At 71.8% G+C, this 56,207-nt stretch carries 54 protein-coding genes and 2 pseudogenes (1 of these 56 running past the window's edge); 19 read left to right on the top strand and 37 right to left on the bottom strand.

Annotated features, from left to right (window positions below; all coding sequences use genetic code 11):
* Positions 1-262, top strand: partial view of a hypothetical protein gene (locus ACWEOZ_RS34860; RefSeq protein ID WP_451914927.1) — the 3' end only. It extends 782 nt beyond the left edge of the window; only the last 262 of its 1,044 coding nucleotides appear in the window; its start codon lies off the left edge, out of view; its stop codon occupies positions 260-262.
* A gap of 14 nt (positions 263-276) precedes the next feature.
* On the opposite strand, the gene ACWEOZ_RS34855 is transcribed toward ACWEOZ_RS34860, so the two are convergent.
* Entirely contained in the window at positions 277-780 is a 504-nt protein-coding gene (locus ACWEOZ_RS34855; protein ID WP_451914935.1) for a DUF6912 family protein, read from the bottom strand.
* Positions 781-915: 135 nt separating this feature from the next.
* Complete coding sequence (locus ACWEOZ_RS34850; protein ID WP_451914926.1) at positions 916-1,335, bottom strand: rhodanese-like domain-containing protein; 420 nt, start codon at positions 1,333-1,335, stop codon at positions 916-918.
* A gap of 92 nt (positions 1,336-1,427) precedes the next feature.
* On the opposite strand from ACWEOZ_RS34850, the gene ACWEOZ_RS34845 reads away from it, so the two are divergent.
* From ACWEOZ_RS34845 to ACWEOZ_RS34825, 5 genes are all read left to right on the top strand, one after another.
* Positions 1,428-1,898, top strand: a complete 471-nt coding sequence (locus tag ACWEOZ_RS34845; RefSeq protein ID WP_451914925.1) for an Lrp/AsnC family transcriptional regulator — start codon at positions 1,428-1,430, stop codon at positions 1,896-1,898.
* 73 nt (positions 1,899-1,971) lie between these two features.
* On the top strand, positions 1,972-2,184 hold the full coding sequence (locus tag ACWEOZ_RS34840) for a helix-turn-helix domain-containing protein (protein WP_451914934.1): 213 nt from the start codon (positions 1,972-1,974) through the stop codon (positions 2,182-2,184).
* Positions 2,185-2,291: 107 nt separating this feature from the next.
* Entirely contained in the window at positions 2,292-2,870 is a 579-nt protein-coding gene (locus ACWEOZ_RS34835; RefSeq protein ID WP_451914924.1) for an Rv3235 family protein, read from the top strand.
* A gap of 378 nt (positions 2,871-3,248) precedes the next feature.
* Positions 3,249-3,659 carry an NAD(P)-dependent oxidoreductase gene (locus ACWEOZ_RS34830; RefSeq protein ID WP_451914923.1) on the top strand — a complete coding sequence of 137 codons (411 nt, stop codon included), beginning with the start codon at positions 3,249-3,251 and terminating at the stop codon, positions 3,657-3,659.
* The gene (locus tag ACWEOZ_RS34825; protein ID WP_451914936.1) at positions 3,566-3,895 is read left to right on the top strand and encodes a hypothetical protein; all 330 of its coding nucleotides are present in this window, start codon (positions 3,566-3,568) and stop codon (positions 3,893-3,895) included. The genes ACWEOZ_RS34830 and ACWEOZ_RS34825 overlap by 94 nt, the downstream gene beginning before the upstream one ends.
* Before the next feature lie 69 nt (positions 3,896-3,964).
* On the opposite strand, the pseudogene ACWEOZ_RS34820 reads toward ACWEOZ_RS34825, so the two are convergent.
* Both ACWEOZ_RS34820 and secA read right to left on the bottom strand, forming a co-directional pair.
* Positions 3,965-4,264: pseudogene (locus tag ACWEOZ_RS34820) on the bottom strand (SEC-C metal-binding domain-containing protein); the annotation flags it as partial.
* Positions 4,265-4,335: 71 nt separating this feature from the next.
* Positions 4,336-6,856 (bottom strand): annotated as a pseudogene (gene secA, locus ACWEOZ_RS34815) (preprotein translocase subunit SecA); the annotation flags it as partial.
* A 185-nt stretch (positions 6,857-7,041) separates the two neighbouring features.
* Between secA and ACWEOZ_RS34810 the strand changes: the two are divergent.
* Together ACWEOZ_RS34810 and ACWEOZ_RS34805 are read left to right on the top strand one after the other, a co-directional pair.
* Complete coding sequence (locus ACWEOZ_RS34810; RefSeq protein WP_451914922.1) at positions 7,042-8,166, top strand: GNAT family N-acetyltransferase; 1,125 nt, start codon at positions 7,042-7,044, stop codon at positions 8,164-8,166.
* Complete coding sequence (locus tag ACWEOZ_RS34805) at positions 8,163-9,296, top strand: GNAT family N-acetyltransferase (protein ID WP_451914921.1); 1,134 nt, start codon at positions 8,163-8,165, stop codon at positions 9,294-9,296. The genes ACWEOZ_RS34810 and ACWEOZ_RS34805 overlap by 4 nt, the downstream gene beginning before the upstream one ends.
* A gap of 43 nt (positions 9,297-9,339) precedes the next feature.
* On the opposite strand, the gene hpf is transcribed toward ACWEOZ_RS34805, so the two are convergent.
* The 22 genes from hpf to ACWEOZ_RS34695 form a co-directional block, all read right to left on the bottom strand.
* Positions 9,340-9,960 carry a ribosome hibernation-promoting factor, HPF/YfiA family gene (hpf, locus tag ACWEOZ_RS34800; RefSeq protein ID WP_451914920.1) on the bottom strand — a complete coding sequence of 207 codons (621 nt, stop codon included), beginning with the start codon at positions 9,958-9,960 and terminating at the stop codon, positions 9,340-9,342.
* 250 nt (positions 9,961-10,210) lie between these two features.
* A complete protein-coding gene (locus tag ACWEOZ_RS34795) occupies positions 10,211-11,050 on the bottom strand; it encodes a ComF family protein (protein WP_451914919.1) in 840 nt (279 codons plus the stop codon).
* 10 nt (positions 11,051-11,060) lie between these two features.
* A complete protein-coding gene (locus ACWEOZ_RS34790; protein WP_451914918.1) occupies positions 11,061-12,875 on the bottom strand; it encodes an LpqB family beta-propeller domain-containing protein in 1,815 nt (604 codons plus the stop codon).
* On the bottom strand, positions 12,872-14,569 hold the full coding sequence (gene mtrB / locus ACWEOZ_RS34785) for an MtrAB system histidine kinase MtrB (protein WP_451914917.1): 1,698 nt from the start codon (positions 14,567-14,569) through the stop codon (positions 12,872-12,874). Before mtrB ends, ACWEOZ_RS34790 begins: the two co-directional genes overlap by 4 nt.
* Positions 14,570-14,623: 54 nt before the next feature.
* Positions 14,624-15,313: an MtrAB system response regulator MtrA gene (gene mtrA / locus ACWEOZ_RS34780; protein WP_023358973.1), complete on the bottom strand. Its 690-nt coding sequence runs from the start codon at positions 15,311-15,313 to the stop codon at positions 14,624-14,626.
* A 103-nt stretch (positions 15,314-15,416) separates the two neighbouring features.
* On the bottom strand, positions 15,417-16,688 hold the full coding sequence (gene efeB / locus ACWEOZ_RS34775; RefSeq protein ID WP_451914916.1) for an iron uptake transporter deferrochelatase/peroxidase subunit: 1,272 nt from the start codon (positions 16,686-16,688) through the stop codon (positions 15,417-15,419).
* 12 nt (positions 16,689-16,700) lie between these two features.
* Positions 16,701-17,843, bottom strand: coding sequence for an iron uptake system protein EfeO (efeO, locus tag ACWEOZ_RS34770; protein ID WP_451914915.1), 1,143 nt, complete (start codon positions 17,841-17,843; stop codon positions 16,701-16,703).
* Positions 17,844-17,854: 11 nt separating this feature from the next.
* A complete protein-coding gene (gene efeU, locus ACWEOZ_RS34765) occupies positions 17,855-18,712 on the bottom strand; it encodes an iron uptake transporter permease EfeU (protein WP_451914914.1) in 858 nt (285 codons plus the stop codon).
* Positions 18,713-18,855: 143 nt separating this feature from the next.
* Complete coding sequence (locus ACWEOZ_RS34760; protein WP_451914913.1) at positions 18,856-19,056, bottom strand: DUF397 domain-containing protein; 201 nt, start codon at positions 19,054-19,056, stop codon at positions 18,856-18,858.
* A 43-nt stretch (positions 19,057-19,099) separates the two neighbouring features.
* Complete coding sequence (locus ACWEOZ_RS34755; RefSeq protein WP_451914912.1) at positions 19,100-19,948, bottom strand: helix-turn-helix domain-containing protein; 849 nt, start codon at positions 19,946-19,948, stop codon at positions 19,100-19,102.
* A 247-nt stretch (positions 19,949-20,195) separates the two neighbouring features.
* Positions 20,196-21,641: an adenosylhomocysteinase gene (ahcY, locus tag ACWEOZ_RS34750; protein WP_451914911.1), complete on the bottom strand. Its 1,446-nt coding sequence runs from the start codon at positions 21,639-21,641 to the stop codon at positions 20,196-20,198.
* Positions 21,642-22,012: 371 nt separating this feature from the next.
* Positions 22,013-22,573, bottom strand: a complete 561-nt coding sequence (locus tag ACWEOZ_RS34745) for a GNAT family N-acetyltransferase (RefSeq protein WP_451914910.1) — start codon at positions 22,571-22,573, stop codon at positions 22,013-22,015.
* A 30-nt stretch (positions 22,574-22,603) separates the two neighbouring features.
* Positions 22,604-23,791, bottom strand: a complete 1,188-nt coding sequence (gene manA / locus ACWEOZ_RS34740) for a mannose-6-phosphate isomerase, class I (RefSeq protein ID WP_451914909.1) — start codon at positions 23,789-23,791, stop codon at positions 22,604-22,606.
* A gap of 22 nt (positions 23,792-23,813) precedes the next feature.
* Complete coding sequence (locus ACWEOZ_RS34735) at positions 23,814-24,779, bottom strand: cation diffusion facilitator family transporter (protein ID WP_451914908.1); 966 nt, start codon at positions 24,777-24,779, stop codon at positions 23,814-23,816.
* Positions 24,776-25,996, bottom strand: coding sequence for an SIS domain-containing protein (locus ACWEOZ_RS34730; RefSeq protein WP_451914907.1), 1,221 nt, complete (start codon positions 25,994-25,996; stop codon positions 24,776-24,778). The genes ACWEOZ_RS34735 and ACWEOZ_RS34730 overlap by 4 nt, the downstream gene beginning before the upstream one ends.
* Complete coding sequence (locus ACWEOZ_RS34725) at positions 25,996-26,178, bottom strand: Trm112 family protein (protein ID WP_360555811.1); 183 nt, start codon at positions 26,176-26,178, stop codon at positions 25,996-25,998. The genes ACWEOZ_RS34730 and ACWEOZ_RS34725 overlap by 1 nt, the downstream gene beginning before the upstream one ends.
* A 47-nt stretch (positions 26,179-26,225) precedes the next feature.
* Positions 26,226-27,605, bottom strand: a complete 1,380-nt coding sequence (locus tag ACWEOZ_RS34720; protein ID WP_451914906.1) for a phosphomannomutase/phosphoglucomutase — start codon at positions 27,603-27,605, stop codon at positions 26,226-26,228.
* A 78-nt stretch (positions 27,606-27,683) separates the two neighbouring features.
* Positions 27,684-28,370: a deoxyribonuclease V gene (nfi, locus tag ACWEOZ_RS34715; protein ID WP_451914905.1), complete on the bottom strand. Its 687-nt coding sequence runs from the start codon at positions 28,368-28,370 to the stop codon at positions 27,684-27,686.
* Between the two features lie 67 nt (positions 28,371-28,437).
* Positions 28,438-28,812: a DUF779 domain-containing protein gene (locus tag ACWEOZ_RS34710; RefSeq protein WP_451914904.1), complete on the bottom strand. Its 375-nt coding sequence runs from the start codon at positions 28,810-28,812 to the stop codon at positions 28,438-28,440.
* A gap of 3 nt (positions 28,813-28,815) precedes the next feature.
* A complete protein-coding gene (gene adh / locus ACWEOZ_RS34705; RefSeq protein WP_451914903.1) occupies positions 28,816-30,339 on the bottom strand; it encodes an aldehyde dehydrogenase in 1,524 nt (507 codons plus the stop codon).
* Positions 30,340-30,374: 35 nt separating this feature from the next.
* A complete protein-coding gene (locus tag ACWEOZ_RS34700; RefSeq protein ID WP_451914902.1) occupies positions 30,375-31,649 on the bottom strand; it encodes a GAF domain-containing protein in 1,275 nt (424 codons plus the stop codon).
* Between the two features lie 71 nt (positions 31,650-31,720).
* Complete coding sequence (locus tag ACWEOZ_RS34695) at positions 31,721-32,866, bottom strand: SUKH-3 domain-containing protein (protein ID WP_451914901.1); 1,146 nt, start codon at positions 32,864-32,866, stop codon at positions 31,721-31,723.
* A 57-nt stretch (positions 32,867-32,923) separates the two neighbouring features.
* Here ACWEOZ_RS34695 and ACWEOZ_RS34690 point away from each other — a divergent pair, with 57 nt between their 5' ends.
* The gene (locus tag ACWEOZ_RS34690; protein WP_451914900.1) at positions 32,924-34,360 is read left to right on the top strand and encodes an aldehyde dehydrogenase family protein; all 1,437 of its coding nucleotides are present in this window, start codon (positions 32,924-32,926) and stop codon (positions 34,358-34,360) included.
* Here the strand turns inward: ACWEOZ_RS34690 and ACWEOZ_RS34685 are convergent.
* Positions 34,357-34,875 carry a GNAT family N-acetyltransferase gene (locus tag ACWEOZ_RS34685; protein WP_451914899.1) on the bottom strand — a complete coding sequence of 173 codons (519 nt, stop codon included), beginning with the start codon at positions 34,873-34,875 and terminating at the stop codon, positions 34,357-34,359. The two genes, ACWEOZ_RS34690 and ACWEOZ_RS34685, sit on opposite strands and share 4 nt — an antisense overlap.
* Before the next feature lie 114 nt (positions 34,876-34,989).
* On the opposite strand from ACWEOZ_RS34685, the gene ACWEOZ_RS34680 reads away from it, so the two are divergent.
* Positions 34,990-35,544: a DUF3455 domain-containing protein gene (locus ACWEOZ_RS34680; RefSeq protein ID WP_451914898.1), complete on the top strand. Its 555-nt coding sequence runs from the start codon at positions 34,990-34,992 to the stop codon at positions 35,542-35,544.
* A 164-nt stretch (positions 35,545-35,708) separates the two neighbouring features.
* Complete coding sequence (locus ACWEOZ_RS34675; protein WP_451914897.1) at positions 35,709-36,620, top strand: polysaccharide deacetylase family protein; 912 nt, start codon at positions 35,709-35,711, stop codon at positions 36,618-36,620.
* On the opposite strand, the gene ACWEOZ_RS34670 is transcribed toward ACWEOZ_RS34675, so the two are convergent.
* Complete coding sequence (locus ACWEOZ_RS34670; RefSeq protein WP_023358955.1) at positions 36,601-36,966, bottom strand: DUF3499 domain-containing protein; 366 nt, start codon at positions 36,964-36,966, stop codon at positions 36,601-36,603. The two genes, ACWEOZ_RS34675 and ACWEOZ_RS34670, sit on opposite strands and share 20 nt — an antisense overlap.
* A 175-nt stretch (positions 36,967-37,141) precedes the next feature.
* Between ACWEOZ_RS34670 and ACWEOZ_RS34665 the strand changes: the two genes are divergently transcribed.
* Complete coding sequence (locus ACWEOZ_RS34665; RefSeq protein WP_433725232.1) at positions 37,142-37,627, top strand: metallopeptidase family protein; 486 nt, start codon at positions 37,142-37,144, stop codon at positions 37,625-37,627.
* A 32-nt stretch (positions 37,628-37,659) separates the two neighbouring features.
* On the opposite strand, the gene ACWEOZ_RS34660 is transcribed toward ACWEOZ_RS34665, so the two are convergent.
* From ACWEOZ_RS34660 to ACWEOZ_RS34645, 4 genes are all read right to left on the bottom strand, one after another.
* Entirely contained in the window at positions 37,660-37,917 is a 258-nt protein-coding gene (locus ACWEOZ_RS34660) for a WhiB family transcriptional regulator (RefSeq protein WP_015619224.1), read from the bottom strand.
* Between the two features lie 313 nt (positions 37,918-38,230).
* A complete protein-coding gene (locus ACWEOZ_RS34655) occupies positions 38,231-40,735 on the bottom strand; it encodes a bifunctional FO biosynthesis protein CofGH (RefSeq protein ID WP_451914896.1) in 2,505 nt (834 codons plus the stop codon).
* 125 nt (positions 40,736-40,860) lie between these two features.
* Positions 40,861-41,697, bottom strand: coding sequence for a hypothetical protein (locus tag ACWEOZ_RS34650; protein WP_451914895.1), 837 nt, complete (start codon positions 41,695-41,697; stop codon positions 40,861-40,863).
* A gap of 65 nt (positions 41,698-41,762) precedes the next feature.
* Positions 41,763-42,764 carry a hypothetical protein gene (locus ACWEOZ_RS34645; RefSeq protein ID WP_451914894.1) on the bottom strand — a complete coding sequence of 334 codons (1,002 nt, stop codon included), beginning with the start codon at positions 42,762-42,764 and terminating at the stop codon, positions 41,763-41,765.
* A 143-nt stretch (positions 42,765-42,907) separates the two neighbouring features.
* Here ACWEOZ_RS34645 and cofD point away from each other — a divergent pair, with 143 nt between their 5' ends.
* The 3 genes from cofD to ACWEOZ_RS34630 all read left to right on the top strand — a co-directional run bounded on the left by cofD (position 42,908) and on the right by ACWEOZ_RS34630 (position 45,589).
* Positions 42,908-43,864 carry a 2-phospho-L-lactate transferase gene (gene cofD / locus ACWEOZ_RS34640; RefSeq protein ID WP_451914893.1) on the top strand — a complete coding sequence of 319 codons (957 nt, stop codon included), beginning with the start codon at positions 42,908-42,910 and terminating at the stop codon, positions 43,862-43,864.
* On the top strand, positions 43,864-44,895 hold the full coding sequence (locus ACWEOZ_RS34635) for a coenzyme F420-0:L-glutamate ligase (protein ID WP_451914892.1): 1,032 nt from the start codon (positions 43,864-43,866) through the stop codon (positions 44,893-44,895). Before cofD ends, ACWEOZ_RS34635 begins: the two co-directional genes overlap by 1 nt.
* A 100-nt stretch (positions 44,896-44,995) precedes the next feature.
* Entirely contained in the window at positions 44,996-45,589 is a 594-nt protein-coding gene (locus tag ACWEOZ_RS34630; protein WP_451914891.1) for an NUDIX hydrolase, read from the top strand.
* A gap of 31 nt (positions 45,590-45,620) precedes the next feature.
* Here the strand turns inward: ACWEOZ_RS34630 and ACWEOZ_RS34625 are convergent, their stop codons facing one another.
* Positions 45,621-46,736 (bottom strand): mannose-1-phosphate guanylyltransferase, encoded by a 1,116-nt coding sequence (locus ACWEOZ_RS34625; protein WP_451914890.1) that lies wholly within the window; start codon positions 46,734-46,736, stop codon positions 45,621-45,623.
* A gap of 45 nt (positions 46,737-46,781) precedes the next feature.
* On the bottom strand, positions 46,782-47,927 hold the full coding sequence (locus ACWEOZ_RS34620) for a glycosyltransferase family 4 protein (protein WP_360555843.1): 1,146 nt from the start codon (positions 47,925-47,927) through the stop codon (positions 46,782-46,784).
* Positions 47,928-48,099: 172 nt separating this feature from the next.
* Here ACWEOZ_RS34620 and ACWEOZ_RS34615 point away from each other — a divergent pair, with 172 nt between their 5' ends.
* The gene (locus ACWEOZ_RS34615; RefSeq protein ID WP_451914889.1) at positions 48,100-48,828 is read left to right on the top strand and encodes a TIGR03089 family protein; all 729 of its coding nucleotides are present in this window, start codon (positions 48,100-48,102) and stop codon (positions 48,826-48,828) included.
* Here ACWEOZ_RS34615 and ACWEOZ_RS34610 read toward each other — a convergent pair.
* The gene (locus ACWEOZ_RS34610) at positions 48,799-50,742 is read right to left on the bottom strand and encodes an acetoacetate--CoA ligase (RefSeq protein ID WP_451914888.1); all 1,944 of its coding nucleotides are present in this window, start codon (positions 50,740-50,742) and stop codon (positions 48,799-48,801) included. The genes ACWEOZ_RS34615 and ACWEOZ_RS34610 overlap by 30 nt on opposite strands.
* Before the next feature lie 16 nt (positions 50,743-50,758).
* The gene (locus ACWEOZ_RS34605) at positions 50,759-51,274 is read right to left on the bottom strand and encodes an acyl-CoA thioesterase (RefSeq protein WP_451914887.1); all 516 of its coding nucleotides are present in this window, start codon (positions 51,272-51,274) and stop codon (positions 50,759-50,761) included.
* Positions 51,275-51,324: 50 nt separating this feature from the next.
* On the opposite strand from ACWEOZ_RS34605, the gene ACWEOZ_RS34600 reads away from it, so the two are divergent.
* Both ACWEOZ_RS34600 and ACWEOZ_RS34595 read left to right on the top strand, forming a co-directional pair.
* Positions 51,325-52,743 (top strand): hypothetical protein, encoded by a 1,419-nt coding sequence (locus ACWEOZ_RS34600; protein ID WP_451914886.1) that lies wholly within the window; start codon positions 51,325-51,327, stop codon positions 52,741-52,743.
* A 111-nt stretch (positions 52,744-52,854) separates the two neighbouring features.
* The gene (locus ACWEOZ_RS34595; protein WP_451914885.1) at positions 52,855-54,075 is read left to right on the top strand and encodes a Fic family protein; all 1,221 of its coding nucleotides are present in this window, start codon (positions 52,855-52,857) and stop codon (positions 54,073-54,075) included.
* Positions 54,076-54,109: 34 nt separating this feature from the next.
* Here ACWEOZ_RS34595 and ACWEOZ_RS34590 read toward each other — a convergent pair whose 3' ends face one another.
* On the bottom strand, positions 54,110-55,264 hold the full coding sequence (locus ACWEOZ_RS34590) for an acyl-CoA dehydrogenase family protein (protein ID WP_360555852.1): 1,155 nt from the start codon (positions 55,262-55,264) through the stop codon (positions 54,110-54,112).
* 169 nt (positions 55,265-55,433) lie between these two features.
* Here ACWEOZ_RS34590 and ACWEOZ_RS34585 point away from each other — a divergent pair.
* Positions 55,434-56,207: nucleotide sugar dehydrogenase (locus tag ACWEOZ_RS34585; RefSeq protein ID WP_451914884.1), on the top strand; the 774-nt coding region annotated here is incomplete at its 3' end.

Here is a 56,207-nt window from a genome sequence, read left to right as displayed (position 1 = left end):
GCTGGCCGGCAAGGTCAGCGAGCTGGAGCTGACGGTTCAGCAGATGCTGAGCGGGTCACGGCTCAACAACGGCCTCATCGTGCTCTTCGTGGGCGCGTTCACTGCGATCATCGCGGTGGGCCGGACGCTCGGCCCGGCGGCCGCGGGTGCCGAGCCGCCCTCGTCGTCACCGGCAGCCGCGCCCCGGCAGGCCGACCCGGACGAGATCGAGCGGGCGGCCCGCGACGAGCCGCAGACCGTGCCCGCCCCGCACGACGATTGAGCCGGTCCGCCCGGTCAGAGCAGTTCGTCGAGCTCGCTGACCGCGTACCACTCGAGCTCGTGATCCTCGGCCCCCTCCACGGTGAACTGGGCGTCGGGATCCCCGGCCAGGGCCTCCTCGACCACGCCGGCGGCGGCGCCGACGTCCTCGGCGGCGCTCTCACCGTCGACGTGGATCGAAGCGACCTCCTTGAGGGACACCGCCTGGGGCAGGCGCACGGTGCTGGAACCCAGCTCGACGTCCTCGCGGACCAGCGCGGTCGAGGCCACGTCGGCCGACACGACCACCCGGCGGCGCGGGGCCTTCGGGTCGTGCCGCAGCAGCTGCAGGGCGGCCTGGGCGGCGCGGGTGAAGGCCACGTACTCCAGCTCCTCCTCGTCGCCCTCGGCGTACCACTCGCGCAGCGCCGGGGTCACGGCATGCGCGACCGTCGGTCCCGCGCCGAGCTGCCCGGACGCCCGCATCTCGGCGAGCATCGGTACGGTGGCCGGCACGTACACCCGGACCAGATCGGTGATCGGCACTGTTCCCCCTGCGATTGACCGTCCCCGTAGTACACCGCCGGGGAGGCTACCGGAAGGGCAGTTCCACTGGTCGTGTTCCTTTCGGCGTTTTCAGCAGACGATCAGCATCCGCACGGTTTCAGTAGGCGGTCAGCATCCGCACGGCGATACCAGCGGGTCGGCGTCCCGGGCCACCTCTCCGTCCGGGGTACGCAGGGCGAACCCCTCCCGCACCCAGTACTCGGCGCCGCCGATCATCTCGCGGACCGCATACCCCAGCTGGGCGAGGGCGAGAGCCGATTTGGTCGCGCCGTTGCAGCCGGGACCCCAGCAGTACGTGACCACGGGAACGGACGGGTCGAGCAGCTCGGCGGCGCGCTTGGGAATGTCGGCGGTGGGCAGGTGCAGGGCGCCCGGGATGTAGCCCTGCTCCCAGGAGGCGGTCGACCGGGAGTCGATGAGCACGAAGCCGGGCTCCCCGGTGCTCAGTGCGGCCTGGACGTCGGAAACATCGGTCTCGGTGGCGAGACGCTCGGCGAAGATCTCGGCCGCTCGCGAAGGAGTCATCATGGCTCAACGCTATTTTCCCGAGCCGGGCGCCAGCAGAGCCTGTCCACTGTCTGTTCTTGGCAGAGCACTCGAATCAACGGTAGTTTCGCGCCATGGCCGTTGATCCCACGATCGATCGCACCGACTGGCGCCTGCTCGAGGAGTTGCAGCGCGACGGCCGGGCCTCGTACGCGGACCTGGCCCGGGTGGTGGCGATGTCACCGAGCGCCGTCGCCGAACGCGTCCGCCGGATGGAGGAGGCCGGGGTGATCGCCGGCTACCGCGCGGTGGTCGACCCGGAACGCGTCGGTCTGCAGGTCATGGCCATGGTCCGGCTGCGCTACCCCACGGGGAACTACCGGCCGTTCCATGCGCTGCTGGACACCACGCCGGAGATCATCGAGGCGCACCACGTGACGGGCGAGGACTGCTTCGTGCTCAAGGTGCTGACCCGCTCGATGCGCCACCTGGAAGAGGTCACCGGGCGGATCTCCGGCCTCGGCGCGGTCACCACGAGCGTGGTCTACTCGAGCCCGCTGCCGGGCCGCGCCCTCGCACCTGGGGATCAGACTCCACCGTCGTAGGCAAACAGTGGCAAACTAACGCCGGAGATCGGCATCGAGCGGCGTGGGGAGACCAGGCGTGGAGTCCAGGTTCATGCTGCTGTCCGACGTCGCGGCCGAGCTGAACGTCTCGGACTCGCAGGTCTACCACATGGTCCGCAGCGGCGAACTGCCGGCGATCAAGATCGGCGGCCGCGGCCAATGGCGCGTGGAGCGGGCCAAACTCGAGCAGTACATCGAGCAGAAGTACGCCGAGACAGCCTCCTGGGTGGAGCAGAACCCGCTGACCGACCGCGACGCTGACTAGTCCAAGGTTCGTTGTCCACAGGGCTGAGGCTCGCCATTGACGTACCTCGACGCGTCCCGCCACACTCGTCGTCGTAGGCAAACGGAAGCAAACGCAAGGATTGGCGGATGCCCATGTCGACGGTCGAGGTGACCAGGCAAGGTCCGAGGCCCGCGATCAGGCTGCGGCCGGCACCCCGCCACGAGCCCCCGTTCGACGATGAACGAGACCCAAGCACCTGGCCGTCACCGCACCAGCTGGCCCTCGACTGGACGGTCCCGCCCCGCCCACCGGTCGAGCCGCCCCCTCCACCGGTCCGGCGAACTGTGGTGACCGGGGCGTCAGCTGAGGCGAAAACGGCGGTCCGGCGGTTCGTGGGCATGTGCCTCGAGGTGCTGAACGGCTACCGGCCGGCGGCTCACCTCCGAAGCCTGTCCCAGCCCCGCGAGGCGGGGAACGTGGTCGCTCAGGGATTGGTCGGGGCGCGGCGGGTGAGCGAGGCCCGGCAGTCCCGCATGGCCGGGCGAGCTCCCCGCCCTCGGCGGCCTGCTCCGGCGGCGGTGGTACGTCTCCGGCTCTGCGAGCCGCGGGAAGGGGCTGTGGAGGGGGCAGCCGTTGTTCTTCTGGGTGAGCGGACTCATGCCATGGCGTTTCGGCTTGAGCTTCTTGACGGGGTTTGGCTGGCTACTGTTTTTCGGTTCATTTGAGCTGCCTGGGGCGGTCAGTGTGCTTTATAGGCGGTGGGCGTCCTGGGTTTCACTTTTCTGGCGGGTTCGTGGGTGGTGGGGCTTGGGGGCGCACGCTGCATCCGCTGGGCGGGCGGTGCAGTTCTGCGACGGATCTGAGCGAAGCGGTTCTGGCCCGGGCCAGCGCCACCCATCAGCGCCGCCAGGTCAGCACGGCGCGGGTCAGCACAACGCGAGTCAGCGCGATTCCCGTCAGCGCGATCCCGGTCAGTGCGGCGCGGGCGGCGCCGCCCGGGTGCTGGTTACCAGAAGGTGCCTACTTCCCGATGGAGATCTGCTCTCCTACGGTGACTATGCGGCCCGAACCAGGGTCCGGGAGCTTGAGAAGGAAGGTATTTCATGTCCCGCATCGTCGTCATCGGGGGCACCGGCTATGCCGGATCGGCCATCGTCGCTGAGGCCGCCGCCCGTGGTCATGAGGTCACCGCGTTCAGCCGCTCACTCCCCGCCGACGCCGTCGCCGGCGTGAACTACGTCCAGGGCGACGCCACCGAAGAAGCGGCCCTGTCGTCGGTCATCTCCGGTGCGGACGTCGTGGTCGCCGCGCTCGCGCCCCGTGGTCCGCTCGCCGACTCGTTCCGCGACGTGTATCGCACGGTTGCCCGGCTCGCCGATGCTGCGGGGCTCGCCTCTTCGTCGTCGGCGGCTTCTCGTCCTTGCGTCCGGCACCCGGCGCGCCCCGTTTCAAAGAGGACCTCAGCCACTCCCCCGCCGAGTTCCACGCCGAGATCCTTGCCGGCGCCGCACTGATCACCGACGACCTTCCCGCCACCCCGGAATCCCTCAACTGGGTGTTCGTGAGCCCCGCGGCGAAGTTCGGCTCGTACGCCCCGGGCGAACGCCTGGGCAAATACCGCCTCGGCGACGACATCGCGGTCCAGCCCGAAGACGGCGGCTTCATCTCCGGCGCCGACTACGCGATCGGCGTCGTGGACCTCATCGAGCAAGAAACCCACCACCGAGCCCACGTGAACCTGGCCCACTGACCCCACCCCCGCCACACAAGGAAAAACGGCCCCGCGGAGCACATCCGCGAGGCCGTATTTCAGAAAGGGTCAGGAAACTCCGGGAGCACCGTGGCAGCGCTTGTACTTCTTGCCGGACCCGCAGTAGCACGGGGCATTCCGCGAAGGACCGTTGCTGGCCTCAGCCTGCCCGGACGTCCGCGGCCGGTTGGCCGACCCGTGAGCCGGACCGGCCGGAACGACGGGCGATCCGAGCCCGAGAGCCGGAGCCTGCTGCTCCTGCTGGATCTGCGGCGCACCGGCACCGGCCTCGCCGTCGATCGTCGGCGCTGTGTACTGCAGGGCCTGCGGGCGACGGTTGCCGCCCAGTCCCTTGGCCCGGACCTCGACCCGCGAGTCGCCCTCGCCGTCGGTTGAGGTGCCCGGCAGGGCGACGGCCTGGCTCGGGTCGACCGTGACGGTGGGGGCCTCCTCGACCTGGACCTCGAGGTTGAAGAGGAAGCCGACAGCCTCCTCCTTGATGCCCTCCATCATCTGGTTGAACATGTCGAAGCCCTCGCGCTGGTACTCGACCACCGGGTCGCGCTGGGCGTACGCCCGCAGGCTGATGCCTTCCTGCAGGTAGTCCATCTCGTACAGGTGCTCGCGCCACTTGCGGTCGATCACCGCGAGCAGGACCTGGCGCTCGAGCTCGCGGACCGCGTCCTCGCCGAGCTCTTCCTCACGGGCCGCGTACGCCGCCTGGGCGTCCTTCTTCAGCTCTTCGATCAGGTATTCCTGGTCGAGGGTGCTGCGCTCGCCGCCGCTGTTCTCCACGAGGTCGTCGATCGTGACGCTGACCGGGTAGAGGCGCTTGAGGCTGACCCACAGCTGGTCGAGGTCCCAGTCCTCGGCGTAGCCGTCGGAGGTGGCCGCACGGACGTAGTCCGCGATCACGTCGTCGATCATGTGCTGGGCCTGGTCGTGCATGTCCTCGCCGTCGAGCACGCGCTTGCGCTCGGCGTAGATGACCATGCGCTGCTTGTTCAGCACCTCGTCGTACTTGAGGACGTTCTTGCGGATCTCCGCGTTCTGGCCCTCGATCTGGGTCTGGGCGCTACGGATCTGCCGGGTGACCATCTTCGACTCGATGGGCACGTCCTCGGGGATGTTGAAGCGGTCCATGACCGCCTCGACCGCACCGGCGCGGAACCGCTTCATCAGGTCGTCCTGCAGCGACAGGTAGAACCGGGACTCGCCCGGGTCGCCCTGCCGGCCGGAGCGGCCGCGGAGCTGGTTGTCGATGCGGCGGGAGTCGTGCCGCTCGGTGCCCAGGACGTACAGGCCGCCGGCCGCGATGACCTCGGCCGCCTCCACCTCGCAGGCTTCCTTCCAGACCGGCAGGACCTCTTCGAGGGCCTTCGCGTACTCCTCGGCGTCCTCGACCGGGTCGAGGCCGCGCTGGCGCAGCTCGCTGGCGGCGAGGAACTCGGGGTTGCCGCCGAGCAGGATGTCGGTGCCGCGGCCGGCCATGTTGGTGGCCACCGTGACGCCGCCCTTGCGGCCGGCCTGCGCGATGATCGTGGCTTCCTGCGCGTGGAACTTGGCGTTCAGCACGCTGTGCGGGATGCCGCGCTTGCGCAGCAGCGTCGACAGGATCTCGGAATTCTCCACCGAGACCGTGCCGACCAGGACCGGCTGACCGGTGGCGTGCCGCTCGGCGATGTCCTCGATGACCGCGTTGAACTTGGCCTTCTCGGTCTTGTAGATGACGTCCGGGTGGTCGATGCGGATCATCGGGCGGTGCGTCGGGATGGACACGACGCCGACCTTGTAGACCTGGTTGAACTCGCCGGCCTCGGTCTGCGCCGTACCGGTCATGCCGCCGAGCTTGTTGTAGAGCCGGAAGTAGTTCTGCAGGGTGATGGTCGCCAGGGTCTGGTTCTCCTGCTTGACCTCGACGCCTTCCTTGGCCTCGATGGCCTGGTGCATGCCCTCGTTGTAGCGGCGGCCGTGCAGGATGCGACCGGTGAACTCGTCGACGATCAGGACCTCGCCGTTCTCGTCGACGATGTAGTCCTTGTCCCGGCGGTAGAGCTCCTTGGCCTTGATCGCGTTGTTGAGGTAGCCGACCAGCGGGGTGTTCACCGACTCGTACAGGTTGTCGATGCCGAGGCGGTCCTCGACCCGGGCGACGCCGCGCTCGGTGACCGCGACGGTGCGCTTGGCCTCGTCGACCTCGTAGTCGCCCTCGCCGTCCTTGCCCTTCTGCAGGCGGGCCACCAGGGCGGCGAACTCGCCGTACCAGCGGGCGGAGTGCTCGCCGGGGCCGGAGATGATCAGCGGGGTGCGGGCCTCGTCGATGAGGATCGAGTCGACCTCGTCGACGATGGCGAAGTTGTGGCCGCGCTGGACCAGCTCGGCCGCCGACCACGCCATGTTGTCGCGCAGGTAGTCGAAGCCGAACTCGTTGTTGGTGCCGTACGTGATGTCGCACTCGTAGGCGGCCCGGTGCTCGGCGGCCGGCCGGTTCGGCAGGATCACGCCGACGGTCAGGCCGAGGAACACGTGCACGCGGCCGACCCACTCGGCGTCACGCTGGGCGAGGTAGTCGTTCACCGTGATGATGTGCACGCCCTCACCGCTCAGCGCGTTGAGGTACGCCGGGAAGACGCCGGTCAGGGTCTTGCCCTCACCGGTCTTCATCTCCGGGATGTTGCCGAAGTGCAGCGCGGCGCCGCCCATGAGCTGGACGTCGTACGCACGCTGCCCCAGCACCCGCCGGGCTCCCTCGCGGGCCACCGCGAACGCCTCCACCAGCAGCGAGTCCAGCGACTCGCCGTCGGCGACCCGCTCTTTGAACTGCTCAGTGCACTCACGCAACTCGTCGTCGGTGAGGTCGGTGTAGTCGTCCTCGATCGAGTTGACCGCGTTCGCGATCGCCTTGAGCCGTCGCACCATGCGGCCTTCGCCGGCGCGCAGGAATTTTTCCAAAATCGACACGGGTCAACGCTCCCCTAGACGGTCTGCCGAACCATCGTAGGCGTCTTGTCTGGGTGACCGTGACCCGAGCCTCCGGTTAACCTCGCAAAGAGGGTGAAACAGGGCGACAAGTTCGCTGACAGCGCATCCGGACCGGCCGCTGCAACCTTTTGCCGGGCCAGGGCGTGTCGGGGCACGATGTCGGCGTGGAAACGGTCTCGATCCGCACCGGTGACTTGCTCCTGCGCCCCTGGCACGCCCGGGACGCGGAGGCGGTCCACCGGGCGTGTCAGGATCCGGAACTGCAGCGCCGGCTCACCGGCCTGCCATCGCCGTACCGGATCGCGGACGCTGCTGCCTTCGTCGGCGAGTTCGCCCCCCGCCGGCTGGCCGAAGGGACCGCCCTGCACCTCGGCGTGTTCGCCGGCGACGAGCTGGCCGGCAGCGTGGCGCTCAACGCGATCGACCGCGGCGCCGGCACGGCCGCGCTCGGCTACTGGACGGCGCCCTGGGCGCGCGGCCGCCGGGTCGCCGAGCGGGCCGCCCGGGCCCTGGTGGAATGGGCCTTCGGCGCCGGGCTGGGCCTGACCCGGATCGACTGGCGGGCCGCGGTCGGCAACCACCCCTCCCGCCTGACGGCGCTGCGGCTCGGCTTCACGATGATCGGTGAGCAGCCCGGCGCCGGGCCCGAGCGCCCGGACACCTGGCTGGGGGCCCTGCTTCCCGGCGACCTCACGGCCGCGGGCACCGATGTCCCTGATCCGGTACGCCGCACAGCCCGCACGTTCGCCGGGGCCCATCCGACGCTGCCCGCCGGGGTGATCACCCTGCGCCCGCCGGAGCACCGCGACATCCCGGGCATCGTCGAGTGCCGCTCCGACCCGGATACCGCACGCTGGTTCGGGGTGCCGCAGCCCTACACGGCGGAGGACGCCCGTACGCACGTGGACCGCAACGTCCCGCGCCGGTGGGCCCGGGGTGTCGAGGCGGTCTTCGCCATCGCCGACGCCGCGGACGCGTACGCGGGCTCGGTGGATCTGCGGATCCGGCCCGGTGACCCGGCGGTGGGTGAGGTCGGTTTCGCGGTCGGGCCGCGCTCGCGCGGGCGCGGCTACGCGGGCGCCGCGGTGCGGGAGATCTGCCGCTGGGGCTTCGCCGAGCTGGGGCTGAGCCGGATCGAGTGGCGCGCCGAGGTGGGCAATGATGCCTCACGGCGGGTGGCGGAGAAGGCAGGCTTCACGGTCGAAGGTCTGTTGCGGCAGGCCCTGCGGACCGGCGGCGGACGGCGGGACTGCTGGGTGGGCTCGCTGGTGGAAGGTGACTTGCCATGATCGTTGCGACTCTGTCGGGGCCCGGCGTACGGCTGCGCGGCCTCGCGCCCCGCGACGTCGACGACCTCGTGGCCGGTTACGCCGATCCGGTGCTGCAGCGCTTCATGCCGCCGCTGCCGGTGCCGTTCACCCACGCCCAGGCGCGCGAGTACGTCCGCGACGTGGCGCCGGGCATGTTCGCCGACGGCGGCGGGCTGTGGGCGATCGCCGACCCGCTCACCGACCGGCTGCTCGGCGGGATCGGCCTGGACAAGGTGGTGCCGCACCGCGGTCAGTGCGAGGTGGGCTACTGGGTCGGCCCGTGGGCGCGCGGCCGCGGCGTCGCGGTGGCGGCCGTACGCACGCTGACCGAGCACACGTTCCACACCGGCATGGCCCGGATCGAGCTGCTCACCCACCGGGAGAACGCGCCCAGCCAGCGGGTCGCACTGGCGGCCGGCTTCCGGCCGGAGGGCGTACGCCGCGGGGTGCTGCCCAACCGCGACGGCGGCCGCGACGATCTCCTGGCCTACGCCCGGCTGGCCGGCGACGAGCCGGGACCGACCGAGCGGCTGCTGCCCGACCTGCCGGGCGGCGAGCTGACCGACGGCGTGGTGACGGTACGCCCGCTGACCAGCGACGACGCCGATTTCTACGCCGAGCTGCACCACCTGCCGGAGGTCGTGGCCACCGCCGTGCCACCGCTCGCGCCCACGGCTGAGGACGTGACCCGGCGCTGCGCGTGGGCCGCCGCGCACTGGCTCGCCGGCGAACGGGCGGACATGGTCATCACGGACGCCGCCACCGGCCGGAACGCGGGCGAGATCGGGTTGTACTACCAGGAACCGCGCACCGGGCAGGCGATGATCGGGTACAGCATGCTGCGCGGCTGGCGGGGGCGCGGTTTCGCGACCCGGGCGACGCAGCTGGTGTCGTTGTGGGCCTTCGCCGAGACGGGTGTCGCCCGGCTGATCGCGGGAGCCCTGCCGGCCAATCTGGCCTCGCAGCGGGTGCTGGAGAAGGCGGGCTTCAAACGGGAGGCGTACCTGCGCTCACGGCTGCCGGGCGGCGCCGGCCGGCGCAGCGACGACGTGCAGTACGCCCTGCTGGCGGAGGATCTGCTGGCGGACGTGGTGCGCCTCGACGGCTGACGCGCGGGATCGCCGCACGCCAGCCGGAGGGCTTCTCCTCAGCTCAGGCCGTTGCTTCCAGGCTGAGAATGCCGTAGTCGTACCCTCGGCGCCGGTACACGACGCTGGGCCGGCCGCTCTCCTTGTCATGGAACAGATAGAAGTCGTGCCCGACGAGCTCCATCTGGAAGAGAGCGTCGTCGACGGTCATCGGATCGGCGGGGTGTTCCTTCTCCCGCACGATGCGCCAGGGTTGGTTGTCGTCGTGCTCCATGAGGTCGGTCGCGACCGGCGACTCCTCGGGCTGCGGCGTCAGGCTGGGCAGATCGGTCGGCAGCTTGGCGGTGGCTTCGGCGACGGATACCGGCGCGTGCCGTCCCCGGTGCACGCGGCGACGGTCCGCGGCGCGGCGCAGGCGCCCGTCGAGCTTGTTGAAAGAGCAGTCCAGCGCGGCATAGAAGTCCTTGGCACACGCTTCGGCACGGATCACCGGCCCCCTGGTCACCACGGTGATCTCGACGCGCTGGCAGTTGTCCGACTGCCGGGGATTGCGTTCGTGGAAGAGCTCCACGTCGACCCTGATCAGCTTCTGGTCGTAGCGTTCGACCTTCGACAGCTTGTCTGCGACATGTTCCCGGTAGTGGTCGGGAACCTCTACGTTGCGGCCCTTGACGACAATGTCCACTCGTGACCTCCCCCAACGTTACGATCCTGCGGGCGCCCTGCGACGGGGTGCCGGGGGCGCCGTACTGCGACGCGGTGTGCCGGCTTCGGTGTGGCCCGGGATCACGGAGCGAACCCACGCAAATCACCGAATCGGCTTACGAGGACGCTCCTTTCCGGTGCGGCGGGCCGGGCCCCTCCTGAGGAGGCGGGCTGCCGGCTTGGCTCCGGTGGCGGGTAAGACGTGGCCGCTTACCCTCGTCACCAAGACGCTAACCTGCCGACGCCCGCCCGTCACCCCTCGTTCGGGGAACGGACCCGGTGACTTTCGGCCCTGGCGGGGGCCCGGTGGGCGCCCGGACCCGGTGCGGCGACCGGCGGGCGCGCAGACTGGTGGCCGCCACGACCGCGGCCCCGGTGACCTGCATGTCCGCCTCCCGCAGACGACCCGCCACCGCGGCCAGCGTGGCCCCGGTCGTGACGATGTCGTCGACCACTATCAGCGTGCCCCTCATCGTCGGCCCGCGTCGCGGAATCCGGATCCGGGCACCCTTGATTCGCAGCGAATTCTCAGCCGCCGCAGCGCGACCGGCTACGTCCAGTGACGCTGAGTCCGCCCGCGGAAGTGCCCGCAGCGGCTGGACGACGTCAGCATCCCAGCCGGCCGCGCGCAGCCGCCGCACGGTGTGTGCGGCGAGTCGCGCCATGTGGTCACCGTGGCGTTCCCGCGCGGCGGCCGCGGTCGACGGGACAGGGATCAGGCGCACCGGGGTCCGCGGCCCGCCGCCGCCCCGCCGGGCGGCCTCGGCGACCGCCACGGCGAGCAGCGACCCCAGCGGCCGGGCGAGCCGGTGCCGGCCCTTCTCCTTGTACGCCAGCAGCACACCCCGCACCGGCCCCGCGTACGGCCCGACAGCCGTGCAGAACGGCATCCCGGGTGGTGGTGGCACCGGAGCGGTCGGGAACGGCGTCAGGGCCTCCAGGGACGCCACGCAGCCGGCGCACACCCCGAAGCGCAGCGGCACCCGCTCGGCGCCGCAGCCGGCACAGGAGCTGGGCAGGACCAGGTCGGCCAGGTCCGCGCCCAGCCGGGACCACCGCGCCGTCGGCATGCCGCTCCGCTCAGCGCAGGAAGGTCGGCGCGGTGGGCTTGACCCCGGACGGCGGGTTCGGCACCGGGACAGCCAGGTCCGCCACCACGATCCGGACCGGGTCGGACAGCACGTCGAAGGCGTCCCCGTTGGCCACGTACGCGATCGTGTCGGAGCTGTCCGTCCCGCTGACCGGGCTCACCGGGTACGCCGTCAGGTAGCTGACGCTCTCCGTCCCGATGTCGGCGAGCCGCTCGGAGACGAAGGAGCCGTCGAGGGTCATCTCGAAGATGGCCATCCGGTTCTTGTCGACCCGGGCGCCGGCCACCGTCAGCCACGTCTCGCTGCTCCAGTCAACGGCGCTGACCTGCTTCAACGGCGCCGTGAGGACCTGCTCGGCCGACAGCATCCGCACGCCGGCCCCGCTGGTGGACAGCGCCGCGACGAAGAGCCGGCCCCGCGACACCAGCGCGACCCGCCGGCCGTCGGGCGCGACCGCCACCGTCGAGATGCCGTCGCCGGCGCCGTCGACCTTGGTCAGCGGGGCGCCGTCCGAGCTGAAGCTGTAGAGCCGGCCGGCCACCGTCAGCAGGCCGATGGCCGGCACGTCGGGCTCGGTCGACGTGATCGCCCAGACCGGCTGGCCGGTCACGCCCGTCGGCAGTTTGACCTTGGCCAGGGTGGCCTGCGCGCCGGCGGCCCCGGCGCCCACCCGCAGCTCCTCGCGGCCGGCCGTGTTGACCACCAGCGCGGCGAAGCGGCGGGGGCCGGCCCCGGCCAGCGCGGCGGCCCGGACGAGACGGTTGTCCTCCGGGCGCAGCAGCGGGACCGGATCCGAGGCGTTCGGCGAGCCTGACATCCGGCGGACCTGGCCGTTGTAGACCAGGAACCGCTCCGGCGTGGCCTCGAGCGCGTAGGCCGCGTTGCTCGTGAAGTAGTCGGTGCCGGTGTACTCGACGGTGTTCTGGCTGCCGATCCGGAGCCCGAGAGTGCGCCACTGGCCCGACCGCAGCGACCACATGAGCTGGCGCCGGAGCCGTTCCAGCGCGGCCTGGTCGTCGGGCGGCTGCACCGCCTGACCGCTGAGGTTGATCTGCAGCTTTCCGCCGCTGGGGGCCGGCACGTTGCCGTCCAGGGTGGTGTCCTCGCGCAGCGGCTGCACGGCGCCCAGGAGCCAGGGTGACGGACCGGCGATCAGCCATTTGATGATCTCGTTGGGCTGCTGCTCCGACGGCAGGTCCCGGGGCAGGTACCGCTCGTCGGGGACCAGGCCGGTGTTCTCGCGGTTCCAGAAGTAGAGCTTGCGCCGTTCGTAGAACACGTCCAGGGCGTCGTCGGAGATCAGCAGCACGTCGGGCGCCTTGGTGACGAACAGCCCGCTCTGCCCGGCCGTGCTCGACACGGTGAACCGGTATTCCTGGGCGGAGCCGTCCGCGGCCGGATCGAGAATGCCGTTGTGGTCGAGCACGCCGACCGTCTGGGCGCGCAGCCGCACATCGACGCTGCCCGGGTTGACCAGCGGGGTGTCGACGAGATGAATGACCCTGACCTCGGCGGCCGGCTTGAACGTCGAGGCCGCCGGGGACGAGAGGAACTGCTTGACGCGTTCCATCGCTGTGTTCGGGTCGCCGGCCGCCGCTTCCAGGTAGTAACGCATGAAGAGGTCGAGATCCGAGCTGGCGAGACGGTCGTGCCGGGTGGGGGTGACGTCCCCGCCGGTCGAGACCCCGGTCGACGGTCCCGGCCCGACCCGCTGGACGTCGGTGCCGTCCGGGATGCCGCAGCCCCCGGCCAGCAGCGCGGCCACCAGCGGGGCAGCGAGAAGCGTGCGCAGCCGCCGGGTCACCGGACCACCTCGGCGGCCTCGCCGGTGATCTCGCCGGCGGTCTCGCCGCCGGACGCCGCCGCGACGGCGAGCGGCACCGCGTCCACCGCGCGGTCGCGTGGGATCAGCGGCAGCGGCGCGGCGACCAGGCGATCGCCGGAGCGCACCGGCACGGTGAGCCGGAACTGCGCGCCGCCGCCGGGCTCGCCCCAGGCCTCCAGCCAGCCGCCGTGCAGCCGCGCGTCCTCGACGGAGATGGACAGACCCAGACCGGTGCCACCGGTCTGCCGGGCCCGGGACGGGTCGGCCCGCCAGAACCTGTTGAACACCAGGCGCTCCTCCCCCGGTTTGAGCCCGACGCCGTGGTCGCGCACGGTGACCGCCACGGCCGCCTCGTCGGTGGCCAGCGTGACCTCGACCGGCCGGCCCTCGCCGTGCTCGACGGCGTTGCCGACCAGGTTGCGCAGCACCCGTTCGATGCGACGCGGGTCGACCTCGGCGATGACCGGGGTCTCCGGCAGCCGCAGCTCGATGGTCACGCCGACCCGCTCGGCCAGGCCGGCCAGGCGCTCCGCGACCCGCTCGACGATCGGCACCAGGTCGGTGTGCTCGGCGTCGAGGGCGGCGAAGCCCGCGTCGAACCGGCTGATCTCCAGCAGGTCGGTGAGCAGGCTCTCGAAGCGGTCCAGCTCCGCCTGCAGCAGCTCGGCGCTGCGGGCCACCGCCGGGTCGAAGTCCTCGCGCTCGGAGAAGATCAGGTCGGCCGCCATCCGGACGGTGGTCAGCGGGGTGCGCAGCTCGTGCGACACGTCGGAGGTGAAACGGCGCTGCAGCCGGGACATCTCCTCCAGCCGGACGATCTGACGCTGCAGGTTGGCCGCCATCTGGTTGAAGGAGGCGGCCAGCAGGGCCAGGTCGTCCTCGCCGTCGACCTTCATGCGCTGATCGAGCAGGCCGGCCGAGAGCCGCTGGGCGGTGCGGGCGGCGACCCGCACCGGCGTGACGACCATCCGGGTGACCAGCCAGGCCACGATGCCCAGCAGGATGACCAGGGCCAGCCCGGTGACCAGCACCGTGGTGCGGATCTGGTTGGCCGCCCGGTCCTCGGTGGTCAGCGGCACGAGATAGTAGAGCTCGACGTGACCGAAGCTGGTCGGCACCGGGGAGCCGTACACCAGGTATTTGGTCCGGGTCCCGGCCACCTCGAGGGTGCGGATCTGCTGGGCCACCTGTTCGGACTCGGCCACCAGGCGCACCATGTCGCGGGTGATCAGCGGCTCGGTCTCGACCGCGGTCGAGGAGTCCGGCTTGATCTCGGGGATGGTGTCGGCCCGCAGGGACACGATGGCGCCGCCGCTCTCGGTGGAGTCGCCGTCGGCGAGCCGGTCGACCGTGGCGGTGATGGTCGCCGGCAGCTCCTGGTCGCGCACCTGCCGGTGGACGGAGAGCTGCTGATAGGCGTACTCCACCTTGCCCTGCATCTGCGCCTGGACCTCGTCCTCGGCGCGGTCCAGCAGGATCTGGGTGCTGCGGTCGGCGATGAACCAGCCGAAGCCGCCGACCAGCAGGCTGGAGGTCACCAGGGTCAGGGTCACCACGCGCAGGTGCAGCGAACGGCGCCAGGCGCGGCGGGCGGGTGCGGACAGCCGGAGGCCGTGGCGCACGCCGATGCGCCATTGCCGCCGCACCACCCTCAGGGTGCGGCGGATGGGCATCGGTAGCCAGGCGGGAGCATGCATCTCGGGGGCAAGGTTAGCCCCTGGGAGCTCTTAACCCGTGCCCGCCTTGTATCCGACACCGCGCACCGTAAGGATGATCTCCGGGCGCTCCGGGTCCGGCTCGATCTTTGCGCGCAGCCGCTGGACGTGCACGTTGACCAGCCGGGTGTCGGCCGCGTGCCGGTAACCCCACACCTGCTCGAGCAGCACCTCACGGGTGAAGACCTGGCGTGGCTTGCGGGCCAGGGCGACCAGCAGGTCGAACTCGAGCGGCGTCAGCTTCACCTCCTCGCCGTCGCGGGAGACGGTGTGCGCGGGCACGTCGATGGTGATCTGATTGCCGGGCGGCCCGATGGTGAGCATCTCGGGCGCGGCGTCCTCGCCCCGGCGCAGCCGGGCGCGCATCCGTGCGACCAGCTCCTTGGGCTTGAACGGCTTGACCACGTAGTCGTCGGCGCCGGACTCGAGGCCGAGCACCACGTCGACCGTGTCGCTCTTGGCGGTCAGCATGACGATCGGGATGCCGGACTCGGTGCGGATCGCCCGCGCCACGTCGATCCCGCTCATGCCGGGCAGCATCAGGTCGAGCAGGACGATGTCGGGCCGGCTCTCCCGGAACGCCGCCAGTGCGCGCTCGCCGTCGGCGACGAAGGAGGGCAGGAAACCTTCGCTGCGCAGGACGATGCCGAGCATCTCGGCCAGCGCTGGGTCGTCATCGACGACGAGTACCCGGGCTCTCATGCGATCCAATATTGCACTGTCCCCTTCAGGCCCGTGTGACCGCCCGGCGATCATGCGCCGGCGGTGCTGCTGATCATGGCCCGCCGGCGCCCGAAAATCCAGGCTATGAGAAGAGCGCCCGGCCCCAGAAGTCCGCCGGCCCGGTCACGCCCGGCGGGCAGGCGAACAGCGCCTGGGAGACCGGCTTGAGGTACTCGTTCATCTCGTCCGACCGCGACAGGTTGCGCTGGATCGGCACGAACTGCTTGCGCGGATCACGCTGGTACGCGATGAAGAACAGCCCCGCGTCGAGCCGCCCCAGCCCGTCCGAGCCGTCCACGAAGTTGTAGCCGCGGCGCAGCAGCCGGGCGCCGCCGTTCGTGCTCGGGTGGGCCAGCCGGACGTGCGAGTTCACGGGCAGCACCGGCTCGCCGTCGGCGCCGCGGGCGTGGAGATCGGGCTCCTCGAACTCGCCGGTCTTGCCCAGCGGCGCCCCGGAGCCCTTGCGCCGGCCGACGATCATCTCCTGCTCGGCCAGCGAGGAGCGGTCCCAGGTCTCGACGATCATCCGGATCTTGCGGCTCACCAGGTACGACCCGCCGGTCATCCAGTCGGGCCCGTCGCCCGGCTGCACCCACAGGTGGTCGCGCAGCAGCTCCGTCTCCTCGAGCTTGAGGTTGGCGGTGCCGTCCTTGAAACCGAACAGGTTGCGCGGGGTCGCCTGCGTCGTGGACGTCGACGACGTACGCCCGAAGCCCAGCTGCGACCAGCGCACGCTGACCACGCCCATGCCGATCCGGGCCAGGTTGCGGATCGCGTGCACGGCCACCTGCGGGTCGTTGGCGCACGCCTGCACGCACAGGTCGCCGCCGGAGATGCTGTCGTCCAGCCGGTCGCCCGCGAAGTGCGGCAGGTCGGCCAGCGCCTCGGGCCGCTTCGCGGCGATGCCGAAGCGGTCCTTGCCGGTGGCGTCGCGGAACAGCGTGGGGCCGAAGCCGACCGTGATGGTCAGGGCCGAGGGCGGCAGCCCGAGCGCCTCGCCGGTGTCGTCCGGCGGCGCCTCGGGGATGCCGCCGACCGCGCCGATCTCGCCGGCGTCGCGCCCGGCGGTCATCCGGGCCGCGGCTTCGGTCCAGTCCTTGAGCATGCTGACGAGGCGGTCGCGGTCCTTGGTGATGACGTCGAACGCGACGAAGTGCAGCCGGTCCTGGGCGGGGGTGACGATGCCGGCCTGGTGCTCGCCGGTGAAGGCGACCGCACCCTCGGCCGGGTGCGACTCGTCGGCGGACGCGCCCTTGACCAAGGCCCCGCCGACGGCGGCGGCGCCGGCCACCCCGGCCACGCCGACGCCGGCGAGCGCGATGGCCCGCCGGCGCGAAACGATGCTGTCCGACATCGAAGGGTCTCCCTACTTCTTCGAGACGACCGCGGCAACCTTGCTGATCGGCTCGGCGAGCGCGTTGATCGCGTCGGAGAGGCCCTTCAGGTCGGCCTTGCTGAGGGTGTTGTGCAGCTTCCAGCCGTCGCCGTCGCGGTGCTCGGCCAGCGCGGTGTCCACGTTGGCGAACTCCGTGTCGAGCGTCTTGACCAGTGCGGGGTCACGCTCGGAGAGGACCGGGCGCAGCGACGCGATGGCGGCCTTGGACCCCTCGACGTTGGCGTTGAAGTCCCACAGGTCGGTGTGCGAGTAGCGGTCCTCCTCGCCGGTGATCTTGCCGGTGGCCACCTCGTCCAGCAGGCCCTTGGCGCCGTTGGCCAGCTGCAGCGGGGAGAGCTTCTCGGCGTTGGCCTTGGCCACGATCTCCTTGACGTCGACCAGCAGCTGGTCGGCGATCGGGCCGTCCTTGGAGACGTCGGGCTTGGCCGCCCACAGGTCCTTCTCGAGGCGGTGGAAGCCGGTGAACTCCATGCCCTCCTCGATGACCTCCTCGCGACCGTCGATCTTGGGGTCGAGGTCGCCGAAGATCTCCGCCACCGGCTCGATGCGCTCCCAGTACGTCCGGGTCACCGGGAACAGCGCCTTGGCCTTGTCGACCTCGCCGGCCTTGACCGCGGCCACGAACTCCTCGGTCTTGGGCAGCAGCGCGGCGGTCTGGCTCTTGACGTAGCGCGAGTAGCTGGCGGTGGCGTCGGCGAGCTTGGCGTCGTCGGTCAGCGGGGCCGAGGAGCCGGAGACGGTCAGCGCGGTCCGGATGCCCTTGCCGCTCATGCCGGGCTTGCAGGCGGTCTCGTACGAGCCGGCCGGCAGCTCCACGTGCAGCTCGCGGGTCAGCCCGGGAGCGATGTTCTCCACCTCGCCCATGACCCGGTCACCGGGGGCGTACACGTAGAACTCGGTGACCTTGTTGCCGCCGTTGGTGATGGTGAAGACGCTGGTGCCGGCGTCGGCCTGGGTCCGGGCGACCTCGCAGGCCGTGTCGGAGGCCTTGACGGTGATCGGCCCGCCCGTGGCACCGGCGGCGGTGTCGTCGGCCTTGTCTCCGCCGCACGCGGCCAGAGCGCTGCCGAGGACGCCGACCGCGGCGAGCGCGAGGATTCGGGTGGTACGCATGGACGGGGCTCCTACTGCTGCGGCGCGGGCGCCGGGGTGGGTTCCGGGGTGACGACCGGCGCCTTCTTGCGCGCCGGCCGGAGGAAGAGCACGAGCACGGGGATGCCGTACGCGGCCCAGGCGATCGTCTCGAGCACCGACGCGGTCGGGGTGATGTTGAACATGCCGGTCAGCAGGGCGGTGTACCAGGCCGAGGGGTCGAGGACACCGCTGATGTCGTACGCCAGGTTGTTGAGGCCGGGCAGGGCGTTGGCCTCCTGGAAGTCGTGCACGCCGTACTTGAGGATGCCGGCGGCGACCAGGATGAGCAGGCCGCCTGTCCAGGAGAAGAAGACCGAGAGATTGATCCGCACCGCGGTCGCGTACATCAGGTAGCCGATGATCACCGCGGACGCGATGCCGATCAGCAGCGCGTAGAGCGGGCGGCTGTTGTCGGCGGCGCCCTGCACGGCGGAGTAGAAGATCAGCGAGGTCTCGAGGCCTTCGCGGACGACGGCGAGGAAGGCCATCACGGCCACCGCGATCGAGCCGACCTCCAGCGCGTCCTGGAGCTTGCCGCGCAGCTCACCGGCGATCGAGCGGGCGGCCTTGCGCATCCAGAAGATCATCCAGGTCACGAAGACCACGGCCAGGACCGAGGTGATCGCCTCGAACAGCTCGCGGTGCTCGTACTTCTGCAGCAGGGTGGTCGAGGTGTAGCTGAGCAGCCAGCCGAAGAAGACGGACAGTGCCACGGCGAGCCCGACGCCGGACCAGACCTGCACGAGGCGGTCCTTGCGGTCGGACTTCACCAGGAACGCGATGAGGATGCTGACCACCAGGGTGGCTTCCAACCCCTCACGCAGGCCGATGAGGTAGGTGGCGAGCATGGCACTCCGTCGCTAAGGCATCCCTAAGTAAGGCTCGGCATACCTTAGTCACGGGCGAACCACATCCGTCAAGCTGAGCCGCTATCGAGCCGGTCACACGTCAGGGCGGCCCTCCTCCGGGGAGAACCGCCCTGCTCGGGAGATCAGCGGTCGAAACGGCCCGCGCGGACGGCGCCGAGGAAGTCGGCCCAGGGCCGGGTCCCGAACTCCAGGACCGGGCCGGCGACGTCCTTGGAGTCCCGGACGAACACCGCGGCGGCGGCCGTGGCGATCTCCACACAGTGCCCGGCGGCGGCGCTACGGGTGCTCTTTCGCCAGGTCAAGCCTTGGTTCTGCAATGTCATGCCCTTCCGCGGATGGATACTCGCCTCGGGTAACGCCCATCGGCTACCGCAGGCCATCCCCCGTACGAGCGATCAGATCCCGAGTCTCGTCCACGGTCAGGGCCCGCCGCCGGAGATCGGCGAAAGCCTCCCGGTAGACCCGCACGTGCGAGTGTTTCGTGCGCAACTGACCGCCGACCAGGTCCTCGCTGTGCACGACCGGCGCCCGTTCGGAGTCGCCGAATTCGAAGATGACGAACGTCTCACCCAGCGCGGCGTGCGCTCCCGCGGCGAACGGGAGCACGTGCAGCTCGACGCCGGGCCGCTGGCTGGCGTCGTGGAGGCGCTGCAACTGTCGGCGCAGCACGTCACGGCCGCCGACCTCACGGCGCAGGGCCGACTCGTCGAGGACCACGCAGAGCCGCGGTGGCGGGTCGCGGGTGAGCACGCTCTGCCGGGCCATGCGCAGGGCGGTCCGCTGCTGCACGGTCTCCGGGTCGTGCAGGTCGGCACCCACCTCGATGACCGCGTGCGCGTACTCGTCGGTCTGCAGCAGGCCCGGCACCACCTGCGCCTCCCACTCGCAGATGACGGCGGCCTCGGCCTCGAACGCCACGTACTCGTCGTAGGGCTCGGCGACCGACGAGCGGTAGGGCGCCCACCAGACCCGGGCCCGTCCGCGCCGGGCCAGGTCCCGCAGGCGGGACTGCTCACCCGGCGTACCCGCGTAGAGCCGGAGCAGCCGGTCGAGGTCCGCCTCGCTGATCCCGGTCCGGGCCGTCTCGATCCGGCTCAGTTTGGACTCGGACCAGCCGAGCCGGGCCGCCACCTCGGCACCCCGGCGCTCGCCGCGCAGCCGGCGCAGCTCGCCGCCGAGCTCCCGGCGTGCGGCCATCGATGTCGGCCTCGCCACGGGACCCACCGTACCGGTGACTTACTGCAACTTGCACGACACTTTCTGCACTTGCAGGTGAGCCCGAACCGTGTGGTAATGGGAGTGGAAGGCAGACTTTGGTGCGGGTCGCCGGGCGGGAGGCAGCGCACCAGGCCGCGGGTTGCTGCGGCCACCTGCGGGCCGCCTGCGGGGGTGGCCGGCAGACAGGGAAGCGGACCGGTGGCGGCAACCGCCGGTTCGCTTTTCCACGCCGCGGCCCGACCCCTCAGTAGCGGTAGTGGTCGGGCTTGTACGGGCCCTCGACCGCAACCCCCAGATACGACGCCTGCTCCTTGGTCAGCTCGGTGAGCTTGACCCCGAGCGCGCCCAGGTGCAGCCGGGCGACCTTCTCGTCCAGGTGCTTGGGCAGCACGTAGACGCCGACCGGGTATTCCTCGGTCTTGGTGAACAGCTCGATCTGGGCGATCGTCTGGTTCGAGAAGCTGTTGCTCATCACGAACGACGGGTGCCCGGTCGCGTTGCCCAGGTTCAGCAGGCGGCCCTCGGAGAGCACGATCACCGAGTGCCCGTCGGCGAACCTCCACTCGTCGACCTGCGGCTTGACATTGATCCGCTGCACGTTCGGGCGCCGGGCCAGGCCGGCCATGTCGATCTCGTTGTCGAAGTGCCCGATGTTGCCGACGATGGCCTGGTGCTTCATCCGGGCCATGTGCTCGCTGGTGATCACGTTGAAGCAGCCGGTCGCGGTGATGAAGATGTCGGCCGTCTCGACCACGTCGTCCACGGTGGCGACCTGGTAGCCGTCCATGGCGGCCTGCAGCGCGCAGATCGGGTCGACCTCGGTGACGATGACCCGGGCGCCCTGGCCGCGCAGCGACTCGGCGCAGCCCTTGCCGACGTCGCCGTAGCCGAAGACCACCGCCACCTTGCCGCCGATCAGCACGTCGGTGGCCCGGTTGATGCCGTCGATCAGCGAGTGCCGGCAGCCGTACTTGTTGTCGAACTTGCTCTTGGTGACCGAGTCGTTGACGTTGATCGCCGGGAACAGCAGCGTGCCCTGCTGCTGCATCTCGTACAGGCGGTGCACGCCGGTGGTGGTCTCCTCGGTGACGCCCTTGATGCCGGCGGCGATCCGGGTCCAGCGCCGGTCGTCCTCGCGCAGCGACCGGGCGAGCACGCCGAGGATCACCGCGTACTCCTCCGAGTCGGCGGTGTCCGCGGCCGGGACCGAGCCGAGTTTCTCGAACTCGGCGCCCTTGTGCACCAGCAGGGTGGCGTCACCGCCGTCGTCGAGGATCATGTTGGGGCCCTCGCCGCCGGGCCAGCGCAGCACCTGCTCGGTGCACCACCAGTACTCCTCCAGCGTCTCGCCCTTCCAGGCGTAGACGGGCACGCCGGCCGGGGCCTCGGGGGTGCCGTCCGGGCCGACGACGATCGCGGCGGCGGCGTGGTCCTGGGTGGAGAAGATGTTGCAGGAGGCCCAGCGGACCCGGGCGCCCAGCGCGGTCAGCGTCTCGATGAGGACCGCGGTCTGGATCGTCATGTGCAGCGAACCGGTCACCCGCGCACCGCGCAGCGGCTGACTCGGGCCGTACTCCTCGCGCAGCGACATCAGGCCGGGCATCTCGTGCTCGGCCAGCTCGATCTCCTTGCGACCGAACGCGGCGAGCGAGAGATCCGCGACCTTGAAGTCGCCCTCGGCGACGATCATCCGGGCTCCTCCAGAGACGGGGGGTCAAGGCAGCCGTCAACTTTACGCCGACGGCCAGTTCTTTTCCGGTACGCGCACAGAGTCGACAACCGCAACACCGGGCCCCGACCGGCACCCCGGCCCCGCGGGCGTGGCGTCGCGCCCCGTCACCCGGCCGCCGGGAGGATCGTCCGGTAGGACCCCCGCCCGCGGGTTCCGGACAGCGAACGGGGCGACGGATCCGAAGATCCGCCGCCCCGTTCATCCCCCCGGTTTGGTACCGCGCGCGTCCGTGGGACCCCCCGATCACCAATGACGCTGCGTGTTTATAGATTCACACTCCGCACACGCCATGTCAAGCAAATCGCCAAATTTCGGGTCGAATCCTCAAGTTATGGCTTGCACGGCGGGTGACGGGGGTCATCGAGGCGGTCCTGGAGCAGCTGTCCCGGCCACGCGGGGGCGTTCTCCCGGGCAACCTCGAACAGCGTGACCCGCTGGAAGCCCTGAAGTTCGTAGTAGCGGATCAGCGCCTGGTCGTCACCGGCATAGCAGTCGACCCGCACCAGGACCGCCCCGCGCGCCCGGCCCAGCTGCCGGGCGTGGTCCAGCAGCCGTCCGCCGACGTTGTGACCGGGGTGGTCGCGATCGGTGACCAGGAGGTTCACGTACAGCTCGGGCTCGGGAGCCGGCGGAACGTAGGCGGGCGTCGTGCCCACGGTCAGCGCGCCCACCGGCCGGCCGTCGAGGTACGCCAGGAACAGATTGCCGGCCCGGGCCGCGTCGCCGGTCGAGGCGTGCAGCTGAGGCCGGGCGGACAGCGGTTCGGTGCCCCACTGCCCGGGCCGGCCCCGCGCCACCAGCCAGCGGACCGCCTTGTCGAGCAACCCGAGCACGATCGGCACGTCCTCGACAGCGCCCGGGCGGATGTCGATGATCTCAGCACTGGCCATGCGAGAAATCCTCGCAGAGCTCGAGGGCGGTCAGGAGGCGACGGCCGCCACGAAGACCTCGCCGACGCCGGCCACCGTGGCCGGGCCCGTCTCGGCCGGGACGTAGGCCGCCGTCCCCGGCGTCACCTCGACCGGCGTGCCGTCGACTGCCTCGGCCACGAACACGTCGCCGCGGACGCCCAGGACTATGCGCGGGCCCTCCCCCGGCAGCCGCAGCGGCGGGCCGGCCGGCGTGAGCTCGAGGCGGTAGAGCGCGAACTCACGCACCGGCACCGGCCACGTCTGCACGCCCGGCGCGATCTGCGTCGCCGGCAGGATCGGCTCGGCCAGGACCTCGAAGCGCAGCACCCGCAGCAGCTCGTCGACGTCCACCCGCTTCGGGGTCAGCCCGCCGCGCAGGACGTTGTCGCTGGCCGCCATGATCTCGACACCCGTGCCGCTCAGGTAGGCGTGCAGATTGCCGGCCGGCATGTAGATCGCCTCGCCCGGCGCCAGGCGGACCTGGTTGAGCAGCAGGGCGACCAGCACCCCCGGGTCCTCCGGGTAGCGGCCGGCCAGGTCGCGCGCGAGGGCATAGCTCTGGGCGTACTCGCCGTCGGCCCGGGCCGCCGTGAGCACGTCCCCGATCAGGGCCGTACGGTCCTCCGCCGGCCAGGACAGCAGCTCCTGGACGGCGTCGCGCAGCCCGGCCGGACCGGCCCGCAGGGCGGCGATCACCGGGGCCAGGCGCGGGATGTGCAGACCCTCCAGCACCGCCGCGGACACGTCCGGGGCTCGGAAGCCACAGAGCGCGTCGAACGGCGTGAGCGCGACCAGCATTTCCGGCTTGTGGTGCGCGTCGGTGTAGTTGCGCACCGCCTGCGGGTCGGCCTCCTGGGCCGCGTACGCCTGCTTGGCGTACTCCGCGTCCGGGTGGGCCTGCAGCGACAGCGGCGCCTCGGCGGCCAGCACCTTCATCAGGTACGGCAGCCGGGCCCCGAACTCGTCGACGACCTCGGCGCCCAGCTGACCCTTCGGGTCGTCGCCGATCAGCGCGTCCAGGCCGACCGGGCCGTCCGGCCCGGTCACCGTGGACGGGTCACCCGGATGGGCGCCCAGCCACAGCTCCGCCTCGGGAGCGTCGGTGGGCGCCGGCCGGCCCTGCAGCTCGGCCAGCGCGCTCCGCGAGCCCCAGGCGTACGGCCGGATGACCCCGCGCAGGGGGAGAACAGCAGCCACAGCCGCCCCGTTTCGTGAAGAGTTACGCCGTCGCGGGCAGGGTGCCGGCCTCGGCCGCCGAGGCCGCCCCGGCCTGCGGGTGATAGATGTCCGGCTCCAGGTAGATGACCCGCGCGATGGGCAGCGCTTCCCGGATCCGCGACTCGGTCTCGTTGATGTGCCGGGCCACGTCGGCGGCGAGCTCCGACGGCTGCACCGCGATCTTCGCGGCCACCAGCAGCTCTTCCGGGCCCAGGTGCAGCGTCTTCATGTGGATGATGCGCTCGACGCCGGGACCGGCCATGATCGCCTGCTGGATCTTGGCGACGTCCTCCGGGTTGGCGCCCTCGCCCAGCAGCAGGCTCTTGGTCTCCAGGGCCAGGATGGCGGCGATGGTCACCAGCAGCAGGCCGATCGCCGCGGTGCCGATGCCGTCCCACACGCCGTTGCCGGTGATCAGCGTCAGCACCACGCCGAACAGCGCGAACACCAGGCCGACCAGCGCGCCGGCGTCCTCCAGCAGCACCACCGGCAGCTCGGGAGCCTTGGCCCGGCGCACGAAGTTGACCCAGGAGGTCTTGCCGCGGGTGTGGTTGGACTCCTTGATGGCCGTCCGGAACGAGAAGCCCTCCAGGCCGATCGCCACGACCAGCACGGTCACCGGCACCCACTGCCAGCTGTGGATGCCCTCCTTCTCCTGGATCTTGTGGTACGCCTCGTACAGCGCGAACAGGCCACCGACACTGAACAGCACGATGGAGACGATGAACGCGTAGATGTAGCGCTCACGGCCGTACCCGAAGGGGTGCTCCGGGGTGGCCCTGCGCTTGGCGCGCTTGCCGCCGAGCAGCAGCAGCGCCTGGTTGCCGGAGTCGGCGACCGAGTGGATGGACTCGGCCAGCATCGACGACGAGCCGGTCAGCAGCCAGGCCACGAACTTGGTGGCCGCGATGCCCAGGTTCGCCGCGAGCGCCGCGATGATCGCCTTGGTGCCGCCGCCCGCGCTCACTGGAGTCCCTCCGGCATCGGGTTGCTGAGCTCCTTCATCTCGTTGATGGCCGGCACGGCCATCGGGTCCAGGCCGTGGGCCAGCGCCAGGTAGATCGAGGCGAAGTCGGGGACCGCGACCAGCGACGCGAGCCGCTCCAGGGCCGAGCCGCCCTCGGCGGTGACCACGTCGCAGCGCACGCCGCGGCGCTCCGCGAGGGTCTGCACCGCGTCCGCGCGGCGTTCCTCGACGGCCACCGGCTCGTCGGCCTCCTCCTCGGGGTTGAGACCGCCGTCGCGCAGCACCACCAGCCGCAGCCGGGTGCTGAGCTCCTCCAGCTCGTCCGGGTCGGCGAAGATGTCGCGCGACGACTCGGCCAGGCCGCCGAACGGCCCGTCGAGCAGGCCGACCCGGCCGCGGCCGGCCTCGCCCAGCGCGCCGGCCATCACCGGATAGCGGGCGTTGGCGGCCAGCGTGTCGGCGAAGCGGCGGGCGGCGACCGTGGCGAGCGGGGACGAGCCCCACACGATCGGCACCGAGCCGGCCAGCCCCAGCGCCAGCGACTTCGCCGGGTTGACGAAGGACTCGGCACCGGCGCGGCAGCGCTCGGCGTCGGCGTCCAGCCGGGCGGCGGTCTCGGCCAGGTCGGCCTCGTTGACCTTGACCAGGCCCAGGCTGCGAGCGGCCAGCAGCACCGGCACGGCCAGGCCCCAGAGGCTGGCCCGGGCCGGGGCGCGCCGCGGCACCGGGATGAACGGCGCCCGGGCCCGCTCGGCCATGGCCTGCAGCTCGGAGTCGGGGTTGCCGATCGCCACCAGGCGCGCACCGCGGCGGGCGGCGGCGTCCGCGGCGGCCAGCGCCTCGGGGCTGCGACCACTGGCCGAGACGGCGATGACCACGTCGGCCGCGCCGACCCAGCCGGGGACCCCGGCGCTGCGGTGCCCGATGACCGGGACCGGGCAGCGCGGGCCCGCGACGGTGGCGAGGATGTCACCGGTCAGGCCGGCGGTGCCGATGCCGGCGACGACGACCGCGCGGGGCCGGCCCTCGTCGGCGAGCACGCTCAGGTTGGCCTCGGCGGCCAGCGCGGCCGACTCGCGGACCTGGGCGCCGGCGGACGCGGTGGCCCGCAGCATGCCGCCCGGGTCGTTCTCGAGCATCGCCTTCTCGTCGGAGAGCAGCGACTCGTCGGCCACCCGGCGGCCGGTCAGTCCGGCTCCCTCGAACGGGCCCGCCATCAGGACGCCTTCCCGTCGGTGATCGCCTCGTCCAGGAGGAGAACCGGGATGTCGTCACGCACCGGGAAGACCCGTCCGCACTCGGTGCAGGTCAGCGTCTGGGCGCCGGCGTCGTACTCCAGCGGCGCGTGGTGTGTGTCCGGGCAGGCCAGAATCTCCAGCAACTGCGGGTCGAGGGCCACCGAACGGCTCCTTATAACGTGCGCGGGCTTTGCGGATCCAGGTGATCCTAACCGCGAACGATGGCGAGCACCTGGTCGCGCAGGGCCGCCATCCGGTCCGGCTTCGGCGCTTCCACGTTCAGCCGCAGCAGCGGCTCGGTGTTGGAGGCGCGCAGGTTGAACCAGGCGCCGTCGCTGAGCCGCAGCGTCATGCCGTCGAGCTCGTCCAGCGTGGCGTCGGGGAACGCCGCACGGACCTCGGCGACCTTGGCGGGCGCGTCGGCCACCGTGGAGTTGATCTCACCCGAGGCGGCGTAACGCTCGAACTCGGCGGCGAACTGCGACAGCGGCTGCGGCTGGCCACCGAGCGCGGCGAGCACGTGCATCGCGGCGAGCATGCCGGTGTCGGCGAACCAGAAGTCACGGAAGTAGTAGTGGGCCGAGTGCTCGCCGCCGAAGACCGCGTTGGTGCGGGCCATCTCCGCCTTGATGAAGGAATGGCCGACCCGGCTGCGGACCGGGACGCCGCCGTTCTCGGTGATGATCTCGGGCACCGCGGCCGAGGTGATCACGTTGTGGATGACCGTGCTGCCCGGGAACTTGGCCAGCTCCCGCTTGGCCACCAGCGCGGTGATGGCCGACGGGGAGACCGGGTCGCCGTTCTCGTCCACCACGAAGCAGCGGTCGGCGTCGCCGTCGAAGGCCAGGCCCAGGTCGGCGCCGTGCTCGCGGACGGCCGCCTGCAGGTCCACCAGGTTGGCCGGGTCCAGCGGGTTGGCCTCGTGGTTCGGGAATGAGCCGTCCAGCTCGAAGTAGAGCGGCACGATCTCCAGCGGCAGCGCGGCCAGCTCCTGGTCGCCGAGCACGGCCGGCACGGTGTAGCCGCCCATGCCGTTGCCGGCGTCGACGACAACCTTCAGCGGCCGGATGCCGGACAGGTCGACCAGCCCGCGCAGGTGCCGGGCGTAGTCGGCGAGCAGGTCGCGGTGCTCGATCGCCGGCGGCACCTCGCCCACCGCGTCGAGGTCGTCGAGCAGCTCCTCGGCCCGCTGCCGGACGATGATCAGGCCGCTGTCCTGGCCCACCGGGCGGGCGCCGGCGCGGCACAGCTTGATGCCGTTGTATTGCGCCGGGTTGTGACTGGCGGTGAACATGGCGCCGGACAGGCCGAGCACGCCCGAGGCGTAGTAGAGCTGGTCGGTCGAACCGAGGCCGATGTGCACGACGGTGGTGCCGGCCGAGTTGGCCCCGGCGGCGAACGCGGCGGCCAGCGCGGGGCCGGTCTCGCGCATGTCGTGCGCCAGCACGATCCGTTCCGCGTCGTCCCCCGACTCGCGCAGCATCTCCACGAACGCCGTGCCCAGCGCCCGGGCCACGGTCTCGTTGAGCTGGTCGGGCACGACGCCACGGACGTCGTACGCCTTGACGAGCTGGGACAGATCAGACAACGGTCACTCCTCGGCACGATGTTCGACCCGCCGACACTATCGGAGCGAGGGTGACCGCCGGGTCGCAACAGCGTGGCGTCACCGTCTCGGGACTGTTACATCCCGCTGCCGCAATCCGTCCCGGCAGGCCCGGTCGGCGGCCCGCGTGGTCTCCGGCAGCCGGAAGCGTGGCGTGAGCCCGAGAGTGAGCGCGCAGGCGGTGTCGAGGTCCATCCGGTGCCCGGCCGAGACGAAGACCGGCTTCACCGCGTCCCGGGTCCGCAGCACGGCTCCCACGGTCTCGCCCCCGTCGACCAACGCGGACCGGTCGCCACGGCGCTCACCGGGCGGCGTCCAGCTGCCGACCAGCGGGGTCTTGCCGACGCCGAACGACGGCAGGCCGGTGAGCACACCCAGGTGGCAGGCCAGCCCGAAGCGCCGGGGATGCGCCAGCCCGTGCCCGTCGCAGATCAGCACGTCGGGCCGCACAGTCAGCCGGTCCAGGGCCGCCAGCAGCGCGGGGATCTCCCGGAAGGCGAACAGTCCGGGCACGTACGGGAAAGCGGCCCGGCCCTGCACCACGGCCGTGTCCACGACGCGGTGGTCGGTGGCGTCCAGCACGACGATCGCCGCCGCGAGCCGCTCGCCGTCCTCCTGGTAGGCCACGTCCAGGCCCGCGACCGTCGCCGGCCGCTGCGGGCCGGGCCCGCCCAGCAGCTGCGGCCGGAGGGCGTCCTGCACAGCCAGCGCCTCGGCTTCGGTACGCGGCCAGTCGTCGTCGGTCACGGGCGGAGACCCTAGCGCAGCGACAACCCGGCCGGGCGGCGGTTTCCCACCGTCCGGCCGGGCCCGGTCACGACGGCAGCGCCGCCAGTTCCTCGGGTGTGAGGATGCGGCTGCGGATCAGGAAACGCACCCCCTCGGGCGCCTCCAGACTGAAGCCGCTGCCCCGGCCCGGCACCACGTCCACGGTGAGGTGGGTGTGCCGCCAGGCCTCGAACTGCGAGGTGCTCATCCAGAAGGACACCGGTTCGGCCACGCCTTCGACGTGCAGCTCCTCGAGCAGCACATCGCTCGCACCGGTACGGAACTCGCCCTCCGGGTAACACATCGGGGCGCTGCCGTCGCAGCAGCCGCCGGACTGATGGAACATCAGCGGGCCGTGCTGTCCCCGCAGCGACCGGATCAGGTCGGCCGCCGCGGGTGTCACGTCTACTCGGGCTCCCATGGCCTAGAAGAATCCCATGGCCTTGGGCGAGTAGCTGACCAGCAGGTTCTTCGTCTGCTGGTAGTGGTCCAGCATCATCTTGTGGTTCTCGCGGCCGATGCCGGACTGCTTGTAGCCGCCGAACGCCGCGTGCGCCGGGTACAGGTGGTAGCAGTTGGTCCACACCCGGCCGGCCTTGATCGCCCGCCCCGCCCGGTACGCGGTGTTCATGTCCCGCGTCCACAGGCCGGCGCCGAGGCCGTAGAGGGTGTCGTTGGCGGTCTTGATCGCGTCGGCGTAGTCGGAGAACGAGGTCACCGACACCACCGGGCCGAAGATCTCCTCCTGGAAGATCCGCATCGAGTTGGCGCCCTCGAAGACGGTCGGCTGCACGTAGTAGCCGCCGTTCAGGTCCCCGCCGAGGTCGGCCCGGGCCCCGCCGATGAGCACCTTGGCACCCTCCTGCCGGCCGATGTCGAAGTACGACAGGATCTTCTCCAGCTGGTCGTTGGAGGCCTGCGCGCCGACCTGGGTGTCGGTGTCCAGCGGGTTGCCCTGCTTCATGTTCTCCACGCGCTTGACGCCCGCGGCGAGGAAGTCGGAGTAGTGGCCCTGCTGGATCAGCGCGCGCGACGGGCAGGTGCAGACCTCACCCTGGTTCAGGGCGAACATCGAGAAGCCCTCGAGCGCCTTGTCCATGAAGTCGTCGTCCTGGGCGCTGACGTCGTCGAAGAAGATGTTCGGGCTCTTGCCGCCGAGCTCCAGGGTCACCGGGATGATGTTCTCGGAGGCGTACTGCATGATCAGCCGGCCGGTGGTGGTCTCGCCGGTGAACGCCACCTTGGCCACCCGGCTCGAGGAGGCCAGCGGCTTGCCGGCCTCGACGCCGAAGCCGTTGACGATGTTGACCACGCCCGGCGGCAGCAGATCGGCGACCAGCGACATCCAGTAGTGGATCGACGCCGGGGTCTGCTCGGCCGGCTTGAGCACGACGGCGTTGCCGGCGGCCAGCGCGGGCGCCAGCTTCCACACCGCCATCAGGATCGGGAAGTTCCACGGGATGATCTGCGCGACCACGCCGAGCGGCTCGTGGAAGTGGTAGGCCACGGTGTCGTCGTCGATCTCGCCGAGGGTGCCCTCCTGGGCCCGCAGCGCGCCGGCGAAGTACCGGAAGTGGTCGATGGCCAGCGGGATGTCGGCGGCCATCGTCTCGCGGACCGGCTTGCCGTTCTCCCAGGTCTCGGCGACGGCGAGCTGCTCGAGGTTCGCCTCCATCCGGTCGGCGATCTTGTTGAGGATGTTCGCCCGCTCAGCGACGGAGGTGCGGCCCCACGCGTCGGCCGCGCCGTGCGCCGCGTCGAGGGCCCGCTCGACGTCGTCGGCGGTGCCCCGGGCGATCTCACAGAAGTTCTGGCCGTTCACCGGCGAAGGGTTCTCGAAGTACTGGCCCTTGACAGGAGGTACGTACTCGCCACCGATCCAGTGGTCGTAACGGGATTCGTAGCTGACGACCGCACCGTCAGAGCCGGGCGGGGAGTAGATAGCCATGCGTGTCCTCCGTACCAGTTCGGGTACGGCTGACGTTAGTTACGACGAGGTTGCAAGACCGTTGCGAGCCCGTATTCCGCCGTGAGCGCCGCGACCCTCCGGGCAGCCAGCGAGAGGGCCGGCGAGCGGGGTGGCAGGACGGCGGCGTAGGCCTCCCACATCGACAGGTCCTCGGCGCCCCAGGGGGTGGTCACCCAGGACTGGATCAGGGCGGGGTCGGCGCGGCGTAGCACGGCGTCGCGCAGCCGGGAGTCGATCAGGCGGCGCAGCCGGGCCACGCCGGGGGCGTCCGAGGAGGGCAGCAGCGGTCCGGCGTAGGCGGCCAGAGCCTCGGCGACCAGGCCGCGTTCCAGCAGGCGGGTCACCGTCAGGAAGTCGGCGTCGACCTCGGCGCGCAGCCGGTAGGGCCGGGAGTCCAGCAGCTCGGGACCGAGGACGCGGCGCAGCCGGGAGAGCTCCGCGCGCACGGTCACCGGGTTGAGGTCGTCGGCGTAGAGATCCACGGCGAGCTGGTCGCCGGTGCGCCCCTCGGGATGGACCAGCAGCAGGACCAGCAGCTCCGAATGCCGGCGGCCCAGCCGGTGCGGCCGGCCGCCGATCGAGATGACGGCGTCCTCGCGGCCCAGGGCCGACACCGTCGCGCCGCGCGCGGGCTGACCGGCCCCCAGGTACGCCTCGGCGGCCAGCGCCGTGGCCCGGACCAGCGCGAGGCTGTGCGGGTTGGCCAGGTGGTCGCCGCCGGTCACGTCGATCGCGCCGAGCAGCCGTCCGGTCGCCGGGTCGTGGATCGGCGCGGCGGCACAGGTCCAGCGCTGCACGCCGCGGCTGAAGTGCTCGGTGGCGAAGATCTGCAGCGGGTGGTCGACGGCGAGCGCCGTGCCCGGCGCGTTGGTGCCGGCGTGCGCCTCGTCCCAGCGGGCGCCGGGGACGAAGTTCATCGACTCGGCGCCGCGCAGCACCGACGCGGTGCCCTCGACCCAGAGCAGGCGCCCGTGCGCGTCGCAGACCGCCATCAGGTGGTCGCCGTCGTCGGCGAGCCCGCCGAGCAGGTCGCGGAAGATCGGCAGGACCCGGGCCAGCGGGTGCGCGGCCCGGTACGCCTCCAGGTCGCCGTCGCTGAGCTCGATGGGCGCGGTGCTGTCCGGGCTGACCAGCGCGCCGGCCGAGCGCCGCCAGGACGCGGCCACCACGTCCCGCACCTGGGTCACCGGTTGCTCACCGGTCACGAACCGCTCGTGGGCCCGGCCCACCTGGGTGATGCGTTCCGCGGGGTCGGTGCCGAGGGCGAGCGCGAGCCACGGGTTGGACATGCGCACCTCCAGTCCCGTCCATCGTGACCCGCATCACGCCCTACGACAACCACCTGTTCAGCGGGCCATGATCAGCCTTCGAGCCGGGGAGCGGATCGGCCCAGGAGCAGGGTGTCGAGCGCGGCCGGCAGCCCGGTGCCCAGCGACCACTCGCCGGACTCGTCGATCAGGAACACCCGCCCCGCGGGATCGATGGCCAGCAGGCCCTCGTAGCCGGCGGTCCCGAGCGGGAAGAGCGGCGCACCGACCCGCCGGGCCACCCGGCCCAGCGTGTCGGCGGTGTCGGCGGCCCACCCCGGATCGATGTGGAACGGCGCCGTACGCACCGAGCGGCCCGGCACCTGCACGGCGGAATCCGCTCCGAGATAGCGCTCGAGCGCCTCGACCGCCGCCGGGAAGACCGTGTGCTCGTGCTCGACCCCGCGGACGGCCAGCACCTGCTCGATCCGCTCGGCGACGCGCTCCTTGGCCGGGGCCGGACGGCGGTGCAACCGGCGGCGGGCGAGCCGGCGTTGCCAGGCGGAGTCACCGGCCTTGCGGCCCGACCGGTCCGAGGGCCACAAGGGGCGGTGACCGAGGACCTCGGTGCAGGTGGCGCACGGTCCGCCGTTGGCATGGCCCTGACGCGGATCGGACGGCTCCCGCACCCGCCACAGCCGTACGTGCGGGGCGACGTCGCCGGGATCGCGCACGAGCTCGCTGAACGCCACCAGCTCGGGATGCCACTCGGCGCCGCGGACCCGGGCGCGGGCCGGGACGGCGTCGAGCCGGGCCCGGACGAGCGGATGCAGCACCGGCGGCTCCGCGGTACGGACGCTGCTCGCATGCACGGTCGCGGACGACTCCAGCGCCACCTCCGCGACGGCCCCCGGCGCTTCGACCTCCGCTCCCCCGAAGCCGGGCCGTGGCGGCACGCCGCGCTCGTACTCGAGCTGCTCGCGGTACTGATCGTCGAGGTAGGCCGGATTGGCGAAGCTCACCACCCGGCCGGTGACCTTGTCGACGAACGTGGCGTAGCTCGCGCGGACCCCGGGCGCCTGCACGGCCCAGCCGAGCTCGTCCTCGCGCAGCACCACCTGCCCGGGCTCACAGCCGGCGCGCTCCGCCCAGCGCAGCGCGATGCGTTCGAGCACGTGCGGCGGCAGGTCATGGGCGTCCGCCGGAGTGTCGCGGCGCTGCAACGTCACACCGCTGGGCAGCACCAGCTGCATAGTCATCGATCCTCCCGAGCCGAGCGCCGACCATACCGGCGGGCGGGGACATAGGCTGGCCGGGTGGACAGCACAGCGTTCTATGTCGCGGGCGAAACAGCGCACGGTGACGACGAAGTCACGGTGACGCACCCGTACGACGGGCGGCCGGTCGGGCGTACCACCTGGGCCACCGCGGCGCAGGTCGAAGCCGCAGTCGCGGCAGCGGCCGAGGTCGCCGACCGGGCCGCGGCCCTGCCCGCGCACGTCCGCGCGACCGCCCTGGACCACGTCTCGCGCCGCCTCGCCGAACGCCGCGAGGAGATCGCCGCGCTGATCACCGCCGAGAACGGCAAGCCGCTGAAATGGGCCCGGCTGGAGGCCGACCGGGCCGTGTCGGTCTTCCGGTGGGCGGCCGAGGAGGCCCGCCGGTTCACCGGCGACCTGCAGCGCCTCGACACCGACGCCGGCGGCGCCGGCCGGCTCGCCCTGGTCAAGCGCGTGCCGCGCGGGCCGGTGCTGGGCATCGCGCCGTTCAACTTCCCGCTCAACCTGGTCGCCCACAAGATCGCCCCGGCGATCGCGGTCGGCGCGCCGATCGTCCTCAAGCCGGCACCGGCCACCCCGCTGACCGCGCTGCTGCTCGGCGAGCTGCTGGCCGAGACCGACCTGCCGGCCGGCATGTTCTCGGTGCTGCCGGTCCCGAACGACCGCGCCGCCGCCCTGGTCGCCGACCCGCGCCTGCCGATCGTGTCGTTCACCGGCTCGGGCCCGGTCGGCGCGCAGATCCGCCGGTCCGCGCCGGACAAGCACGTGACTCTCGAGCTCGGCGGCAACGCGGCGGTCCTGCTCTGCGGCGACTACGGCAGCGACGCCGACCTGAGCTGGGCGGCGCAGCGGGTGGCGACGTTCGGCACCTACCAGGCCGGCCAGAGCTGCATCGCGGTCCAGCGGGTCTATGTGCACGCGAGCCTCACCGGCTTCCTGCCGCGACTGCTCGACGCGGTGAACGCGCTGCGCACCGGCGACCCGCAGGACCCGGAGGTCGAGGTCGGACCGATGATCAGCGAGGACGCGGCGAGACGCGTCGAGGAGTGGGTCGACGAGGCGGTGGCCGCCGGCGCGACCGTGGCGGTGGGCGGCAAGCGCGACGGTGCGACGTACCCGCCGACGGTGCTGACCGGCGTCCCGGCCGACGCCAAGGTGGTCACCGAGGAGATCTTCGGGCCGGTGCTGGTGGTGGCCGAGGTGAGTGACGACGCCGCCGGCTTCGCGGCGATCAACGACTCGGCGTACGGGCTGCAGGCGGGCATCTTCACCCACAGCATCCAGACGGCGTTCGCCGCGCACCGTGACCTGAAGGTCGGTGGCGTGATCGTGGGCGACGTGCCGTCGTACCGGGCCGACCAGATGCCGTACGGCGGGGTGAAGGGCAGTGGCGTGGGCCGGGAGGGTGTGGCCAGCGCGATGGACGACTACACCGAGCCGCGCGTCATGGTGCTGACCGGCATCGACCTCTAGACCGCCACCGAGGGGTCGGTGCGCAGCCGGCTGTAGAGCAGTCCGTCGCGCCACTGGCCCGCCCGGAACTCCGCCGACCGGACCGTGCCCTCGAGCCGGAAGCCGGCCTTGACCAGCGACTTCTGCTCGGCGATGTTCTCCGGCTGGGTGCCCGCCTGGATGCGCTGGGCCGGGGTGTGCAGAAAGAGGTAGTCGCACAGCATGGCCTGGGCCCGCCAGCCGAGGCCGCGGCCGCGCCACTGCGGGAGCAGCACGATGCCGATCTCCCAGTAGCTCGCCGCGCCGCCGTACCGGCCCTCGGACCAGGTGACGAAGCCCGCCGCCTGGCCCTCGGTGGCGACGATGAGCCGGCCGTTGTCGGTGCCGAGATAGCCGTCCTGGGCGAAGCGGCGGTCCTGGGCCAGCGGATCACGGAAGCCGAACCAGTCGTTGCCGATCAGGCCGGGTTCGACGGCGAAACGCCGCAGCATCGGCAGGTCCGCTTCGGTCACCGGGCGCAGGTCGAGGTCTGTCATCCACACAGGATCGTCTATCCGGGCAGTGCCCGACGACTTTCGGGCAACCGGCCATCCGCAGTCGCGTGGTGCCCGTACTGGGAGGCGACACACCTATCGGAGGAGATCACTGCCATGCCCCGTACCCGAACCCGCGTCCGTGCCCTGACCATGGCCGCCGCCGCCACCGTGCTGGTGGGCGTCGGTGCGATCAGCTACAACGCGTCCGCCGCCGAGCTCACCCCGGGCGCCCGGCCCCGGCCGAGCGCGTCGCCGTCGGTGATCGATCCTCCTGCGGGCGCGGTCCGGCTCGGCAGTTACCGGGTCGTCAGGGGCACCCAGACGTACACCTGCACCGGCGGCGTCTTCACCGGAGGTTCCGTGCCCGAGGCCAAGCTGGCCGGCCCCGGTGGCCTGCTGCACCACTTCAAGGGCCCGAGCTGGCAGTCCGAGCGCGACGGTTCCCTGGTGACGGCGACCAAGACGGCGGAGCGGGCGCGCACCGGCACGATCGCCGAGCTGCTGCTCACGATCAACAGCCACAGTGGCCCGGCCGACGGCCTGCTCGCCAAGGCCACTCACATCCAGCGGCTCTACACCTCCGGCGGCGTGGCCCCGGCCGGCGCCTGCACCGACGGCACGACCAAGGCGGTCCCCTACGGCGCCCTGTACGTGTTCTGGAGCGCGTGACCCGGTGATCCGACCGATCCGGCCGGGGGCGTCGCCCCTTCGTCACCGGCCGGACGGATCTCCCCGATGCGTGCCAGCCCTGCGGGGGATCGACCTTCGCGGCGGCCCACGGGACCATATTTGCTCCGTCCTCGTTGGTGACTGACGGACGGAGCTCGTCTGCGATGCGTACCCCCAAGGTGTTGCTGCTCGGCCTCGCGCTGAGCGTCCTGGCCGGCTGCGGCACGGCCGCGGCCGCCGAGAGCGACCCGCGCTGGGTCAGCGCTGCCCCGGCCACCTCGGTCGCGCCGGCGCCGTCGCGGTCCACCGCCAAGGCCCCGAAATCAGCGCCGACGAAGCCGGCCCGGCATGGGCCCGCCCCGGCGAAGCCCGCCGCGGTCCCCGTCAAGGGCCCGGCGCCTTCCCGCAAGAAGCCGGCGAAGCGCGTCCCGGCCCACGCCGGTGGCCCGGCCGGCAGCCTGATGCGCACCGGCAGCGCCGCGGTGGCGCTGACCTTCGACGACGGGCCCGACCCCGTGCAGACGCCGCGGATGCTGGACCTGCTCAAGCAGAAGCGGGTCAAGGCCACCTTCTGCGTCGTCGGGCAGAACGTCGCCGCGTACCCCGGACTGGTCCGGCGGATCGCCGCCGAGGGCCACACCCTGTGCAACCACACCTGGCGGCACAGCCTGACGCTCGGTAAAAAGAAGCCCGCGGTGATCCGGGCGGATCTGCAGCGCACGAACGACGCCATCCGTAAGGCCGTGCCCGGGGCCCGGATCAGCTATATGCGAGCGCCGGGCGGAAACTTCACCCCGGCCTTCGTGGCGGCCGCCGCCGAGCTGGGCATGACCTCGATCTACTGGCAGGTGGACCCGCGCGACTGGGAGCACCCGGGCGGCGAGTCGGACGCGGCGCACCGGGCCAAGGTCGTGCACGCGGTGAAGAAGCATGTGGGCAAGGGTGCGATCGTGCTCTCCCACGATTACGGGCAGCCGACCACGATCGCGGCGTACCGGGAACTGATCCCGTGGTTGCAGAAGCGCTACCGCCTGGTCGCGCTGCCCAGCCAGGGCCTCAGTGCGAGGGCGGGATGACCCGCAGGTGGCCGCGGCGGCCGGTCTGGTGCCCCGGCAGGTTGTCGTGCTCCTCCGGGCGCGGCGGCGGCGCCGGGCGGGCCGCCTCGCGGACGGCGTCGGCCAGCGCGACCAGGTCGTCGGTGGTGGGCGGCGGCGGGGCGAAGTCACCGTCGTGGCGCACCAGCTCCCAGCCGCGCGGAGCGGTCAGGCTGCGGGCGTGCGGCTCGCACAGGTCGTACGTGTGCGGCTCGGCGAACGCCGCCAGCGGGCCGACCACCGCGGTCGAGTCGCTGTAGACGTAGGTCAGAGTGGCGACCGCCTGTCGGGGACAGCCGTTCCGGGAGCAGCGCCGTGGTGACCTCACGGCGGCACGTTATCTCCCCGCGGCGGCCGGTAGCCGCGACACGCCGACCCACCATGCATCACGATTTCGACATGGCGCACCGACACGCCGTCCCAATGGGACGAATTCCCGGCGACGAAACGCGGTGGACACAGCCTGACCACGGGAGACGGCCGGTCCGGGCTAGGCTGACGGCGTGACTACCAGCCCCGACCGCCGCCGGTCCGGCGCCGATCCCGGCCGGTCGGCCCGCACCGCCGGGCCCGGCCGGCCCACCCGCCGCGATCGCCACGGGCGTGGCCTGCGGGGCCGGCTCGTGCCGGCGACGGTGCCGCTCGCCCGGACCAAGGCCGAGATCTTCGACGACCTCGTCCTGGACACGGTCGAGGGCCTCGAACGGCGCTACGCCAAGGAGCTCGCCGGCGTTGAGTTCGCCGTCGAGGACGTGCCCCCGGAGCTCAACGTCTACGACTCCGACGTGCTCGAGGACGGCGAGGTGCCCCTGGCCCGCCTGCTGCCGGGCCGGCCCGGACGCCAGGAGCTGCCGCCGCGGATCGTGCTCTACCGGCGGCCACTGGAGTTCCGGGCGATGGACCGCGAGGACCTCGCCGACCTCGTGCATGACGTGATCATCGAGCAGGTCGCCAACCTGCTGGGTGTGGATCCCGACGAACTTTCCTGAGACGGCCCCCCGGCGTCTGCAGGAAGGCCGCGTCAGGCCACGCGCCGCTTGAGCTTGCGACGTTCGCGCTCGCTGAGCCCGCCCCAGATACCGAAGCGCTCATCGTGACCGAGCGCGTACTCCAGGCATTCCGCCTTGACGTCGCACCGGCCGCAGATCCGCTTCGCCTCGCGCGTCGAACCGCCCTTCTCCGGGAAGAAAGCCTCTGGATCGGTCTGCGAGCACAGGGCCCGCTCCTGCCACTCGGGCGCGTCCCCGAGCAGGTCCACCCCTTCAACCTGCGCTTCCATCGGCGTGCCTCCTTTTCCGCGCCGGCAGCGATGCCTGCGCTGACCCCCCACGCACGCGGCGTGTTTCTTGCGGGAAATACGCGGTTCGCGACGCGCCTTTCCCACAACCCCACCGAAATTACACGCGTGTAAGACGTGCGTCGTCAAGCCGAACCTGATAAATAGGCCCGTTTCCCCGAGGCGCCATGGCGCCCTCGCGGTCCCGTTCCAGCCCTATCTGTCCGGGCCACCGGAAGGTAACGCGAGGTCGGCGCGTCGAGTCCAAATTACCCCATTTTGTGACCTGTTGACTAGGGGTGTCCGGGAGGGTGATCTAGCGGCGGCCATAAACCGTCGTGCGTTCGGCGGCGGGACGGCCGGCCGCCGCTGCCAGCTCTTTCAACTGCGCGACCGTACGGGCCGAGCCGTGCTCCGACCCGGCCATCCGGGAGATCGTCTCCTCCATCAAGGTGCCGCCGAGGTCGTTGCAGCCCCCGTTGAGCATCGCGATCGTGCCCTCGTCACCGAGCTTCACCCACGAGCACTGGATGTTGCCGATCCGGCCGTGCAACAGGACGCGGGCCATCGCGTGGACGACCCTGTTCTCCCGCCAGGTCGGGCCGGGACGGGCGATGCCGGCCAGATAGATCGGGGCGTTGGTGTGGATGAACGGCAGGCCCACGAACTCGGTGAAACCGCCGGTCACATCCTGGATGCCGGCCAGCACCCGGAAGTGGCCCAGCCACTGGCGGGGGTGGTCGACGTGGCCGTACATCATCGTCGAGCTGGACCGGATGCCGACCTGGTGCGCGGTGGTCACCACGTCGATCCAGGCCGAGGCGGGCAGCTTGCCCTTGGTCAGCACCCAGCGCACGTCGTCGTCGAGGATCTCGGCGGCCGTGCCCGGGATCGTGTCGAGCCCGGCCTCGTGCAGCTCGGTCAGCCACTCCCGCACCGACACCCCGGCCTTGGCCGCGCCGGTGACGATCTCCATCGGGGAGAACGCGTGCACGTGCATCCCGGGCACCCGGCGCTTCACGGCCCGCACCAGGTCGGCGTACGCGGTGATCGGCATCTTCGGGTCGATGCCGCCCTGCATGCAGACCTCGGTGGCACCGTCCCGCCAGGCCTCCTCGGCCCGGTCGGCCACCTGCTCCACCGACAGCCGGTAGGCGTCGGCGTCCTGCTCGCGCTGCGCGAACGCGCAGAACCGGCAGCCGACGTAACACACGTTGGAGAAGTTGATGTTGCGGTTGACCACGTACGTGACGTCCTCGCCGTTGACCTCCTTGCGCAGGTCGTCGGCGAGGCGGGCAAGCTCGTCCAGGGCGGAACCGTCCGCGTTGAACAGCGCCATGGCCTTGGCCTCGTGCGCCGGGTCCAGCAGCGCGGCCGGATCCTCGGCGGCGAGCTTGAGCCCGGCCAGCACGTCCGACTCGATGCGCGGGACGACCTTGCCGGCACCGGCGGCGACAGCCTCGGCGGAGATGTGCGCCGCCACCTCGTCCCAGTCGCCGTACACGCTGTCGAAGTCGCCGCGGCGGTCACCGGTGCGGCCCTCGGTGTCGATCGTGGCGAAGAGGTCGGTGCGGCCGCTCGCGTACGCGTCGTCCGGCTCCTGCCAGGGCAGCCCGGCCGGCCTGGCCTCCTCGCGGGCCAGCCCGGTCGCCGGGTCGGCCAGCGCGGCCACATGCGCGGCCAGGCGCGGGTCGAGCCAGCTCTCGCTGCGGCGGACGTACTCGGGGTAGATGGTGAGGCGCTCACGCAGCTCGAAGCCGGCCGCGCGGGACTGCTCGCGCAACGCCTCGATCTGCGGCCACGGGCGCTCCGGATTGACGTGGTCGGGCGTCACCGGGGAGACGCCACCCCAGTCGTCGATGCCCGCCCGCAGCAGCAGGGCGTATTCGCCGGCGATGAGATTGGGCGGGGCCTGGAGGCGGGCCCGGGGACCCATGATGATCCGGGCGACCGCCACCGTCGCGGCGAGCTCCCGCAACTCGGCGTCGGGCATGCCACGCATCGCCGTGTCCGGCTTGGCGCGGAAATTCTGGATGATGACTTCCTGGATGTGGCCGTACTCGCGGGCACTGCGGCGCATCGCGAAGACGGCGTCGATCCGCTCGGCCGGTGTCTCGCCGATGCCGATCAGGATGCCGGTGGTGAACGGGACACCGACCCGGCCGGCGTCGTCGAGCACCCGGAGCCGGACGGCGGGCTCCTTGTCGGGCGAGCCGAAGTGCGGGCCGCCGGGCTCGGACCAGAGCCGGGTGGCGGTGGTCTCCAGCATCATGCCCATGCTCGGCGCGACCGGCTTGAGCCGCTGCAGGTCGGCCCAGCTCATGACGCCCGGATTGAGATGGGGCAGCAGCCCGGTCTCCTCGAGCACGGCGATCGCGCAGGCCCGCACGTAGTCCAGGGTCGAGTCGTAGCCGCGCTCGTCGAGCCACTGCCGGGCCGCCGGCCACCGTTCCTCGGGCCGGTCACCGAGGGTGAAGAGGGCCTCCTTGCAGCCCTGCGCGGCGCCCTCCCGGGCGATCGCGAGCACCTCGTCCCGCTCCAGGAAAGCCGCGGGCAGCCGGTGCGGCACCGTCGCGAAGGTGCAGTAATGGCAGCGGTCGCGGCACAACCGGGTCAGCGGGATGAAAACCTTCTTCGAGTACGTGACCACGCCAGGGCGGCCCGCCTCCCGCAACCCGGCGTCACGCACCCCGCCGGACACCGCGAGCAACTCGTCGAACAGCGGCCCGTCGGCGGCGAGCAGAGCCGTCGCCTCACCGGCATCGATCGCCTTGCCATCGCTCGCCCGCTTGAGCGCACGACGGATACTGGCCTCAGTCACGTCTGCCACCTGTGCAGCCTAGGCCGGATCGAGAGCAACTGCGGCCGAGGCGACCTGCCGACGGCAGTGGTCTGGAACACGCCTGCCGGCCGATGCCTCCGGGTCCCGGTTCGGTCGGCTTCCGCTCACGCCGGCTCGGCGGCCGCCGGGAGGGTGTCGTCCTGGTGCTGCGCGCGCACCGCGGCCTGCAGCAGGGCGGCGTCGACGGCTACCTGTCGCTGCGCTGCCCGCAGGGCTGACTCGCGGATCAGCTGGGCCTCGCGGTCGCGTTTGCGGAGTGCGCTCTGCCGCTGGGCTGCTTCCTCGGCGTCGAGACGGTGGGCTGCTCGGGTCGCGGTCAGCCGGGCGGCGGCCTCGGCGGCGGCGAGACGCTGTGCTGCCAGGGCCGCGGTCCGGCGGGCGGCGGCTTCGGCGAGGTTCAGGCGCTGGGCTGCGAGTGCCGCCGTTTCGCGGGCGGCGGCTTCCGCACGATCCAGGCGCTGCGCTGCTTGGACCGCGGCCTCGCGGGCGGCGGCCTCTGCGCGATCCAGCCGCTGGCTGGCGAGAACTGCAGCTTCGCGGGCCGCGGCCTCCGCACGCTCACGATGCTGTCCCGCGAGGAGCGCGGCCTCGCGCGCGGCGGCTTTTGATTGGCCGCGACGCTGCGCCGCGAGGGACGCGGCTTCCCGGCTGGCTGCCTCCGCGCTGTCACGACTCTGGGCTGCGAGCAGGGCGGTGTCACGAGCGGCAGCCTCCGCGCCGCGGCTCTGTGCCGCAGGGAACGCTGCCTCGCGAGCGGCCGATTCCATCCCGTCACGACTCTCGGCCGCGAGCATCGCGGTCTCGCGAGCGAAATCCTCCGTGCCGCTGCGAGGCTGCGCTGCCGGCTCTGGGCTTCGCTGCCTGGGCACGGACGGCTGGGGTTGGGCTGCTTGCCCGGCCGGACGGCGCGATCCCGCGTCGTCGGTCTCGTGCGCTTCCACGCTCGGTCTCCATGGGAAAAGCGACGGCGCCCCGGGGTGGGGCGCCGTCGGCGGGTCGGGCTCGGTCACTGGCGGGGCGGGGGCTCCTCGCCCACGACGCGGGTGCGGTCGGCATCGTCCGGGTTGTGGTGCGGGAGCGCCTGCGTCGGGTCCGCATGACCACCCGGCTGCTGCTGGGGCTGGCCGTAGGTCGGCGGCGGGTACGCCTGCTGGCTGTAGGCGCCCGGGGCCTGCGGGTGGCCCGGCGCCGGCGCGAACGGTCCGGGCGGCGTGCCCGGCGCGGGCTGAGCCGAGGCCGGCGGCGCGGAAGCGGGCGGCGCGGACGCCGGTGGGGCCGAAGCGGGCGGGGCCGAGGTCGGTGCCCCCCAACCCGGCCCAGCCGGCGGCTGACCCCATTGCCCAGGCTGCTGGGGACCGGGCTGCTGCGGGCCGGGCTGGACGTAACCCGGCTGGCCCGGCGGCGGGGGGAAACCGGGCTGACCGGGCTGACCGGGCTGCTGTGGGTAGCCGGGCTGCCCGTACGGCTGCTGCTGCCACTGCTGCGGCTGGCCGTACATCCCGGGCTGGGCCTTCGGCTTCGGCGTGTAGAACAGGTTCCGCCAGATCAGGTACACCGCGTAGGCCGCCGCGGCGAAGACCGCCAGCCAGGCCGCGCGGACCAGGAATTCCTCGAACGCCACCCGGACGCTCCAGCCGGCGATCTTCACCAGCGCGATCAGGAAGCCGAAGATGATCGCGAAGAACGCCGCCACCGCATACTCCACCAGCGCGGCGATCGTGATCAGCTTGGCGTGCTTGTGCACCGGCTGGACCAGGGTCGCCAGCAGCACCGCCGCCAGCGGCAGGGCGATCAGCTCGATGTTGACGAAGCTGTAGAAGCTGTTCTGCACCCGGGTGAGGAAGTCCTGGCCCACCCCGGACGGGATCAGCCGGATCACCGCGACGAACAGCCAGATGGCGGGCGCCGCCACCAGGGCGTACGCGGTGAGGTCGCGCAGCGGCCGGATCACCTGGGCAACCGGGCGCCCCGGGGGCTGGGCGGGCTGCGGCGGCGGTGTGCTGGTCACAGCTGAACTCCTGACACGGGATGAGGACACGGGGACGAGATACACGGGGGTGGAGACAAGCCGGCTCAGCCTAGACCCGATACGCACATCACACCCGCGCCCCGTGGGCCGCATATCCGGCCGGGGTGCGCAAGGATGGTCGGATGCGGATCGTGGTCCTGACCGGGGGGATCGGCGGCGCCCGGTTCCTGGTGGGTGTGCGCGCCCACGCGCGGAAGATCGGTGCCGACGTCACGGCGGTGGTGAACGTCGGTGACGACGTGCGCATGCACGGCCTGCAGATCTGTCCCGACCTGGACAGCGTGATGTACACGCTGGGCGGCGCGGCCGATCCCGAGCGCGGCTGGGGCCGCGTCGGCGAGACCTGGGTCGTCAAGGAAGAGCTGGCCAAGTATGCCGCCGAGCCGACCTGGTTCGGCCTGGGCGACAAGGACACGGCCACCCATCTCGTACGCACGACGATGCTGAACGCGGGCTATCCCCTGTCAGCGGTCACCGCGGCCCTGTGCGAGCGCTGGCAGCCGGGCATCAGCATGCTCCCGGCCACCGACGACCGGCTGGAGACCCACGTGGTCGTGGAGGTCGAGGGTGAGCGCAAGGCCATCCACTTCCAGGAGTGGTGGGTGCGCTACCGCGGCGACGTGCCGACGCACCGTTTCGTCTTCGTGGGGGCGGAGGCGGCGAAACCGGCGGCCGGGGTGCTGGAGGCGATCGGCCACGCGGACGTCGTGCTGGTGGCGCCGAGCAACCCGGTGGTCAGCATCGCGCCCGTTCTCGCCGTACCGCAGCTCAAGGAGGCCGTGCTGGACGGCCCGGCGCCCGTCGTCGGGGTTTCGCCGATCATCGGCGGCGCGCCGGTGCGCGGCATGGCCGACCGCTGTCTGGCGACGCTCGGCGTCGAGGTGAGCGCGGCCGGGGTCGGCGGCCTGTACGGCGGCCGCACCGACAACGGCCTGCTCGACGGCTGGCTGGTCGACACGACCGACGAGGGCACGACGATCCCGGGCGTGACGACCCGGGCCGTGCCGCTGTGGATGACCGACGAGGACAGGACGGCGACGATGGTCGCCGCGGCCCTGGAGCTGGCAGGAGTCGCCTGATGGACGGACTCGAGGTGCTGCCGGTGCGCGGCATCGGCGACGTGACGGCCGGCGACGACCTGGCCGCGCTGATCACCACCAACGCGCCTTGGCTGCGCGACGGCGACGTGCTGGTGGTGACCAGCAAGATCGTGTCGAAGGCGGAGGGCCGGCTGGTCGAGGTCCCCGCCGACGGCCCGGAGCGCGAGGAGGCCCGGGAGCGGGCCCTGATGGCCGAGACCCGGCGGGTGGTGGCCCGCCGCGGGCCGACGGCGATCGTGCAGACCCATCACGGCTTCGTGATGGCGGCGGCGGGCATCGACGCGTCCAACGTCGACAAGACCCATCTGGTGCTGCTGCCGGCCGATCCGGACGCCTCGGCCCGCGCTCTGCGCGACGCAATGCTCGGACGCGGCCTGCGGGTCGGCGTGATCGTGTCGGACACGATGGGCCGGGCCTGGCGCAACGGCCTGACGGACGTCGCGCTGGGTGCGGCGGGCATCGAGCCGTTCCGCGACCACCGGGGCGAGATCGACCCGTACGGCAACGAGCTGCAGCTCACCCAGATGGCCGTGATCGACGAGCTGGCCGGGGCGGGCGAGCTGGTCAAGGGCAAGTGCGACCAGGTGCCGGTCGCGGTGGTGCGCGGCTACCCCGGAGCGGGGGCGGACGAGGGCGCCGGCGCGGTCGCTCTGCTGCGGGACGCGGCCAGCGACATGTTCTCCTTGGGCACGGCGGAAGCACAGGCAGCCGGCCTGCGCGCCGCGGCGACCCTGCCCGATGCCCCGGCCGCGGAGGCCCCGCGGGCAGCTGACGACGCGGCGATCAGCCGCGCGCTGACCACTGTGGCGGAATCGCTCGCCGAGGGCACGGCCGTGGAGACGACGTCGGCGGGCGTGCTGCGCTGTTCTCCCCCGGATGTGACGGCGGCCGGCCTGATGCGCTTCGGTGCCGACGTCCATCGGCTGCGGGCGGCCCTGTCCGCAGAGGTCCTGACCTCGACCGTCACCTACGACGCCACCACCGCGATCCTCACAGTCTCCCGAGCGTGACCAGCTTGCCCCGCCGCCCCGACCGGCGTCCTCGCCGGCGCGCCGGACCGGTCGCCGGCCACACGAAGGCCGATTGCCAGACCTCACGAAGGATGATGCCGTGACCCTGTTCGACGATGCCGTCGCGACGCTCGGCCGCTGGCAGGCCACCTCCGAGGCGGCCGACCTCGCGCGCAAGCGCACCCTCGAGCTGCTCGGCGCGGGCCCGGTGGCGATGACCCGCGAGCACCGGCCCGGGCACGTCACCGCCAGCGCGCTCATCGTCGACGAGCAGCGTCGCGTGCTGCTCTGCCTGCACGGGCGGCTGGGCATGTGGATGCAGGTCGGCGGCCACTGCGAGCCGGCCGACGGCACGCTGGCGCAGGCCGCGCTGCGGGAGGCGACCGAGGAGTCCGGCATCGCCGGGCTGCGGCTGGACCCGGACCCGATCGACGTCGACATCCACCCGGTGACCTGCGCGCCGGCCGCCGGCGAGCCGGCCGGCCCCACGCACCACTACGACGTGCGCTTCGTCGCCGTCTGCCCGCCGGGCGCGGTCGAGCAGATCAGCGACGAGTCGGCCGACCTGGCCTGGTTCACCGCCGACAACCTGCCCACGCCCCTGGCCGACGGGGTGGTCCAGCAGCTCGCGCCGGCGTTCGCCCGGCTCACGCCGAGCCACCAGCCGACCGCCGGACGGCCGCGCCGAGGCTGAGCCACCGCAGCCGGGCCGGCATCGCGGACGTCTAGATGTAGTGCAACTCGCCTTTGTTGCGCAGGTCGTCGACCAGAGACTTCACTTCCTGGGCGCGGTCGCGCGGGCAGACCAGGACCGCGTCCGGGGTGTCCACGATGATCAGGTCGCGGACGCCCAGCGCGGCCACCAGCCGGCCGGAGTTCGGGACCACGACCAGGTTCTCGGTCTCGCGCAGCAGCACCGACTGCTGGCCCGACACGTCCTTGCCGACGACCACGTTGCCCGCGCTGTCCGCCGCCAGCACCTCGCCGAGCGTGTGGAAGTCGCCGACGTCGTTCCAGCCGAAGTCGCCCGGAACCGTGCCGACCCGGCCGACCGCGGCCGCGCCTTCCATCACCGCGTAGTCCACCGAGATGCGGGGCAGGGTCGGCCAGACCTCGCCCAAGACCTCCTCGCGGGACGGGGAGTCCCAGGCCTGGGCGATCCGGGAGATGCCGGCGTGCAGCTGCGGCTGCTGACGGGCCAGCTCGTTCAGGAAGACGTCGACCCGCCAGACGAACATGCCCGCGTTCCACAGGTAGTTGCCGGACTTCACGTAGCTCTCGGCCACGTCGTACGAGGGCTTCTCCTTGAACTCCTCGACCGCCAGCACCGCGCCGTCGCCGACCGGGCCGCCGCACTGCACGTAGCCGTAGCCGGTCTCCGGGCGTGTCGGGGTGATGCCGAGGGTCATCAGCAGCCCCTGCCGGGCCCCGGCCATCGCCTGCTCGATCACGTCGATGAAGCGGGAGCCGTCCGCGATGAGGTGGTCGGCGGCGAACGAGCCCATCAGGGCCTCCGGCTCGCGGCGGGCGATCACCGCTGCCGCGAGGGCGATGGCGGCGCAGGAGTCGCGCGGGGACGGCTCGACGATGATGTTCTCGACCGGGACCGCCGCGAGCTGGCGGGACACCTCGGCCGCGTGCGCGACGCCGGTCACCACCAGCACCTTGTCCGGGGCGGCCAGCGGGGCCAGCCGGTCGACGGTGGCCTGCAGCAGCGAGGCGTCCGTACCGGTCAGCGGGTGCAGGAACTTGGGGTGACCGGCCCGTGAGAGCGGCCATAGACGAGTACCACTGCCACCTGCGGGAATGACGGCGTACAGGGCGCCCTGGTTCTCACTCATGCGCACGGAGTGTAACGAGCGGAAGTTACCGGCGGGCGCCAAGTCTCACGCCGCCACCCTGTTCCAGGTGGCGACGTGCACCTCCGCGCTGGTCGACCAGTTGAATTCCTTGGCCCGGTCGAAGCCCGCCTTGGCCAGGGTGAGCCGGCGGGGCTCGTCGTGCAGCAGGTCGGCGAGGTCCTCGGCGATACGGTCCGGGTCCTCGGTCGTGTACGCCACCGCGTCGCCGCCGACCTCCGGCAGGGACAGCCGCGGTGTGGTGAGCACCGGCGTGGCGCAGGCCATCGCCTCGAGGATGGGCAGGCCGAAACCCTCGCCGAAGGACGGGTAGCAGGCCACCAGCGCGCCGCCGAGGAAGCCTGGCAGGTCCGCGTACCGGAGGTAGCCGGGGCGCAGCAGGCGCAGGTGCGACGGCACCTCGGCCACGGCCCGGTCGATGTCGTCGTCGTGGCCCTGGCCGCCGGCGATGACCAGCGCCGGCGGGTGCGGCCAGTCGGCGACCGCGCGGGCCCAGCCGCGGATCAGGTTGGGCACGTTCTTGCGGGGCTCCTTGGCGCCGAGGAAGGCGACGTAGCCGGCGTCCGTGAGCCCGAGCCGGGCGCGGACCCGGGCCTTCTCCTCCTCGGTCGGCGCGTGGAACGCCGTGTGGTCGACGCCGTGGTAGGCCACGTCGATGTGCGTGGGGTCGGCGTCGAGCAGGCGGATCAGCTCGTCCCGGGTCGCCTTGCTGGGCACGATCACCCGGGCCGCCCGGCGCAGCGAGGTCTTGATGGCGCTGCGGAAGAACGTCCGCTTGGTGTTGTCGTAATGCTCCGGTTCGGTGAAGAACGTCGCGTCGTGCACAGTCACCGTGACCGGGCAACCGGCCCGCAGCGGACACGTGTAGAAGGGCGAGTGCAGCACCTTGGCCCCGACCTGCTGGGCCAGCAGCGGCAGACCGGTCTGCTCCCAGGCCAGCCGGGCCGGGCGGTGCGCGACCGCGGACGGGCCGGCGATGACCTCGGCGCCGGTGAGCATCCGGGAGTAACGCTCCGCATCCGAACGCTGCGCGACGACGGCCAGGTCGACCCGCTCCGGGCCGATGGTGGCCAGGGCACCCAGGAGGCCGTCGACGTATCTGCCGACACCACCCCGGTCGGCGGGGACGCTGGTGGCGTCGACGAGGACTCGGGGCGGACGACCGGCGGTCACGTGGCAACTCCTCGGGGGCTGTGGGCCAGACCACTGGCAAGGGTACGCCGCTCGATGGGTCTCGTGTCGACCGCGACACCGCTGGACTTCCGACGTTCGCGGGTCCGTCGCACAGCCGCGCCGAGCCGAGATCAAATGGTCACCCACCGTCAACGGACTATCGTCAGCACCGATGATTGACACGATTCCGGCGGCCCTCGCGGCGGCCGTGCGCCGCGACCCCACCACTCCCCTGCTGACCTGGTACGACGACGCGAGCGGGGACCGCACCGAGCTGTCCGGCGCGACGATGGACAACTGGGTCGCCAAGACGGCCAACCTGCTGGTGGACGGCGTCGGCCTGGGCTCGGGCGACTCGGTGGCCGTCCTGCTCCCGCCGCACTGGCAGACGGCCGCCGTGCTGCTCGGCGGATGGGCGGCCGGGCTCGCCGCCGACCTGGGCCCGGACCCGCAGCCGGTCGAGGTGCTCTTCACCACACCCGGGCTCGTGGAGATCGCGGCGGCCTGGTCCACCGGCGACCGGTACGCGACCGGCCTGCTCCCCCTGGCTGCCCCGCTGCGCCAGGTCCCGCCCGGCTTCATCGACTACACCGTCGAGGTCCGCGGCTTCGGCGACCGGTTCGTCGCCTCGGCCCCGGTCGGCGAGAACGACCGCGCGCTGGCCGGCCCGACCGAGGAGAGCCACCTCTCGGTCTGCCGCACCGCCACCGAGCGCGCCGCCGAGCTGGGCATCAAGCCCGGCGACCGGGTCCTGGTCGACGCCCGCGCCTACCCCGACCCGGCCGACTGGCTTCTGGCGCCGCTCATCGCCGGGGCCAGCATCGTGCTGTGCGGCAACCTGGACCCGGCCAAGGTCGAGGCCCGGGCGCAGTCAGAGAAGGTCACGCTCCTGCTGACGTGAGGCCGCCAGCCGCTCGAAGGCGGTCAGCGACTCCGGGTTGACCAGGGCGCCCGTGGCGGCGGCCCGGTCGGCCGGGGTGCCGGTGAGGATGCGTTTCACCGGGACCTCCAGCTTCTTCGCCGACAGCGTGCGCGGCACCGCGCGTACCTGATGGATCTCGTCGGGGACGTGCCGGGGCGAGAGCGCGGCCCGCAGCTCGCCGCGGATCCGGCCGCGCAGCTCGTCGCCGAGCTCCAGACCCTCGGTCAGCACCACGAAGAGCAGCAGCTCGTCCTGGCCGTCGGCGTCGAGGTGCACGACGACCGAGTCGACGACGCCGGGCACGTTCTCCACCACCGTGTAGAACTCGGCGGTGCCCAGCCGCACCCCGCCCCGGTTGAGCGTCGCGTCGGACCGGCCGGTGATCACGCAGGTGCCGTCCTCGGCGATGGTGATCCAGTCGCCGTGGCGCCACACGCCCGGGTAGACGTCGAAGTACGCCTCGAAGTAGCGCCGGCCGTCCGGGTCGTTCCAGAAGCCCACCGGCATGCTCGGCATCGGCGCGGTCACCACCAGCTCGCCGAGCTGCCCGAGCACCGGCTTGCCGTCGGCGTCGTACGCCTCCACCCGCGCACCGAGCGCCCGGCACGAGATGACGCCCTCGATCACCGGCAGCAGCGGGGTGCCGCCGACGAACCCGGTGCACACGTCGGTGCCGCCGGACAGCGACTGCAGCTGCGGGCGGTCGCCCAGCGCCTCGTACACCCAGTGGAATCCCTCGGCCGGCAGCGGCGCACCGGTCGAACCCACCCCCCGGACGGCGGTCGGCGGCGGGACGACGCCGGCCTTGCGGCACGCCATCAGGAACGGTGCGGACGTACCGAAGTAGGTGATGCCCTGCTCGGCGGCGAGCCGCCACAGCGCGCCCAGGTCGGGGTGGCCCGGGTTGCCGTCGAACAGCACGATGGCCGCGCCCACGGCCGGGCCGGAGACGAGGAAGTTCCACATCATCCAGCCGGTGGTGGTGAACCAGAAGAACCGGTCGCCGGGGCCGAGGTCGTGGTGCAGGGCCAGCATCTTGAGGTGCTCGAGCAGGATGCCGCCGTGGCCGTGCACGATCGGCTTGGGCAGGCCGGTGGTGCCGGAGGAGTAGAGCACGTAGAGCGGGTGGTCGAACGGGACCGCGGCGAAGGTCAGCGGGTCGTCGCCGTCCAGCTCGGCCCAGTCCCCGCCGCCGTGCAGGTAGCCGAGGCCGATGAAGTGCTCGACGCTGGGCAGCGCGGCGCGGATCTCGGCGACCTCGGCCCGGCGGTCCACCGCCTTGTCGCCGTAGCGGTAGCCGTCGACGGCCACCAGCACCTTGGGCTCGATCTGGGTCCACCGGTCGATGACGCTGCGCGACCCGAACTCCGGCGCGCACGAGGAGAAGACCGCGCCGAGGCTGGCGGTCGCCAGCATCAGGACGTAGGTCTCCGGGATGTTCGGCGCGTAGGCCGCGACCCGGTCGCCCGGGCCGACGCCGAGCCGGCGCAGCCCGGCCGCGACCCGCCGGACCTGGTCGCGCAGCTGCCGGGCGGTGAGCGTGACGGGCTCCCGGGTCTGGGAGTACGCGAGGACGACCGGATCGTCATCGGCCAGCCCCGGCATCCGCAGCACGTGCTCGGCGTAGTTGAGCGTGGCGCCGGGGAACCAGCGCGCGCCCGGCATGGTCGCGTCGGGCAGCGTCGCGGTCGGCTCGGTGTGCGCGATGACATCGAAGTAGTCCCAGACCGCCCGCCAGAAGCCGGCGAGGTCGGTGACCGACCACTGCCACAGCTCGGCGTAATCGGCCGCCTCGACCCCGCGCTCGGCGCGCAGCCAGGTCAGGAACCGGCCCATCCGGGACGTCTCCAGGACGTCCGCCGGCGGGGTCCACAGCACTGTGCCCGTCGTCATGCGCTTACCTTAATCATCATTCAGCTGGCGTGCTCCTGGCGTCCTGGATCGCCTTGCGGCGGGCCAGGCGGTGCTCGCGGCGGATGATCGCCTCCCGGAAGCGGCGCTCGTCCTCCGGCGACTCGGGCAGCACCGGGGGCACGGCCCGGGGATGCCCCGAGACGTCCACGGCGACGAAGACCAGGTACGCGGTCGCGACGGTGAGCGGCTCCCCGCCGGCGGTGTCCCAGCGCTCCCCGGTCAGCTTCACGCCGACCTCCATCGAGGTGCTCCCGGTCCAGTTCACCTGCGCGTACGCGTGGACCAGATCACCGACCCGCACCGGCTCGACGAAGATGATCTCGTCGATGGCGGCGGTGACAGCCGTACCCCCGCTGTGCCGCGCGGCAGCCGCACCGGCCACGTCGTCGACGAACTTCATCAGCACGCCACCGTGCACCGTCCCGTACAGGTTGACGTCGGTGGCGTTCATGATCCGGCTGAGGGTGACCCGCGAGTGCGAGGTCGGCCGGCCCGCGGGATGCTCGCTCATGGCCGACACGTTACTTCCGCACCGTTGCCGCTGACCGGTACGGTCCGCACGTGCGCCATCTGAGATCCATCCTGTATGCCCTCGTCCTCGCCCCCGCGGTCTGGATCCTCTGCGGTGTCGGCTTCGACCAGGACCTGACCGGCCGGGCCCGCGACAACGGCGGCATCGAATCGCTGTCCGGCGTGCTGCTGCTCGTGCTGGCCGGGACGGCGTACGCGATCCTGCTCTTCTCCCCGATCTCCCCGCTCGGACCGCTCCTGGCCGGCCTGACCTTCCTCGGCGTGGGCGCCTGGGCCCGGATCGCCCCGGCGTCGTATGCCGGGGTGTGGCCGGAGAATCTGGCGTCGGACGGCTTCAACCTGAGCACGCCGGGCTACGGCCTGGCGGTGCTGCTGGCAGTGCCGCTGCTGGGCACGGCGCTGAGCGCGCGGCGGTGGCGGGGCTTCGAGCCGCCGGAAATCTTGTTCGTGGGCACGATCGGGCGGGCGCGCGGGGAGGCCGCGGTGGCCGGGACGCCGATGGCCTCGGAGCGGACGGCGGTGATCCCCCAGCAGCGGCCGGGGAGCGAGTTCGTGCCGGGCTTCGGGCAGTCGGCTGACGCTACGCAGGTCATCGGCAACGGGCAGACGACGGTGGCGCAGCCGACCGTGACCCTGCCGGGCGGGTCCGGTTCCGGTTCCGCTGCGGCCGATGGGGATGAGAAGACGACGGTCATGCGGCTCGGGCCGCAGCCGGTTCCGGAAGAACCGACCCAGATCGTTGCGCCGGCCGCCGAAGAACCCACCGCAGCCGTGACGCCGGCCGGGGAAGAGCCGACGGAGGCTGTGCCGTCGGGCAGTGAGGAAGCCACGGCGGACGTCGCGGCCGGCGAGGACGCCACCGCGACCATCTCCGGGCCGGAGGATCCGACGAGCGACATTCCGGGGCCGAATTCGCCGGGCGCCGGGGAGGAGACCACTCGCGACGTCACCAGCGGCGAGGCGGCGGAGGGCAAGACGACCCTGCTGACGTTGCCGGCGAGCGACGACGGGGACGACAAGACGCAGTTGCTGACCCTGCCCACGGCGAACGGCCCGGCACCGGACCAGGCCGACCGGGGCGAACGGACGCAGGTGATCCGGGCCGGCACGGTCGAGCCGCCCGGCGACCGCACCCAGTTGCTGAGCTTCCCGGCCCCGGCCGAGCCGGTCACGGTGGCGACGCCGGTGGCCTCGGCCGAGCCCGTCACGGTGGCGACGCCGGTGGCCCCGGCCGGCGAGCAGACCTCGATCGTGGCCGCCGAGCGGCCCGATCCGGGCGAGGATCCGACGACACGGCTCACGGCCGTGGCGTCGCCACCCGGCGAGGCGACCACCCGGGCGAACACGGCCCGCCCGGCCACGACGGTGACCAGCCTGGAACGCCCGGCCGACGAAGCCGCGGACGACACCCGGCCCCTGAAGCTGCCGGCCCAGCGCCCACCCACCTAGGAGCTGCGACCCGCCGCTTGTAGTTCGGAAGCGATACTTCGCTGAACCCTTACTTACACTTCCTCCAAGAAATGTAAGTAAGATGCAAGCGTGGTCACTCAAGAGCCCGCCATGCAACAGTCCGTTCCGGTCCTGGCTGCCACGTTCGATGAACAGAGCTGGACGCCCAACGAGCGCGGGTACTACTCCCGAGCCGAAATGCGCCGTCAGCGCGGGACCTACCAGTCGATCGTCCCCATTCCGCTGGCTGATTGGCAACCGGACCTACCGGCGCCTGTCGCCGCGGACGTCGAGGACGGTGCACGCGCGCTCGTCGACTTCGACCTGCACGCTCTACGGATCCTCGGCGCCGAGAGCCCAGCCCTCGGACCGATGTCAGCGATCCTGCTTCGCACAGAGAGCTCGTCCAGTTCCCAGATCGAGAACCTGACGACCAGCGCCCGCCAGCTGGCACTCGCCGAGATCGGCCAGGGCGACAAAGCGAACGCCCAGACCGTCATCGGCAACGTCCGCGCCATGGAAGCCGCCCTGCGGCTCTCCGACCACATCGACGTGTCGGCGATCCTGACAATGCACCGCGAACTGATGGCGCATCAGCCCGGCTTCGAGCGGCACGCCGGACGGTTCCGGGAGGAGATCGTCTGGATCGGACCGGACAACGCCGGGCCGATCGGTGCCGATTTCGTCGCTCCCCACCATGACCGGGTGCCGACCGCGGTCCAGGACATCGTCGAGTTCGCCGAACGTGACGACCTGCCGGTGCTGGTCCAGGTGGCGGTGGCGCACGCGCAGTTCGAGACGATCCACCCATTCGTCGACGGCAACGGCCGCACCGGGCGTGCTCTCGCGCAGGCCATGCTCCGGAGCAAAGGTCTCGTCGAACACGTCACCGTGCCGATCTCAGCCGGCCTGCTGACCGACACCAGCACTTACTTCGACGCCCTCAACGCGTTCCGGGCCGGTGACGCCGGGCCGATCGTGCACCGCTTCGCCGACGCATCTCGCTTCGCTGCCGCCTCGGGCCGCACCCTGGTCGATGACCTGGCGGCGCAGCTGACCGAGGCCCGCGACAAGCTGGCCGGCATTCGACCGCACGCGGCAGCCTGGCGGGTGCTGCCCCGGCTGGTGGGGCAGCCCATCGTCAACGCCAGATATCTGACGTCAGAGCTGGCGATGAACGACGTCACCGCACAGCGCACCCTGGAGCTGCTGGCCGATCGGCAGGTCCTGGTGGAGCGCACCGGCCTGCGCCGGAACCGGGTCTGGCAGCACACAGGCATCCTGGATGTGCTCGACAACTACGCTTCCACCATCAGGCGCACCGCTCCCTGATCCGCGCGGGCGCGGCGCACCTGACGGACGCCGGTCAGTCCTTGAGGAGCTGGCGGGCCATGACGATGCGCTGGACCTGGTTCGTCCCCTCGTAGATCTGGGTGATCTTGGCGTCGCGCATCATCCGCTCGACCGGGTAGTCGCGGGTGTAGCCGTACCCGCCCAGCAGCTGGACCGCGTCCGTCGTGATCTCCATCGCCGCGTCCGAGGCGAAGCACTTCGCCGCCGCGCCGAAGTACGTCAGGTCGGCGTCGCCGCGCTCGCTCTTGCCCGCCGCCACGTACGTGAGCTGGCGCGCCGCCTCCAGCTTCATGCCCATGTCGGCGAGCATGAACTGGATGCCCTGGAAGTCGGCCACCGCCTTGCCGAACTGCTTGCGCTCCTTCACGTACCCCTTGGCGAAGTCCAGCGCGCCCTGCGCGATGCCGACCGCCTGCGCCGCGATGGTCACGCGGGTGTGGTCCAGGGTCTTCATCGCCGTCGCGAAGCCGGTGCCCTCGTCGCCGATCATCCGGTCCAGCGGGATGCGGACGTTGTCGAAGTAGACCTCGCGGGTCGGGCTGCCCTTGATGCCGAGTTTCTTCTCCGGGGCGCCGAAGCTGACGCCCTCGTCGGACTTCTCCACCACGAACGCCGAGATGCCGCGGGAGCGGGCGCTCGCGTCGGTGACCGCGAAGACCGTGTAGTACTCCGAGACGCCGGCGTTGGTGATCCAGCGCTTCACGCCGTTGAGGACCCAGTAGTCGCCGTCGCGGACCGCGCGGGTCGACATGGAGGCCGCGTCGCTGCCCGCTTCGGGCTCCGACAGGCAGTACGAGAACATGGCCTCGCCCGCCGCCACCGGGGTCAGGTAGCGCTCCTTCAGCGCCGCCGAGCCGGCCAGGATCAGCGGCATCGTGCCGAGCTTGTTCACCGCCGGGATCAGGGACGAGCTGGCGCAGGCCCGCGCGACCTCCTCGATCACGATCGCGGTGGCCAGGGCGTCCGCGCCGGCGCCGCCGTACTCGACCGGGATGTGCGGGGCGTGGAAGTCCGACGACCGCAGGGCTTCGTACGAGGCCTTGGGGAACTCGCCGCTCTCGTCCGCTTCCGCCGCGTTGGGCGCCACCCGGGCGTCGCAAACCTCGCGGACGGCTGCGCGGATGGTCTCGTGGTCCTCCGGCAGCTGGTATACGTCGAAATCAGGCATGGTGGTGGCCCTCTCCTCTGCGGCTCCGGCCTATGTTACCGACGCGTAGGGTACGCGCACTATCCTTCCGGACGGCGCGCTGATCGTGGAGGCGGCGCCATGAGAAGGTGAATGCCACGTTTCGGCGCAGGTCCCCCTCCCGCGCCCCATGTGAGTGGAGTTTCTCCCCGTGACCATCCCGTACCCGACCCATCCGGCCGTGCCCGCGTTCGCCGAGGTCGAGCCGTCCTCCGGCGCAGCCCGCCCCCGGCTGGCCTTCCTCGGCACCGGGTACCTCGGCGCGACGTACGCCATCTGTTTCGCCGAGCTCGGCTACGAGGTCCTCGGCTTCGACGTCGACCAGGCCAAGATCGCCAAGCTGGCCGCCGGGCAGGTGCCGTTCCACGAGGCCGGCCTCGACGAGCTGCTGCGCACCAACCTGGCCTCGGGCCGGCTCAGCTTCACCACCTCGTACGAGGAGGTCGCCGCCTTCGCCGACGTGCACTTCATCTGCGTCGGCACCCCGCAGCGCGCCGACGGCATGGGCGCCGACCTGTCGTACGTCGAGACGTCGGTGACCAATCTCGCCCGGCACCTGACCCGCCGGGTCCTGATCGTCGGCAAGTCCACCGTCCCGGTCGGCACCGCCGAGTGGATCGAGCAGCTGGTCGCCAAGCACACCGACCCGGAGCTGGGCATCGAGGTGGCCTGGTCGCCGGAGTTCCTGCAGGAGGGCTTCGCCGTCGAGGACGTGCTGCGGCCCAACCGCATCGTCGTCGGCGTCAAGTCCGAGTGGGCCAACGGCATGCTGTACGCCGCCCACAAGGGCGTCTTCGACCTGGCCGCCACCGAGGACCGCGAGGTGCCCCTGGTGGTCACCGACTTCGCCACCGCCGAGCTGGTCAAGGTGGCCGCGAACGCGTTCCTGGCCACCAAGATCAGCTTCATCAACGCGATGGCCGAG

The sequence above is a fragment of the Actinoplanes sp. NPDC004185 genome, assembly GCF_053603475.1.
This window is presented reverse-complemented; position numbering and strand designations above follow the sequence as displayed.

Bases quoted from the DNA above. Each gene is read 5' to 3' on its own strand.
- cofD (WP_451914893.1), top strand. From the start codon at position 42,908: ATGCGGATCGTGGTCCTGACCGGGGGGATCGGCGGCGCCCGGTTCCTG.
- ACWEOZ_RS34850 (WP_451914926.1), bottom strand. From the start codon at position 1,335: ATGATGACTCCTTCGCGAGCGGCCGAGATCTTCGCCGAGCGTCTCGCC.
- ACWEOZ_RS34805 (WP_451914921.1), top strand. From the start codon at position 8,163: ATGATCGTTGCGACTCTGTCGGGGCCCGGCGTACGGCTGCGCGGCCTC.
- ACWEOZ_RS34845 (WP_451914925.1), top strand. From the start codon at position 1,428: ATGGCCGTTGATCCCACGATCGATCGCACCGACTGGCGCCTGCTCGAG.
- ACWEOZ_RS34635 (WP_451914892.1), top strand. From the start codon at position 43,864: ATGGACGGACTCGAGGTGCTGCCGGTGCGCGGCATCGGCGACGTGACG.
- ACWEOZ_RS34590 (WP_360555852.1), bottom strand. From the start codon at position 55,264: ATGCCTGATTTCGACGTATACCAGCTGCCGGAGGACCACGAGACCATC.
- ACWEOZ_RS34830 (WP_451914923.1), top strand. From the start codon at position 3,249: ATGTCCCGCATCGTCGTCATCGGGGGCACCGGCTATGCCGGATCGGCC.
- ACWEOZ_RS34660 (WP_015619224.1), bottom strand. From the start codon at position 37,917: ATGGAAGCGCAGGTTGAAGGGGTGGACCTGCTCGGGGACGCGCCCGAG.
- ahcY (WP_451914911.1), bottom strand. From the start codon at position 21,641: ATGATCGTCGCCGAGGGCGACTTCAAGGTCGCGGATCTCTCGCTCGCC.
- ACWEOZ_RS34595 (WP_451914885.1), top strand. From the start codon at position 52,855: ATGCAACAGTCCGTTCCGGTCCTGGCTGCCACGTTCGATGAACAGAGC.
- ACWEOZ_RS34675 (WP_451914897.1), top strand. From the start codon at position 35,709: ATGCGTACCCCCAAGGTGTTGCTGCTCGGCCTCGCGCTGAGCGTCCTG.
- ACWEOZ_RS34710 (WP_451914904.1), bottom strand. From the start codon at position 28,812: ATGGGAGCCCGAGTAGACGTGACACCCGCGGCGGCCGACCTGATCCGG.
- ACWEOZ_RS34730 (WP_451914907.1), bottom strand. From the start codon at position 25,996: ATGGCGGGCCCGTTCGAGGGAGCCGGACTGACCGGCCGCCGGGTGGCC.
- ACWEOZ_RS34625 (WP_451914890.1), bottom strand. From the start codon at position 46,736: ATGAGTGAGAACCAGGGCGCCCTGTACGCCGTCATTCCCGCAGGTGGC.
- ACWEOZ_RS34840 (WP_451914934.1), top strand. From the start codon at position 1,972: ATGCTGCTGTCCGACGTCGCGGCCGAGCTGAACGTCTCGGACTCGCAG.
- mtrB (WP_451914917.1), bottom strand. From the start codon at position 14,569: ATGCCCATCCGCCGCACCCTGAGGGTGGTGCGGCGGCAATGGCGCATC.
- ACWEOZ_RS34695 (WP_451914901.1), bottom strand. From the start codon at position 32,866: ATGACTATGCAGCTGGTGCTGCCCAGCGGTGTGACGTTGCAGCGCCGC.
- ACWEOZ_RS34700 (WP_451914902.1), bottom strand. From the start codon at position 31,649: ATGTCCAACCCGTGGCTCGCGCTCGCCCTCGGCACCGACCCCGCGGAA.
- ACWEOZ_RS34745 (WP_451914910.1), bottom strand. From the start codon at position 22,573: ATGGCCAGTGCTGAGATCATCGACATCCGCCCGGGCGCTGTCGAGGAC.
- ACWEOZ_RS34680 (WP_451914898.1), top strand. From the start codon at position 34,990: ATGCCCCGTACCCGAACCCGCGTCCGTGCCCTGACCATGGCCGCCGCC.
- ACWEOZ_RS34795 (WP_451914919.1), bottom strand. From the start codon at position 11,050: ATGCCGACGGCGCGGTGGTCCCGGCTGGGCGCGGACCTGGCCGACCTG.
- ACWEOZ_RS34605 (WP_451914887.1), bottom strand. From the start codon at position 51,274: ATGAGCGAGCATCCCGCGGGCCGGCCGACCTCGCACTCGCGGGTCACC.
- ACWEOZ_RS34760 (WP_451914913.1), bottom strand. From the start codon at position 19,056: ATGACATTGCAGAACCAAGGCTTGACCTGGCGAAAGAGCACCCGTAGC.
- ACWEOZ_RS34685 (WP_451914899.1), bottom strand. From the start codon at position 34,875: ATGACAGACCTCGACCTGCGCCCGGTGACCGAAGCGGACCTGCCGATG.
- ACWEOZ_RS34835 (WP_451914924.1), top strand. From the start codon at position 2,292: ATGCCCATGTCGACGGTCGAGGTGACCAGGCAAGGTCCGAGGCCCGCG.
- mtrA (WP_023358973.1), bottom strand. From the start codon at position 15,313: ATGAGAGCCCGGGTACTCGTCGTCGATGACGACCCAGCGCTGGCCGAG.
- efeU (WP_451914914.1), bottom strand. From the start codon at position 18,712: ATGCTCGCCACCTACCTCATCGGCCTGCGTGAGGGGTTGGAAGCCACC.
- ACWEOZ_RS34610 (WP_451914888.1), bottom strand. From the start codon at position 50,742: ATGACGACGGGCACAGTGCTGTGGACCCCGCCGGCGGACGTCCTGGAG.
- ACWEOZ_RS34615 (WP_451914889.1), top strand. From the start codon at position 48,100: ATGATTGACACGATTCCGGCGGCCCTCGCGGCGGCCGTGCGCCGCGAC.
- adh (WP_451914903.1), bottom strand. From the start codon at position 30,339: ATGGCTATCTACTCCCCGCCCGGCTCTGACGGTGCGGTCGTCAGCTAC.
- efeB (WP_451914916.1), bottom strand. From the start codon at position 16,688: ATGTCGGACAGCATCGTTTCGCGCCGGCGGGCCATCGCGCTCGCCGGC.
- efeO (WP_451914915.1), bottom strand. From the start codon at position 17,843: ATGCGTACCACCCGAATCCTCGCGCTCGCCGCGGTCGGCGTCCTCGGC.